Origin of the sequence: Flavobacterium sp. ACN2 (assembly GCF_002303885.1) — a bacterium.
Lineage (GTDB): Bacteria > Bacteroidota > Bacteroidia > Flavobacteriales > Flavobacteriaceae > Flavobacterium.
In genome coordinates this window covers 1-45,126 of the sequence record NZ_MRCM01000024.1, presented here as the reverse complement: position 1 = coordinate 45,126, position 45,126 = coordinate 1, and the positions used below count along the sequence as shown (strand labels likewise).

Annotated in this window: 50 protein-coding genes, 3 tRNA genes and 1 pseudogene; 27 read left to right on the top strand and 27 right to left on the bottom strand. The window is 32.3% G+C overall.

Translation table 11 applies throughout. From position 1 onward, the window contains the following. The first annotated feature begins 420 nt into the window (after positions 1-420). Both BSF41_RS22440 and BSF41_RS22435 read left to right on the top strand, forming a co-directional pair. The gene (locus BSF41_RS22440) at positions 421-765 is read left to right on the top strand and encodes a hypothetical protein (RefSeq protein WP_095931711.1); all 345 of its coding nucleotides are present in this window, start codon (positions 421-423) and stop codon (positions 763-765) included. A 306-nt stretch (positions 766-1,071) separates the two neighbouring features. Then, positions 1,072-1,434 (top strand): hypothetical protein, encoded by a 363-nt coding sequence (locus BSF41_RS22435; RefSeq protein ID WP_095931710.1) that lies wholly within the window; start codon positions 1,072-1,074, stop codon positions 1,432-1,434. Between the two features lie 481 nt (positions 1,435-1,915). On the opposite strand, the gene BSF41_RS22430 is transcribed toward BSF41_RS22435, so the two are convergent. After that, positions 1,916-2,164, bottom strand: a complete 249-nt coding sequence (locus BSF41_RS22430; protein WP_095931709.1) for a hypothetical protein — start codon at positions 2,162-2,164, stop codon at positions 1,916-1,918. Positions 2,165-2,464: 300 nt separating this feature from the next. Here BSF41_RS22430 and BSF41_RS22425 point away from each other — a divergent pair, with 300 nt between their 5' ends. From BSF41_RS22425 to BSF41_RS22400, 6 genes are all read left to right on the top strand, one after another. Next, entirely contained in the window at positions 2,465-3,295 is an 831-nt protein-coding gene (locus BSF41_RS22425; protein ID WP_095931708.1) for a ParA family protein, read from the top strand. Then, entirely contained in the window at positions 3,295-3,774 is a 480-nt protein-coding gene (locus BSF41_RS22420; RefSeq protein ID WP_095931707.1) for a hypothetical protein, read from the top strand. The genes BSF41_RS22425 and BSF41_RS22420 overlap by 1 nt, the downstream gene beginning before the upstream one ends. Continuing rightward, positions 3,775-4,464 (top strand): hypothetical protein, encoded by a 690-nt coding sequence (locus BSF41_RS22415; protein ID WP_095931706.1) that lies wholly within the window; start codon positions 3,775-3,777, stop codon positions 4,462-4,464. A 126-nt stretch (positions 4,465-4,590) separates the two neighbouring features. Then, the gene (locus BSF41_RS22410; protein WP_095931705.1) at positions 4,591-4,890 is read left to right on the top strand and encodes a helix-turn-helix domain-containing protein; all 300 of its coding nucleotides are present in this window, start codon (positions 4,591-4,593) and stop codon (positions 4,888-4,890) included. Positions 4,891-4,901: 11 nt separating this feature from the next. After that, positions 4,902-6,272 carry a DNA cytosine methyltransferase gene (locus tag BSF41_RS22405; RefSeq protein ID WP_095931704.1) on the top strand — a complete coding sequence of 457 codons (1,371 nt, stop codon included), beginning with the start codon at positions 4,902-4,904 and terminating at the stop codon, positions 6,270-6,272. 2 nt (positions 6,273-6,274) lie between these two features. Next, a complete protein-coding gene (locus BSF41_RS22400; RefSeq protein ID WP_095931703.1) occupies positions 6,275-7,336 on the top strand; it encodes a hypothetical protein in 1,062 nt (353 codons plus the stop codon). Positions 7,337-7,423: 87 nt separating this feature from the next. Here BSF41_RS22400 and BSF41_RS22395 read toward each other — a convergent pair whose 3' ends face one another. The 5 genes from BSF41_RS22395 to BSF41_RS22375 all read right to left on the bottom strand — a co-directional run bounded on the left by BSF41_RS22395 (position 7,424) and on the right by BSF41_RS22375 (position 10,666). After that, positions 7,424-8,668, bottom strand: coding sequence for a relaxase/mobilization nuclease domain-containing protein (locus tag BSF41_RS22395; RefSeq protein ID WP_095931702.1), 1,245 nt, complete (start codon positions 8,666-8,668; stop codon positions 7,424-7,426). Then, the gene (gene mobC / locus BSF41_RS22390) at positions 8,656-9,012 is read right to left on the bottom strand and encodes a plasmid mobilization relaxosome protein MobC (RefSeq protein WP_253251877.1); all 357 of its coding nucleotides are present in this window, start codon (positions 9,010-9,012) and stop codon (positions 8,656-8,658) included. Before mobC ends, BSF41_RS22395 begins: the two co-directional genes overlap by 13 nt. A gap of 333 nt (positions 9,013-9,345) precedes the next feature. Further along, positions 9,346-9,489, bottom strand: coding sequence for a hypothetical protein (locus BSF41_RS23850; RefSeq protein WP_172426961.1), 144 nt, complete (start codon positions 9,487-9,489; stop codon positions 9,346-9,348). 400 nt (positions 9,490-9,889) lie between these two features. Beyond that, positions 9,890-10,165, bottom strand: coding sequence for a hypothetical protein (locus BSF41_RS22380; RefSeq protein WP_095931699.1), 276 nt, complete (start codon positions 10,163-10,165; stop codon positions 9,890-9,892). 93 nt (positions 10,166-10,258) lie between these two features. After that, complete coding sequence (locus BSF41_RS22375) at positions 10,259-10,666, bottom strand: helix-turn-helix domain-containing protein (RefSeq protein WP_095931698.1); 408 nt, start codon at positions 10,664-10,666, stop codon at positions 10,259-10,261. A 173-nt stretch (positions 10,667-10,839) separates the two neighbouring features. On the opposite strand from BSF41_RS22375, the gene BSF41_RS22370 reads away from it, so the two are divergent. The 6 genes and pseudogenes from BSF41_RS22370 to BSF41_RS24010 form a co-directional block, all read left to right on the top strand. Beyond that, positions 10,840-11,691 (top strand): hypothetical protein, encoded by an 852-nt coding sequence (locus BSF41_RS22370; protein ID WP_095931697.1) that lies wholly within the window; start codon positions 10,840-10,842, stop codon positions 11,689-11,691. 11 nt (positions 11,692-11,702) lie between these two features. Next, positions 11,703-12,542, top strand: coding sequence for a hypothetical protein (locus BSF41_RS22365; protein WP_095931696.1), 840 nt, complete (start codon positions 11,703-11,705; stop codon positions 12,540-12,542). Then, positions 12,529-12,867: a hypothetical protein gene (locus tag BSF41_RS22360; RefSeq protein WP_095931695.1), complete on the top strand. Its 339-nt coding sequence runs from the start codon at positions 12,529-12,531 to the stop codon at positions 12,865-12,867. Before BSF41_RS22365 ends, BSF41_RS22360 begins: the two co-directional genes overlap by 14 nt. Before the next feature lie 29 nt (positions 12,868-12,896). Then, on the top strand, positions 12,897-13,214 hold the full coding sequence (locus BSF41_RS22355; protein WP_095931694.1) for a hypothetical protein: 318 nt from the start codon (positions 12,897-12,899) through the stop codon (positions 13,212-13,214). A 265-nt stretch (positions 13,215-13,479) separates the two neighbouring features. Continuing rightward, positions 13,480-13,770: a hypothetical protein gene (locus BSF41_RS23845; protein ID WP_172426960.1), complete on the top strand. Its 291-nt coding sequence runs from the start codon at positions 13,480-13,482 to the stop codon at positions 13,768-13,770. Further along, a pseudogene (locus tag BSF41_RS24010) lies at positions 13,667-14,452 on the top strand (recombinase family protein); the annotation flags it as partial. The gene BSF41_RS23845 and the pseudogene BSF41_RS24010, both read left to right, overlap by 104 nt. 730 nt (positions 14,453-15,182) lie before the next feature. Here BSF41_RS24010 and BSF41_RS22345 read toward each other — a convergent pair. The 3 genes from BSF41_RS22345 to BSF41_RS22335 form a co-directional block, all read right to left on the bottom strand. Then, positions 15,183-15,265 (bottom strand) — tRNA-Leu (locus BSF41_RS22345). 44 nt (positions 15,266-15,309) lie between these two features. Beyond that, positions 15,310-15,382, bottom strand: a tRNA-Lys gene (locus BSF41_RS22340). Positions 15,383-15,422: 40 nt separating this feature from the next. After that, positions 15,423-15,495 (bottom strand) — tRNA-Lys (locus BSF41_RS22335). A 126-nt stretch (positions 15,496-15,621) separates the two neighbouring features. Here BSF41_RS22335 and BSF41_RS22330 point away from each other — a divergent pair. Next, positions 15,622-16,140: a shikimate kinase gene (locus BSF41_RS22330; RefSeq protein WP_095931693.1), complete on the top strand. Its 519-nt coding sequence runs from the start codon at positions 15,622-15,624 to the stop codon at positions 16,138-16,140. On the opposite strand, the gene BSF41_RS22325 is transcribed toward BSF41_RS22330, so the two are convergent. After that, positions 16,132-16,632 (bottom strand): phosphoribosyltransferase domain-containing protein, encoded by a 501-nt coding sequence (locus BSF41_RS22325; protein ID WP_095931712.1) that lies wholly within the window; start codon positions 16,630-16,632, stop codon positions 16,132-16,134. The genes BSF41_RS22330 and BSF41_RS22325 overlap by 9 nt on opposite strands. Positions 16,633-16,809: 177 nt before the next feature. Further along, entirely contained in the window at positions 16,810-17,202 is a 393-nt protein-coding gene (locus BSF41_RS22320; RefSeq protein ID WP_095931692.1) for an RNA-binding S4 domain-containing protein, read from the bottom strand. A 79-nt stretch (positions 17,203-17,281) separates the two neighbouring features. Between BSF41_RS22320 and BSF41_RS22315 the strand changes: the two genes are divergently transcribed. Together BSF41_RS22315 and BSF41_RS22310 are read left to right on the top strand one after the other, a co-directional pair. Further along, on the top strand, positions 17,282-18,475 hold the full coding sequence (locus BSF41_RS22315; RefSeq protein ID WP_095931691.1) for an FKBP-type peptidyl-prolyl cis-trans isomerase: 1,194 nt from the start codon (positions 17,282-17,284) through the stop codon (positions 18,473-18,475). Between the two features lie 193 nt (positions 18,476-18,668). Next, positions 18,669-19,610 carry a hypothetical protein gene (locus tag BSF41_RS22310; RefSeq protein ID WP_095931690.1) on the top strand — a complete coding sequence of 314 codons (942 nt, stop codon included), beginning with the start codon at positions 18,669-18,671 and terminating at the stop codon, positions 19,608-19,610. A gap of 76 nt (positions 19,611-19,686) precedes the next feature. On the opposite strand, the gene BSF41_RS22305 is transcribed toward BSF41_RS22310, so the two are convergent. The 3 genes from BSF41_RS22305 to BSF41_RS22295 form a co-directional block, all read right to left on the bottom strand. Beyond that, on the bottom strand, positions 19,687-20,640 hold the full coding sequence (locus BSF41_RS22305) for a transketolase family protein (protein ID WP_095931689.1): 954 nt from the start codon (positions 20,638-20,640) through the stop codon (positions 19,687-19,689). A 78-nt stretch (positions 20,641-20,718) separates the two neighbouring features. Beyond that, positions 20,719-21,567, bottom strand: coding sequence for a transketolase (locus BSF41_RS22300; protein WP_095931688.1), 849 nt, complete (start codon positions 21,565-21,567; stop codon positions 20,719-20,721). A gap of 231 nt (positions 21,568-21,798) precedes the next feature. Next, positions 21,799-22,098 carry a hypothetical protein gene (locus BSF41_RS22295; RefSeq protein WP_095931687.1) on the bottom strand — a complete coding sequence of 100 codons (300 nt, stop codon included), beginning with the start codon at positions 22,096-22,098 and terminating at the stop codon, positions 21,799-21,801. A 389-nt stretch (positions 22,099-22,487) separates the two neighbouring features. On the opposite strand from BSF41_RS22295, the gene tgt reads away from it, so the two are divergent. The 10 genes from tgt to BSF41_RS22245 all read left to right on the top strand — a co-directional run bounded on the left by tgt (position 22,488) and on the right by BSF41_RS22245 (position 32,779). Then, the gene (tgt, locus tag BSF41_RS22290) at positions 22,488-23,618 is read left to right on the top strand and encodes a tRNA guanosine(34) transglycosylase Tgt (protein WP_095931686.1); all 1,131 of its coding nucleotides are present in this window, start codon (positions 22,488-22,490) and stop codon (positions 23,616-23,618) included. A 98-nt stretch (positions 23,619-23,716) separates the two neighbouring features. Further along, the gene (locus BSF41_RS22285) at positions 23,717-24,805 is read left to right on the top strand and encodes an LptF/LptG family permease (RefSeq protein ID WP_095931685.1); all 1,089 of its coding nucleotides are present in this window, start codon (positions 23,717-23,719) and stop codon (positions 24,803-24,805) included. Next, positions 24,792-25,682 carry a DMT family transporter gene (locus tag BSF41_RS22280; protein WP_095931684.1) on the top strand — a complete coding sequence of 297 codons (891 nt, stop codon included), beginning with the start codon at positions 24,792-24,794 and terminating at the stop codon, positions 25,680-25,682. The genes BSF41_RS22285 and BSF41_RS22280 overlap by 14 nt, the downstream gene beginning before the upstream one ends. A 112-nt stretch (positions 25,683-25,794) precedes the next feature. Continuing rightward, entirely contained in the window at positions 25,795-26,748 is a 954-nt protein-coding gene (locus tag BSF41_RS22275) for an acetyl-CoA carboxylase carboxyltransferase subunit alpha (protein WP_095931683.1), read from the top strand. 140 nt (positions 26,749-26,888) lie between these two features. Then, the gene (gene dnaB, locus BSF41_RS22270) at positions 26,889-28,433 is read left to right on the top strand and encodes a replicative DNA helicase (protein ID WP_095931682.1); all 1,545 of its coding nucleotides are present in this window, start codon (positions 26,889-26,891) and stop codon (positions 28,431-28,433) included. Positions 28,434-28,567: 134 nt separating this feature from the next. After that, the gene (locus BSF41_RS22265; protein ID WP_095931681.1) at positions 28,568-28,921 is read left to right on the top strand and encodes a hypothetical protein; all 354 of its coding nucleotides are present in this window, start codon (positions 28,568-28,570) and stop codon (positions 28,919-28,921) included. An 18-nt stretch (positions 28,922-28,939) separates the two neighbouring features. Further along, a complete protein-coding gene (locus BSF41_RS22260; RefSeq protein ID WP_095931680.1) occupies positions 28,940-29,572 on the top strand; it encodes a hypothetical protein in 633 nt (210 codons plus the stop codon). A 22-nt stretch (positions 29,573-29,594) separates the two neighbouring features. After that, on the top strand, positions 29,595-30,386 hold the full coding sequence (locus tag BSF41_RS22255; RefSeq protein ID WP_095931679.1) for a sensor histidine kinase: 792 nt from the start codon (positions 29,595-29,597) through the stop codon (positions 30,384-30,386). 117 nt (positions 30,387-30,503) lie between these two features. After that, positions 30,504-31,169, top strand: a complete 666-nt coding sequence (locus tag BSF41_RS22250; protein WP_095931678.1) for a response regulator transcription factor — start codon at positions 30,504-30,506, stop codon at positions 31,167-31,169. A gap of 350 nt (positions 31,170-31,519) precedes the next feature. After that, positions 31,520-32,779, top strand: coding sequence for an asparagine synthetase B (locus tag BSF41_RS22245; protein ID WP_095931677.1), 1,260 nt, complete (start codon positions 31,520-31,522; stop codon positions 32,777-32,779). Between the two features lies 1 nt (position 32,780). On the opposite strand, the gene BSF41_RS22240 is transcribed toward BSF41_RS22245, so the two are convergent. From BSF41_RS22240 to BSF41_RS23835, 13 genes are all read right to left on the bottom strand, one after another. After that, complete coding sequence (locus BSF41_RS22240; protein WP_095931676.1) at positions 32,781-33,584, bottom strand: endonuclease/exonuclease/phosphatase family protein; 804 nt, start codon at positions 33,582-33,584, stop codon at positions 32,781-32,783. Positions 33,585-33,652: 68 nt separating this feature from the next. Further along, entirely contained in the window at positions 33,653-33,820 is a 168-nt protein-coding gene (locus BSF41_RS23840) for a hypothetical protein (protein ID WP_172426959.1), read from the bottom strand. Positions 33,821-33,965: 145 nt separating this feature from the next. Continuing rightward, complete coding sequence (locus tag BSF41_RS22230) at positions 33,966-34,634, bottom strand: response regulator (protein ID WP_095931674.1); 669 nt, start codon at positions 34,632-34,634, stop codon at positions 33,966-33,968. A gap of 8 nt (positions 34,635-34,642) precedes the next feature. Then, entirely contained in the window at positions 34,643-36,397 is a 1,755-nt protein-coding gene (locus BSF41_RS22225; protein WP_095931673.1) for a tetratricopeptide repeat-containing sensor histidine kinase, read from the bottom strand. A gap of 27 nt (positions 36,398-36,424) precedes the next feature. Further along, a complete protein-coding gene (locus tag BSF41_RS22220) occupies positions 36,425-38,047 on the bottom strand; it encodes a tetratricopeptide repeat-containing sensor histidine kinase (protein WP_141248180.1) in 1,623 nt (540 codons plus the stop codon). 161 nt (positions 38,048-38,208) lie between these two features. After that, positions 38,209-39,933, bottom strand: a complete 1,725-nt coding sequence (locus BSF41_RS22215) for an ATP-binding protein (protein WP_095931671.1) — start codon at positions 39,931-39,933, stop codon at positions 38,209-38,211. Between the two features lie 167 nt (positions 39,934-40,100). Continuing rightward, complete coding sequence (locus BSF41_RS22210) at positions 40,101-40,535, bottom strand: carboxymuconolactone decarboxylase family protein (RefSeq protein WP_095931670.1); 435 nt, start codon at positions 40,533-40,535, stop codon at positions 40,101-40,103. A gap of 79 nt (positions 40,536-40,614) precedes the next feature. After that, complete coding sequence (locus tag BSF41_RS22205) at positions 40,615-41,187, bottom strand: Crp/Fnr family transcriptional regulator (protein WP_095931669.1); 573 nt, start codon at positions 41,185-41,187, stop codon at positions 40,615-40,617. Positions 41,188-41,321: 134 nt separating this feature from the next. Next, a complete protein-coding gene (rplT, locus tag BSF41_RS22200) occupies positions 41,322-41,666 on the bottom strand; it encodes a 50S ribosomal protein L20 (RefSeq protein WP_007810721.1) in 345 nt (114 codons plus the stop codon). Between the two features lie 101 nt (positions 41,667-41,767). Further along, a complete protein-coding gene (rpmI, locus tag BSF41_RS22195; RefSeq protein ID WP_022827375.1) occupies positions 41,768-41,965 on the bottom strand; it encodes a 50S ribosomal protein L35 in 198 nt (65 codons plus the stop codon). Between the two features lie 105 nt (positions 41,966-42,070). After that, positions 42,071-42,625 carry a translation initiation factor IF-3 gene (gene infC, locus BSF41_RS22190; protein WP_095931668.1) on the bottom strand — a complete coding sequence of 185 codons (555 nt, stop codon included), beginning with the start codon at positions 42,623-42,625 and terminating at the stop codon, positions 42,071-42,073. Between the two features lie 16 nt (positions 42,626-42,641). Then, positions 42,642-44,588: a threonine--tRNA ligase gene (gene thrS, locus BSF41_RS22185; protein WP_095931667.1), complete on the bottom strand. Its 1,947-nt coding sequence runs from the start codon at positions 44,586-44,588 to the stop codon at positions 42,642-42,644. Between the two features lie 233 nt (positions 44,589-44,821). Next, a partial coding sequence (locus BSF41_RS23835; RefSeq protein ID WP_172426958.1) for a hypothetical protein occupies positions 44,822-45,126 on the bottom strand: 305 nt, incomplete at its 5' end.

Here is a 45,126-nt window from a genome sequence, read left to right as displayed (position 1 = left end):
TGTATAAGAGACAGCTTTTAGGCGAGCCAAATGGAGGGGGAGGGGGAGGTGGCGGGATATTGGAGTTGCTATTTGTTTGTGGTTTTCTTTGATCATCTGTTTTGATGTAGATCCATTCTCCAACTAGATCTTTTTCTAGTTTTTTGTCATTGTTCTTTTGGCAAGAATATAAAATGAAAAATATTATGACATATAATATGGGAGTTAACTTCATATGTTTACTTTGGTTATTGTGGCTTTTGGTTTTACAGTAATGTAAATATAATCGATTTTGAAATGGTTTTAATAATGAAATAAAAATTCTATTTTTGAAAATAAGTAAGCACTGAGGTTTGTCAGGTGTAGCAAATCTATTTAGGGTAAATAAGTCTGATATCCTCAGGCACATATATAAATACAGGAGTAATCATAAAAACTCAAATGGAAAGAACAAAAATTAAAAGAATTTTATCAGCAATAGAATTTCATCAAATAAATGAAATTTTATTAAGAGAAATTAATTTTCCAATTGAAGGGGAAGGAATTTATATAAAACATGCTGGGACACATTATGGTCATGTTAAAATTCAAATTTCTGAAAAAACTGAATTAGGCTCTTCAATTTGCAATTGGTATTTAACAGAAGAAGAATTTCCAAAAGGTGTTTATCGAGAAGCTATTGAAAAAGTTTTAAGTTTTTTTATTTCTTATTTAGAAGCAATTAGAGGAGAAAGAGTTAATATATATTTTGATATACTTGATGCAACTTTTCATCCAGTTGATTAAAGTGTTGGAGATTTTGAAATTGCTACTATACAAGCAATAATAAATGCTTTTGATAAAAATTTATATATTCCTGATCACAGGTATGTCTATAGAAAGTGATCTTCTACTAATAATTACTACAGAGGAATTCGGTAATTGCTTAATGAAAGTTTATATTATATTTGAGAGATATGGCAAATCCGAGTAATAGTCTTAATTTTCCAGCCCTTTTTGCAATACCAAACAATACATTATTTGCCAGAACGAGAAAATTAAAAAACAATATGGAAATTACTTTACACAAATTACTAATTGATAGCCTTCCTTATGAAGAACTCGCTAAAGCATTTTGCTAGTTTTGAGTTCATAAAGGAATCATATTATGTAGAAGAAAGAATAAAAGGTGGTGGTGGATATAATTCTGTAGAAATTAAGATTATTGTTGAAAATAAAAATCCTAATTATGGCTTGAAACTTAGTTGGGAAGTTTCAGATAAACAAATCTCAATGGGATTTTTTGATGCTATCGTTTCCACAATTAAAAACATATCTAAATACTATAATAATTCTTTAGTTTTTAGAATTATTGGCGGTTCATTTGATTTAGTAGATGGAAGTACTAGAAAGTTTGAAATTGTGACATTTCGAGCTATTGCTAATCTAATTGATTTTAAAAAACCAAAAAAGTGATTAATCTTTGACAAACAAACTAATAAAGAATAGTTAATTTCGCAATAGATTAAAAATCTAATATTAATGACTTTATAAACTAAAAAAGAATCGCAAACCTTCAGAGATCCATGATGGGCTTCGAACCAAAATTCCCTTTAAATATAAGCATTTTCCAAACTAGAGAAAAAATCATCTAAATTTCGAACCATCAAAAAAGCCCGAAAAATATACACTTTGCAGGCTTTTTGAAATTTTATAGTGACCTTGACGGTACAGAATTCGAACCATCTATTAGGAGATATAAAGCTTTTACAAAATTTAATCTACTAAAAAAGCTGAAGCCCCACCTTTAAGCGCCATTGACAGTGTCTAATTATTGTATTAGGTGTTTAAACTGTCAATATGTTTAAGTTGAATAATAATGATTAAAAGCACTTCAAATGCTATCTAATATTATTTTATAATTTAATGTATCCTTATATATTAATATTTTTTTGTGCTAACCTTTAGGTTGCAAATGTTTCATCATTAATTTATATATATCTATGTTATTTTTCTTGCAAATTTCAAAACATTCGTCCATGAGCTTGTTTCTAACATCAGCTTCAATTTTGTTATAAGAAGCTTTATTAGTTACTAAGTTTACATAATCATTAAAGTCGTCGTCAGGATGAAAGTTTAGCCCTTCTCCTATTAATTGTTCTGCAAAAATATGGACGTCTTCCAGAGTATTAATTTTAGCAATCATAATTTTTTTTGAAATTTTTGTTTGAGATTTTTTTTAATCGTACTTGATACAAAAATACGCAAATAAAAAATCACATTAATGACTTCTATCTCCATCTATTTTAGATAGATATTTTTTTTTAAAATTACGTACAAATACTCTATAATCTGTATTTTGATAATTATATTTTTGAGCACTTTTATCTATTTACGGAAATCCGTAATTAGTTTATAAATTAATTTTTAATATTTGTCGGTGGTACATTTTAAACTTTTTAGGTATTAAGTATCAAATACAATCTTTAACTAACTAAAAATCATTATGCATACAATTTGTTTAATTAATATGAAAGGCGGTGTTGGCAAAACAACTTTAACTATCAACCTTGCGGACTTTTTATCAAGAAGAGAAAAAAACAAAGTATTATTGATTGATATAGACCCACAATTTAATACAACTCAATGTTTGTTTAATGGCGAGGAATATGTTAAGTATCTAAGAGATGAAAAGGACACTATTCTTAAAATTTTTGATGATAATGTTAAACGCAAAATAAGCACAGTAAAAGGAACTACGAATGAAGAGACAGAACTTAAAGATGTTAAACCATACAAAATTTCAAACTTCCTTCATATTTTACCTGGTAATTTAGAATTATTTAAGCTTGAGATGGCGTCGGGTTCAGGTAAAGAGAACAAACTAAAACAATATATAGAGGAGATTTCAGCAGTTGAAAATTATGACTATGTTTTAATAGATACTCCTCCAACTCCATCAGTTTGGATGACTAGTGCATTAATAGCTAGTGATTTTTATTTAATTCCTGTTAAACCAGATCCAATGTCATTTATAGGTATCGACTTGCTTGAGAACATAGTTGAACAGAAGAAGGATGCTTATAATTTAAGTATAAAATGTGTGGGATTAATATTTACAATGGTTGAGAGAGATGATTCAATAGTATATCAAAATGCACTTAGGAATGTTAGAAAAGATAAAAAATGGAAGGATTTAATATTTAGTAAATATATTCCAAAGAGAACAGAAATTGCTAAATTGCAACTTGAAAAAAAATTTATATTAGATAGTGAGGATGCAACAGCTAAATCGTCAATGTCAAGTATTGTCAAAGAATTAAAAGATAGATTGTGATGAATAAAAATAAATTGATTCAAACCGCCAACTTGATTGAAGAACTTTCCTGGTTACTTGAAAGCAGTAAAAATGTATCGTTGAAGGAAGCATCTATGCTTATTCGTAATCTATTAAATGAAAGAAATAATTCAATTCACGACAAAATAAGTTTTTCAATTGATAACGAAGGTAAAACTTACCTTGTGGGTGTTTTACCAAAAATACTTCAAGATATTGAACTTTTCAAAAGTAATTCTGAAATGCTTGATTTTGCTGAAGAAGTATTATTATTAAAGCCAAGTCGAGCTGCCAAACGATCCCGAATGGAATATATTGGTTGGATAGTTTGTGAAGTATCAAATACTAAGAATGAAAATTTAGATAGTTTATATAAATATTTAAAAGATATATTCTCAGACGATTTACGTGTGGAAAAAATTAAGAAAGCTAAAAATGAAGTCGGTTTTTCTTGGAATCAAATAATTAGAAATTTATAAATGTCAAGAATTGTAAAAAAAGATTTTGAAGAACTAGTAAATTATATAGAAAATTTTAATCTAAAATCACTTTTAAATGAAAGTGGTTATTCTGCTCATATTTCTTCCTATCATAAGAAATATTTTAGTTTTTTTGTTTTGACAACTGAATTGGAAAATTCAATTCCCGAAAAAGAATATCTTTATCTTAAAGAAGCAAATTCTGATCTTGTTACTAGTTTATTTCACTTAATGACTGGAAATTACAAATCCTGTAAACTACTTATAAGAAGCTCAATAGAATGTTTCTTAAAAGGCTTTGCATTAAGTTTTATTCCAGACATTAATCAAGAGAAAAGTGTTTATGAATTATTTGATAAAATTAAAGCGCTTTCTTATTTTGAAAAAGAACCTTTTAAATCGGAATTCAAGAACGTCCATAATTTATATAAGTTACTTTGCAAAGATGTACATACCGCTGAAAAAGTGAATATGGCAGATATTAATTCCTTAGATTTTTTTCCTAAATATTCCAAGAGGAAAGCTAATCAAATAATTGATGTAATCTTAAAATTGATTCCAACGTATTGTTTTTTACTTGCTAACAAATACAATAATGAGTTTCACAAAATTCATCATAGTCATAAAGATTTGATAATTTCATCAATTGAAAAAAAACTGAGACCAATAATTATGAATACTAGCGAATAGCTTAGTTCATTATTACATATTTCTTTTTTAAACTTATCAAGAAAACTGAATTAAAAACACCTATTTTAAATTATATATAATCTATTTTATTATATTTGACAAATAATGTCAAGTTGTATTTTTCAAATGGAAACAGTAGGACAAATTATTCGTAAAAAAAGAGAAAGCCTTGGATTGTTACTAAGGCAAGTATCTGCATATGTGGATATTGACCAAGCAATATTAAGCAAAATTGAACGTAATGAACGTAAGCCGAACAAAGATTTAATTTTCAAAATTGCAGAAATTTTACAGCTTGATAAAGAGGAATTATTAATACAATTCATGAGCGACAGAATTGCTGATGAAATTGCTGATGAAGATTGTGCTAGCCGTGTTTTAAAGGTTGCAGAACAGAAAATTAAATATATAAAATCTCATCAATAAAAAATCTAAAAATGAAAGCAAATTATTCAGATAGAGAAGAAGTAGATGTTCTTGAAGAACCGCAGTTAGATTTTAAATATTATGTAAATCCAGTACAAGAAAAAGATAGTTCAAAAGTCAAAAAGAATGAAAAATTAAACCTACTATCTCTTTTTTCAGGATGTGGAGGAATGGATTTAGGGTTTGAAGGTGGATTTTCTGTTTTAAAATCATCTGTAAATGAAAAGCTGACTCCAACATTTATCGACAAAAATCTTAAAAATGGCTTTGTCCAACTAAAGAAAACAAGATTTAAAACTGTTTTTGCTAATGACATCTTAGGTGATGCCAGAAATGCATGGGTAAATCATTTTTTAAAGAAAGGTAAAGATGCTGATATATTCTATACACAAAGTATTGTCGATTTAGTAAAATTGCATCAAAGCGGAATAGATATTTTTCCAAAAAATATTGATGTAGTAACTGGTGGGTTTCCATGCCAAGATTTTAGTGTGGCGGGAAAAAGAAATGGATTTAATTCACATAAGAATCATAATGGTGAATTAATTGATGAGCTAACCCCGACGGAAGAAACACGAGGGCAGCTTTACATGTGGATGAAGCAAGTTATCGAGATTACCAAGCCAAAGATATTTATTGCTGAGAATGTAAAAGGATTAGTGAATCTTGAAAACGTCAAAGAAATTATTCAAAGTGATTTCTCATCAGCTGGTGAAAATGGATATATTGTTTTAAATCCAAGAGTTTTACATTCAGCAAATTTTGGAGTGCCACAATCAAGAGAACGAGTAATCTTTATCGGAATAAAAAAATCCGAATTAACCGATACAGCATTATTTGAATTACAACAAGAAACAATTTCAGATAAATATAATCCATATCCAAAACCCACTCATTCTTACACTGCAAAAGGAGATCACTTAAAGAAATTTGTTCAATTGAGCGAACTTTTTTCATTGTTAGAAGAGCCTGATAAGACGAGTGATTTGTCACAAAAAGTATATTCAAAAGCTAAGTACATGGGGGCGCATTGCCAAGGGCAAACTGAAATAAAGCTGGACAGTATTAGTCCTACTATTCGAGCAGAGCATCATGGGAATATTGAATTTAGAAGGCTTTCAAAGGAAAATGGCGGAAAAATAGATGACGAATTATCAAATGGATTAATCGAAAGAAGATTAACTCCAAGAGAATGTGCTTTAATCCAAACTTTTCCACCGGATTATGACTTTGTAATCGAAAATAAAAATGGCAGGAAAGGTTCATATTTAGTTAGTCCATCACAAGCTTACAAAATAATAGGAAATGCAGTTCCTCCATTGTTGGCATTTAATTTAGCCAAGCGAATTGAAGATTTATGGGATTTATATTTTAAAAAATAAGTATGATAATTTCAGAAAATTCAGAACCAAACAGATCACAATTTAATACTTTATTAAGTTCAACCCTAGAAGCATTAAATAACGAAGCAGTAAAATCTCCAAAAGTAATTTCAACTTTGGCAGGAATTAAACTTGAATCATATATTGGTAAAGTTATGTCCGAATTGGCTGTGGGAACTATTTTTGAAGATTCAATTCAGGTAATTGGAGGACAAAAATTCCCCGATATTATCGCTCAAAAACTTTATGGTATTGAGGTAAAAACTACGACTCAAAATCATTGGAAGACAACAGGAAATAGTGTGCTTGAAAGTACAAGAGTAGCAGATGTGGAAAGGATATTTATGCTCTTTGCAAAACTCGCAAATCCTATTGAATTTAGATGTCGTCCATATGAAGAGTGTTTGTCAGAAGTGGTTGTTACTCATTCTCCTCGCTATTTAATAGACATGAATTTACCTTTAGGACAAACAATTTTTGATAAGATGAATACTCCGTATGACACTCTGAGAAAGAAAAAGAATCCGTTAGGACATGTTGTTGATTATTACAAAAGCAATTTAAAACCAGGAGAGCAACTTTGGTGGATAGATAATAGCAATGTTAGCAATATATCGATCAAGATGTGGAAAAATATTGGTAGAGAAAAGCAAAAAGAAATAATTACCAAGATTATGGTTTATTTCACGGAGATTTTTGGAAATAATAGTCGAAAAAAATTCGAAAGAATTCCTGCTTGGCTTGTTACTCGCGAAGGAATAGTAACTCCAAATATTCGTGATCTTTTTTCATCGGGTGGGAAATCTGATTTATTAGTTGGAAATAAATTATATAAAGATATTCCCAGAATATTTTTAAACCTGTTTAATAGTCTAACTTTAGTAATAGAAATTATAGCTCAAACTTCATATATTGAACTCTCGGAATATTGGGGTATCAGAACAACGGAAAAAAATAAAATCTCTGATTGGATTAGCTTAGTTTCAGAAGAGGCAAAAAGAATTTCTGATGCACAACATTTAGACATAAAAAAAATAATCAATGAAATAATTGCGCTTAAATAATGTGTTGAGCTTCAATTTTAAAAAATCCGTCTTTAGAATATTATTATTATTATAATTAAGGGTGTAAAAAATACACCCTTAATTATTCTAAATCCCCTTATAAAATCTCTTTTTCCTTTTTTGTTTAAATTGTTTAGAAACATAGTCACTTATTTTTTCCCCTCGTAGCAGTATATCTACCAAATTTTCTTTTACATACTCTTTTGATTCCAGATTTTGAAAGTTTTCTGAAGAAGTTGAAACGGGGCTTTGATATTTCCTTTCAAATGCAAGAATGTTAATTGCACAGCTTTCCTGAATTCCTTTTGCACTGTATTCTTTTCCCAGACTGCTTCCGTTGAAAACGGATTTGGTTTTATGGTCAACGTAAGTTATTCCGTAAAGCTGTCCTTCATTGCTTTTTCGTAATATCATATGAATGCTTTCTTGTTCCAATATCTTGGATAATTTTTCGGGAGAAAATATGTTTTCACGATTGAAAGCCAGTTTTACGGCATTTTTTACATATTTTTTGCAAGACTCTTTCTCTGATTCATTAGACTTAAACTTTCCTTCCAGAAATTTTAAGGTAGGTCTGCTGTAGAATTCGCTGGCTTTTATCGGCACACCTATGGGTTTTGAATTCTTGTCAAGTATCTTATAAAGCAGTCCATTATTTTTAAAAACTCTCGACTCTTCAGTTCCTCTGTCAGCATGAACATTGTAGAGGTTTAGAACTGCATTGAGTTCAGGCAGGCTTGAATATTTATAATCAAATAAAACCTTGTTTAAAACTGAATTGATTGCCTTTCTGGACTCTGCTTTTCCGTATTGGACTCTGCCGACATCTATCGGATTTAACGAAAATTGTTCTTTCTGTTTTCTTCCTTCGGCTTTTACAAGCCCGAACATTTCTTCAATTTCTTTTCGGGCAGGTTCTGATTTTCTGATCCCTAATAAATGCAGATCGATTCTTCTTCCGTCTCTCTGAATGTTATTTGTCACGATGTGGCAGTGCGGATGACCCGCATCATAATGCTGATACACCAGATAAGGCTGTCTGCCGAATCCCAGTTTTTTCATATAGGTGTCTGCAATTTCAGCCAGTTTTTCTTTCGAATGATTCTCCGATGGATCAAAGTTGAGCGAGATATGCACTGTGTTTCTCTTCGCATTGGTATTGAGTTCTGACAGTTTTAGGAAGCGGTTTAATTTTGAAGTGAAACTCAGTTTTTCCAATTCTAGCGGATAATTCACAGCACTGATGCATTCCGCTTTTCCGATCTCAACTTTATTTTCGTTGTAATTCAGAATGCCTCTTATGGACGAGCTTGTTTTTATCACTGCAACCATTGTTCTGCGATTTTCTGGGTGTGGCCTGAGACCTCTTCCATTTTATCAAAAAGTCTTTTTCTCTGTATCTCGAACAGATAAAGATGCCCTTTGAAATCGGGAACTGTTTTGAGCGTGTTTATCTTTCTGGCAATCTGATTGATATTATTGCCGATTGCCCTTAATTCCGAATTAAGTACAGCTGTCTCTTCCATTAGTTCGTCTAAAGACTGGTTTCTGTAAGTGGCTACAATTGGTTTGTTGAATAAGTGCCTTCTGATGTGGTCACTTAATTTTCGGCAGGTGCTTGCTCTGAATCTTTTTTCCAGTTCGGCATACTCCAAAGGAGTGAATCGCAGTCCCACGATTCGTGTTCTGTTTGAATTTTCTCTTTTCATCATCTTTCATTTTCATTGTTATCAAACTCTTTTCTTTTAAGTTTCTCCACCGCCGAGTTCCGAGTCAATGGGTGGCAAGATAGGCGGTTGTTAAACAACCGTTCATCTTGCTAGATGCAGGAACGTGGCATCTTGAAGAATTTTAAAAGTCTAAATACTAAATTAAGTGTATCTTTTGAAGATTCCTATCCTAAGTAAATTTTACGCAGGATAGCTGTTGGCTGTTATCTTTTAAGTGTTTACTAAACAACTATAAAAATGGAATGTCCTAAGAGAGATATTTTGAGAATCATAAAAATATCATTTAATTGACAGCTCTGCTTTTAGTTGGTCAGTCTGCTTTTTATGTTTATTTTCCAGCTCTTCAAACTCTTTCACTTTCTTTTTGTAATAAACCTCTTTTAAATAAATTTCTTTATCAATGCGGGAAAGCTCCTTTTCCAAAATCTTTCTTTTTTCATAGCGGTATAAAAAAGATATGATTGCGAAGAATAAAAGGCTTAAAAGAATTACAAAAAGAATTTTGAGACGATTCATAAGCAATGAATTATAGAATTGGAAATCTTCTGTTTTGTTTAGAGATAAATATATAGTAAAATTCTTTAATTCTTGTTTTTAATTTACTGGTATTTATGTATTTAGAAAGCTAATGTCTGTCAAAAATACTTTTAAAAGAAAAGGAAAAAAGAAAGCAGTCTTTAATTGGACAATCAGACAGATGAAGTGCTATAAGTCCCGAAGGGCATTTTTGAGGAACGAAAAAATGTTATGCGCACTTCTCTGGCTGTGTCCAATATCTTGCTTTGCTTTTTTTGTTTTTGGAATGATTTAGAAAGTTTTGATATTAAAGCAGTGTGAAATTGCTTTTTACATTATCAATCAAGAATATGCTGTCATTTAGTCCGTTAGAATCAATAAATTGCAGAACATAACTTTCAGCTTCCTTTTTCCTGTCTGGATCAGTTGCAAAAGTATTTAAATAAAAATCTTCATTTTCATCTTCGATGTGAATTATTTCAGTGTAGCCTTTTGTAATTAAAGAGCCTTTGAGCTTTAACACCTTAGCCTCACTCGTTCGGTCAATTTCCTTTTTAACTCTAAGATGTATAGTTTTATTCATGATTTGTGCATTTTTGGTATTTAAGAGGGTATTTGAAAGCAAAAAAGAGACTCGAAAGTCTCTTTTTGGAATTAATATATCTTTTATAAAAGCTTATTTGGCTTTTAGAAGTTTTTCCAAATATTCGACTTTGTCTTTTTCAGCTTGAACTAAACGTTCATATAATTTTATGTGCTGTTCGTGAGATTCTATTAGTTTATCTAATGGATTAAATGTGCATCCATAATGCACAGCGGAAGAATTATCCACATGATATGTGTTACCAATAATATTTAAAACGGCTTCTTCTGAGAAATTCTTAATTGCATCTACAGTAACCCCTAAAGCTTTTGCCACCTCTGTTAATTTTTCATCATCTATAGATTCACTATTCTCTAATATTGAAACAGTCTGCTGGTTTGTTCCCATAGCCTGCGCCAGAGCTTCCTGTTTCATGTCTTTCAGTTCACGGATACGGCTGATTTTACGCCCCATGTGATTTGGTTTTGTTAATGTACTCATAGCTCAAAGATAATAATTAAGAATAAAAAAGCAGGATTCATGTATGATACAAAAAATCTCATGTACGGTACGGGAAAATTTGATACCGTACGGTACAAGTAATTAGTTACTTGCCTGTGTGTTAAACAAAAATACAATTTTTCACACAAGTATTAACTAAAATATGTAAAATTATGAAAACAATTGACAGCTTAGGATTACAGACGGTCAGCAGTATTATTGCTGACTGCATTAGTACAAGCAGTATATACTGCTTCGGAGAAAAAAAACAGTTTCATGCGGTTGAGAACCCATTTCAGGAATGTGCTTCTGGGGAAAAACAGAACACGCATTATTATCTGCTGATTTTAACCGATGAATATATTAGCAATGCAGTTGCAGATATTAGCGACATAATAAAAAACAAAACAGAAGGCCGGTTCACGGCAACACTTTTGTTTTATAAAACAAAATTTAGACATTCTCTGACGCACAACCAATTGTATTTTTATTATCAGGTTGTGACGAGAGGCAATAAGGTGTATGAACGTGAAAATTCACCTTTAAACATTTCCTTTGATGGTATTCCAGAATTTAAGATTGAACGTATAAAATCTTACTGGAAAAACAGAAATTTAATCGCTGAAACTTATTTAGATAGCGTAGGGAATGTTGATTACACCAGTACTGGATTTGTTCAGGAATCTATGCTCCACATTGCTGTCGAGCAAATCTGTTTAGGACTTATCAGTGTGTTTTTAGGATATTATCCTGATCATTTTTCACTGCTTTATCTGTTTGAAATATGTGAAATATTTACTCCTTTAACTTCTGATATTTTTCCTCGTTCAACTAGTGAAGACAAAGCGATGCTTGAACTGTTAAAAGTTAATCCAGCTTCACTTCGCTGGAGTAAGGTGCAAGAATCGTGTTTAGTAAGTACACAGCTTCTAGAGAAGAGGTGCGGTCTTTTTTATGAAAAAGCTACTGAGATTGCAGAGGCGGAATTGCTTCGTCAAGAAAGCCTTTGTGTTTTGGAATCGTAAAATCATAAGTTATGTATCACAATATATTAACTCAGAAAGATAATCCAGATCGCAGACAGATTAAAAAAGTAATTAAGCTTTTGCGGATGTTCATGAAAATTGATATGATTTATTTTTCGAAGCAGTCAGACGTAATTTCCAATTCAGGCATAATAACAGTTATTATAAGCAAATCCAGCCCTCATTATTATGATGAAATTTATGAGTACTGCTGGAAAATTTTCAGATATTTTGATGAATTTTCTTTCCTGTTCTATGATAGATTTTGGGTTAAGGAAGAGATTGGTTATGGGAATCCTTATTTTATCCTGCATTGTAATGATGATACTCTAATTTACAGTAAACCTAAAGAAAAGTGCTTATTTGAGATTGGAGAAATAGATTGCGAAGACTTTCTCAAAGAAGCAAAGAAAAGATTTGATGCTGATACAGCGGAGAGCAGTGTTGTCGGCCGTGATTTAAAATATCACATCAATAACGGGAATCATCTTATGTCTGCTTATACAATACATCAGCAGTTGCGGTATCTTTTTATTAGTGTTTCTTGGTTTCTGACAGGAGAATATATTCCTTCACACAGCATAGCTGAACAGCAGGAGCATTTGTCGGGATTCTGCAAAAGACTTGGAAGTCTCTTTGATTATGAAATAAAAGAAGAATGGTCAGTATTGGAACAATTGGAGTGTGCTCGTGGATCGGTGCAGTATAATCACAAAATAGATCCTCCAACACAGGAATCTGTCGAGTCTGCCCGAGCAAAATTAGATTTTTTAAAAACCGAAACTGATAAACTGTTCAAAGAATGTATAGAGAAAACCAAACAAATATTCAAAAATCATGGAAACCGATAAAATCAAAAAACTTGAAGACATCAGGACGTTAAGCGGAAAACTGCTTAATGCCCTGAAAAAAGCAGAGGATAAAAGAGGGATGTATAATGCAGAGATCAGGGTTTATGGCTACTGCGAACTCGGTTCTGTTGTCAGAAACCTGATGAAGCTGTGCATTATCGCTTTAGATCATGACAGCGCAGAAGTTCCGCCGACGATTGAAAACCAATACATTGATGTTGGGCTTATACTGGGAATTGCTCTTCAGCTGTTTCCAGTTGATGAATTTGAATTTTTAAATGAGATTACGGATCTGTTTTCAGAAAATAAAGAAGAAACAGAATAGGGAAGATTAAGATTTAATATTTTAAAATTATGGAAACTGACAAAATAAAAACACTGGATGAATTTAAAGATTTTGCATCTTATCATTTTAAAGTGCTCAAGCCTGCCAAGGACAAAGGCGGGGAATCAATACGTGAGATAAGATTTTATGGATACACGGATATGACGTGTCTGGCAGTGAATCTCATCCGAATGTGCCTGAATATCATTTATTCGGATGAACTTGATAACAGAGAAATATACATAGGTTCTGTTCTGGAACTTGCCCTTCAGCTGATTCCAAGTGCAGAAATTGAGGTTCTAGATGAAATATACAGAATGCTCAATAAGCAGAGGGAAGATAAATGAACACTGGGCTTATCAAATTATTCAATACCGTTTTCATGAATATATTATGTCCATGACAGTGAGAGAAAAGCTTTTTATCTTTGTCGGAATCAAAAATTGGATTGAGTGATGATAAGTAAATTTTACTTATGATCCTTAGTTGGTTAGGTTTTATATTTGTGTTATCCTACCCAAATTTTGCGCAGGATAAAAAGAGAAAAGTGTTTTAACTTTATGGCGATGAATGATTGTGGAACAAAAAAGACCGAGTCTCGGTCTTTTTTTAATGAAGAGGAATTGTGAAATGAGAAATGAAGATGAGAATGAAAGAGGAAAAATGACGGCAGAGCAAGCCATGAAAATGCTGAAAGATGAGAATGTAGATGTAACGCTTGAACAGGCAGACAAAGTATTAGATTTTTTACGACTGCTTGCCAGAGTAACGGTTTTAAACTATTTAAAGAAGAAGAGGGATGAAAAAGACAGCAGATTTATACGTGAGAGTGAGTACGGACGAGCAGGCGGAAAAAGGTTACTCTCAAAGAAACCAAGAGGAAATGCTAAGAAAGTATTGTGAGATTAATTCTATTCATATTAGGGATATTATTTATGAAGATCATTCTGCAAAAACATTTAATAGACCCAAATGGAAACTTTATCTGGCAACAATTAAAAAGTACAAAAACAAAACCGATTTGATCTTGTTCACCAAATGGGACAGATTCAGCAGAAATGCAGGCGATGCGTACCAGATGATTAATACTCTGAGAAGACTTGGTGTAGAGCCTCAGGCAATAGAACAGCCTTTAGATCTGTCTATTCCAGAAAATAAAATGATGCTTGCTTTTTATCTGGCAGCTCCAGAAGTAGAAAATGACAGGAGGGCGTTAAACACTTTTCACGGTATGAGAAGAGCAAGAAAAGAGGGACGCTACATGGGGCTTGCCCCGTCTGGTTATATAAACAAAATTACTGAAGATGGTAAGAAATATATAACTTTTGACCAGCCTGAAGCATCTATCTTAAAATGGTGTTTTGAAGAAATTGCAAAAGATATTTTTAATACAGAACAGATTTTTCTTCAGGCGAAAAGAAAAGGACTTAAAACGAGTAAAAATAATTTTTGGAGACAGATCCGTAATCCTGTTTACTGCGGAAAAATATTAATTCCCAAATATAAGGATGAGGAAGCAAAATATGTAATGGGATCGCATGAGCCGTTAATTTCTGAAGGGCTGTTTTATCTTGTTCAGGATGTTTTAGACGGACGAAGAAAGAATTTTAGGACTAAGTCGGTAACCTCCGAACCGTTTCCGCTTCGAGGTTTATTTAAATGCCCTTTATGCGATAAAATTTTAACTGCAAGCATATCTAAAGGCAGGAACAGTCATTATTCATATTATCATTGCTATAAAGGCTGTAATTACAGAATCAGATCATGTGAGGTTAACCGCATTTTCTACGATCAACTGAGAAAGTATATTCCAAAACCTGAAACAGAAAAGATTTACATTACAGCTGTTAAAGAATATTTTAATGATTTCAATAAAGAATCAATCGCAGAAAAGAACAGAGTCATTTCTCAGCTGAAAGAATTTGAACAGAAGATTTCTTACATCAGAGATTTGCTGGCTTCAAGAAAGATTGAAGTGAAAGATTACACTGAGATGAAAACGGATTATGATAATAAAATTCATCGACTTGAAATTAAATTAGCAGATTTAGCAGGAGAGAACATTAGTATTACCGATCTATTAAAAGCAGGAATAAAAAATTTAATGAAGCTAAACGAATGCTGTAGTGAAGCGGATCTAACTCACTTTCGCAGTATTATCGGTTCAATATATCCTGAAAAATTCACAATCGAAGAAAAGCAGTTTCGAACCGCAAGAATAAATGAGGTCGTTCAGCTAGTTTACTTAATTAATGAGGAATTAGACCCAAAGAATAACGGGACAAAGAAGAAAAAATCTTCTTTGTCCCGTCAAGTGACCATGGAGGGATTTGAACCCTCACGCCCTTACGAGCACCACCCCCTCAAGATGGCGAGTCTACCGTTTCTCCACATGGCCTAAAAAGAAAAAAGGTCGAGTAAAATAAATTACCCGACCTTTTGTGACCCGACTGGGGCTCGAACCCAGGACCCCATCATTAAAAGTGATGTGCTCTACCGACTGAGCTATCGAGTCATTGCTTTCAAGAAATTTAATTTGTTAATCACAAAATTTGTGACCCGACTGGGGCTCGAACCCAGGACCCCATCATTAAAAGTGATGTGCTCTACCGACTGAGCTATCGAGTCATTTAATTTCTTGAATGCGGGTGCAAATATAAGGAGTTTTTTTTGAAGTTTCCAAGCTATTTTATCATAAATTTGTCTTTTTTTTAGAAAAATTCTCAAATGCTTAGTTTATAAGGTTTTATTAATATGAAAAAAATTGTGTTGTTAGGTTATATGGGCTGCGGAAAGTCTACAATTGCCCAAAATTTGTCAAAAATTACAAATATTCCGTTCTTAGATTTAGATAAATGTATCGAAGAAAGAGTAAATTTATCCATAAATGAGATTTTTGAGAAGCATGGAGAAGTATATTTTCGAAAATTAGAGCATGAAATGTTCGTCGAATTGCTGCAATCTTCAGAAAATACTATTATTGGTCTTGGAGGAGGAACTCCATGTTATGCCAATAATCATGAATTATTAAAAGGAGACGATGTGGTGTCTGTATATTTAAAAGCATCAATTGATACCTTATATAATAGATTGGTGCACAATAAAAGCAAACGCCCTTTGATTGCCAATATGAATGAGGAAGAAATGAAAGAGTTTATTGCGAAACATTTATTCGACAGAAGTTATTATTACAATCAAGCAAAACATAAAGTTTCAGTTGATGATAAATCTGTCGAAGAAACGGTTCAGGATATTTTAGATATATTAGCTTAAAGAAGCATAGTCGCCGTTTTCTGAATTGAAAACAACTTGAACATGCTCTAGTAAAGAAGTTGAAAGCGAAATGCCTTTGAAATCTGCCTTTACTGGATATTTTTTATGATTACGATCAACAAGTACTGCTGTTTTGAATTTTTTAAGCGGAACGTCTAAGAAATGACGAACAGCATAGATTAATGTAGTTCCAGAGTTCAAGACATCATCAACTAGAACTAAGCCTTTGTTTTTATATTCTTCGGCAGTTAATGAAGTTTGTATTACTTGTTGCGGATTTTGTTTGTTTATTTTGACTTCGCAGATCGAAACTTTTAAGGTTGAAATATTGCTAAGCGCCGATGCGATTTTTTCGGCAAAAAGAAATCCGTTAGAAGCAATTCCGGCAATAACAACTTCTTCTTCGTCTACAAAAGTCTCGTAAATTTGGTAAGCGATACGTTTTATTTTATGTTCGATTTCCTGATTGGTCAAGATTATATTGCTGCTCATAGTGTATTTTTTTGCTAAGATAATTAATTTAAAATCCAATTTAGAAAATCCAAATTCCATTTTTTTTTATAAAATGTCAATATTTTAAATTCCAAATTCCAAGTTTTGAGATAGGTTTATTTTTGGGATCTGGAATTTGATTGCTTTTTTGGAATTTGGAATTTGAAGTTTTAAAATTTATTCTATTTCTTCATCCTCATCATAAATATCGTCTCCGTAATCGTCAATGTCTCTTCGGTCTTTTTTGGTCGGACGTCCTGCGCCAGTTCTTCTAGAATGTTCTTTAGATAATTTTAATAACTCTAAATGTGCAAAAGCTTCTGGAGGCGTTTCGTTTTTTTGATAAATATCTACCAACTTAGCTCCAACTCGATTTTGCGGAATGTCTAAAACCGTTATAATTTGTGTAATTTGATCTTTTCTAAATGTAATTCGGTCTGTGGGAAAAACTTCTTTTGAAGGTTTTGCAACTTGCCCATTTACAGTGATCTGATTCTTTTTGCAAGCTTCGGTTACCATGTTTCTAGTCTTGTAATATCTAACGCACCACAAGTATTTATCTATTCTCATAATTTTTCTAAAATCCAAGTTAAATTCTTTACAAAAATAAATCAATATTGTATCTTGCGCACCTAAAAAAATGATAATAATGAATAAATTTAAATATTATTTTGTTTTGTTACTTGCTGGTCTTGCCATCGTTTCTTGTAATAAAAATGACGATGATAAAACAGAAGTTGTTCCTTTAAGGGATTATCAAGAGCAATTTAATACTGATAATGCAGATATTGAAGAGTATTTAAAGACCAATTATATTACTGTGACAGCCGATATGGATGTAACAATTTCGCCCATAACGGATGCTGCTTCACAACCCTCAATAATGTCTTACTTAAATAGTGCTACTTATCCAAAGCTGGTTTTAAGAGAAATCCCATACATACATGGTATAACTTATAAAATGTATTATTTGGTTTTAAGAGAAGGTACTGGTGTTGCTCCAATGAATACGGATGGTGTTTTTACTGCTTATAGAGGAGAATATTTAAAACGTGTGGAAAAGACAGATACAGAGCCAGAACATTTAACAACTACTTTCTTTGAGCAGGTTATATACCCAAAGAGTATTATTGATATGTATGTGCTTAATGTTGTAAAGGGATGGAGTGAGATCTTTCCTCTGTTTAAAACAGGAACAACGACTTATAATGATGATGGAACCCCAAATTACCAAGATTTTGGTGCGGGTGTTTTATTTATACCTTCAGGATTAGGATATTATGCTGCGCCACCTTCTTCAAGTACCATTCCAGCATATTCACCTTTAATCTTTAGCTTTAAGCTTTATGATATTAGAAGAATGGATCATGAAAATAATGGTTACTCTAATGGTGTTTTATTAGAAAATCCAGATGGTGTATTTGATTATCAGGAGGATATTAACGGTGATGGTTTTGTTCGTGATTATAGAGATACAACTACATATCCTAATCCACCTGCTAACCCAGATGATACAGATGGTGATGGTATTCCAGATTTTCTAGATCATGATGATGACGGAGATGGTTATACGACAAGATTTGAACTTACAAAACCTACAGATGCTCCTTTTTCAGGATTAAGCAAATATTATCCTTATAGTCCTGTTTTGGATAATCCTGATACTCCAAATGTGGATGAAAGCGAATTGTGGGCTATTCCTAGAAGGCCAACAGGAGAACTTACTGATCCTGCAAAGCCAGAGTCAATCACAAATCCTCGTAAGTATGTTCCTGAGGATTATACAGCGCCAGGAAGATTAAGAATTCATTTGGATAAAACGTATCCTTATCAAAAGAACTAAAATATAGAAGTTAAATAAGAAGCCTCGAAATGTTAATTTCGAGGCTTTTTTTATTTATGTTTAGTTGTTAAGTGCTGATTTTTAGTTTGTTGTGTTTTTGTTGTAAGTTTTTTATTTCTTTTTACGGAATCACGTAAGGATTTTATTTCTTATTGTTATAGATTTGAAAGAATAATATTAAAATTTTACAAAAATGAAAAAAATTATTGCATTGTTTTTAGGTTTAACTATTTTGTCATGTAGTAGTGAAGATCAAGCGACTCAAAATGTTGCTTCTTCAAATGAAACTTCAGCTTCAGTTTTAGATGGTAAACTATTGTCTTTCAAAAATGAAGAGTCTTTTATTAAAGAATACTCAGATCTTGCTTTGTTAGATAGTAAAGGTCTTCAGGATTGGATTGCTTCGAAAGGATTAAATCCATTATTAAAAGTTTCTGAGGAATCAACTGGTACGGAAGAAGATGTTGTTGAGGAAACAAGAATTATTTATTCAGATGCATTGGAAGCAATTTTGAATGCTGAATCAAAAGTTAAAATTGGTGATAAGGTATTATGGCTTAATGAACGTGATTTTTATCTTCTATCAGAAAATGAAATTAATAAGAATCAAAAGGAACTTATTAGTATTAAAGAGAATTTAGTAGTTTACGGACAGCTTTTAAGTGTTTCAAAATCTACTAAAGATTTGGCAAGTAGATATGTTATTCCAAATGAAAATAGAATTAAAACATTTATTACAGATGAAGGTAGTTTTAATGTGCCAGGAATGAGATATAGACATGTATTAGATTTGTATAATGAGACAGTTGTTTTGAATAATGTTGTCTATTCAAGCAAAATGTTTTTAAGATCATTAATGCAATATCGATCATGTTCAACTTGGAGATGTACCTGGAAAACAGAATCAACTCCTGTACAGGTAGATGGAAGCAATATATCTGCAAATTCTCTGTTTTGGTCTGCTTCTTTAATTATGGATAATTCTGTTTCTGGAAGCAAAACTTTTCTATTAGCTAATTGGACTCCAAAAGCACCTTATGGTGAGCAATTTTGGTATCAAAATTTTACGGTGTCAGGAAATTTTAAAATTTACGTAGTAAATGCTTGGCACGAAATTGCACTTTCTTGGTATTAAAATAAAATTGATGTAAAATTAAAAAACCTCGGAATGCAAATTCCGAGGTTTTTTTATGTTCAAGAAAATCTAATAATTATTTTCTTTTGATAACTCTTTCTACGGCTTCAACAATTGCTTGATTGTTTAATTTGTATTTTTCCATTAACTGCTCTGGAGTTCCAGATTCTCCAAAACTATCTTTAACAGCTACAAATTCTTGTGGAGTTGGATTGTTTAAAGCCAATACGCCAGAAACACTTTCTCCAAGACCTCCAAGGTAATTGTGCTCTTCAGCAGTAACTACACATTTCGTTTTAGCAACAGATTTTAAAATAGCTTCTTCATCAAGAGGTTTGATGGTATGGATGTTGATTACTTCAGCAGAAATTCCTTTTGCTTCAAGAGCTTCAGCAGCTATAAGAGCTTCCCAAACTAAGTGTCCAGTAGCAATGATTGTAACATCTGTTCCTTCGTTTAATAAAATTGCTTTTCCAATTACGAACGGCTCATCTGCAGGAGTAAAGTTAGCTACAACTGGACGTCCGAAACGTAAATAAGCTGGACCATGGTGATCTGCTAATGCTAAAGTTGCCGCTTTAGTTTGGTTGTAATCGCAAGTATTGATTACAGTCATTCCAGGTAACATTTTCATTAAACCAATATCTTCTAAGATTTGGTGCGTTGCTCCATCTTCTCCTAAAGTTAAACCAGCGTGAGAAGCACAGATTTTTACATTTTTATCTGAGTAAGCAACAGATTGACGAATTTGATCGTAAACTCTACCTGTAGAAAAGTTTGCGAAAGTTCCTGTAAAAGGAATTTTTCCACCAATTGTTAAACCTGCAGCGATTCCAATCATGTTAGCTTCAGCGATTCCGATTTGGAAAAAACGCTCTGGGTGGTTTTTCTTGAAATCATCAAATTTCAATGATCCAATTAAGTCAGCACATAATGCAACAACATTTTCATTTTTTTGACCTAGTTCAGTCATTCCCGCTCCAAAACCAGAACGAGTATCTTTACTTCCTGTATTTTCGTATTTTTTCATTTTTTATTTTTTGAGATGCTAAGTTTCTAAGTGACTAAGTTTCTAAGCTGAAAACTGTCTACTGAGACTGAGCACTTTTTAATAATCCGCTAAAGTTGAAATGTTTTGAGCTAAAGCACTAGCCAATTGATCATTGTTTGGTGCTTTACCATGCCAAGCATGAGTGTGCATCATGAAATCTACACCATTACCCATTTCTGTGTGTAATAAAATGCAAACTGGTTTTCCTTTTCCTGTTCTTGATTTAGCATCAGTTAAACCAGCGATGATAGCATCAATGCTGTTTCCTTCTTTGATTTCTAAAACATCCCAGTCAAAAGCTTCAAATTTGGCGCGAATACTTCCCATTGGCAGAACTTCATCAGTTGTTCCGTCAATTTGTTTACCATTAAGGTCGATTGTTGCAATAATGTTGTCTACTTTCTTAGCAGAAGCGTACATAATCGCTTCCCAGTTCTGACCTTCTTGCAATTCTCCGTCTCCGTGTAAACTATATACGATATGATTGTCTTTGTTTAATTTTTTAGCTTGAGCTGCTCCCAAAGCTACAGATAAACCTTGTCCTAATGAACCAGATGCAATACGAACTCCAGGTAAACCTTCGTGAGTTGTTGGGTGTCCTTGTAAGCGAGAATCTAATAATCTGAAAGTTGCTAATTCTGAAACTGGAAAATAACCACTGCGTGCTAGAACGCTATAAAAGACAGGTGAAATGTGTCCGTTTGAAAGGAAAAATAAATCTTCTCCAATTCCGTCCATATCAAAACCTTCTTTGCGGTCCATTATGTTTTGATATAATGTTACCAAAAATTCAGTACAACCTAATGAACCACCTGGGTGTCCAGAGTTTACAGCATGTACCATTCTAAGAATATCTCTTCTTACTTGGATCGTTAAATCGCTTAATTGTTGTGTGTTAGGCTTCATTTTATATGTAAAAGTTAAACTGAAGCAAAAGTAAACGTTATTTTGTGGGCAGACAAATGATTTTTTGCTTTAGTTTTACAGCAATTGTTAAATTTTGCTGTTTTTTTTACATTATGAAAAAAAATATCACGCCAGTTTTGCTTTCTAACTTTTTACAAGTGTGTTTTTTACAATTTTAATTAACTTAATAAAAAAATCCTGCATTTAGCAAGATTTTATTTTTTTTACGATTTACTCTGTATCACCTTCGCTGTAGTAATTGTTTTCTTCATCTTCTGAACCAATATCTTCCTGTTCGTCATCTAATTCAGCCCCTGGAATATCCAAATCATTTCCAATTTTGTCGCTGTTTTGTTTCCATTCGTTGTCATTATTAATTATTCTTTCTCCAGAAATATCTTGAGGATCGATATCTTCTAATCTTTCTTCTTGATTGTAAATATCTTCGTTTGCTGGATAATCCATGTTTTCAAGGTTTTTCTCAATTTGTTCATCCTTGATATTATCCAATTTATCTTCTGAGTTTATCATGATTTCTAAAATTTTAGTTGAATATTAAAATTACAAAAAGAAAGAAATGAGTTTGTTATACTTTAATAATAGGATTGTTGCAGTTTTTACATTCCTATTTTACCGATGAAATTTCTTTTAGAGCCGTTTGCGTTAGGGATAGGAGCGGTATCCTTTTGCGATAAATGTCTCGTCTTAATTGAAATGATATTTTCTTGAGCAAAAGATATAGCGGATAGCCCGACCGTTAGGGAACGCCCAAATGTATCAAATTTCAAATGTGAAAATCCAAATTCCAAAACATAGATCTGAAATTAAGAAAAGATTAGCTAATTTTCTAATTGACAAATTTTCTAATTCATAAAATTTCCCTGAAATTAAACTATCTTTGCCGACTGAAAAACGAATTTATGAAGTTTGATTTATTACAAAAAGATCCGCAGTCAAAAGCAAGAGCGGGTAGTATTACTACAGATCACGGAGTTATAGAAACTCCTATTTTTATGCCAGTTGGTACTGTTGCTTCTGTAAAAGGAGTGCATCAGCGTGAATTGAAAGACGATATTAATCCGGATATTATTCTTGGAAATACCTATCATTTGTATCTGCGTCCGCAGACAGAAATTTTAGAGAAAGCCGGAGGACTTCATAAATTCATGAACTGGGATCGTAATATTTTGACTGATTCTGGAGGATATCAAGTATATTCTCTTTCTTCAAATAGAAAAATTAAAGAAGAAGGAGTAAAATTTAAATCGCACATTGACGGTTCTTATCACTTTTTTACGCCAGAAAATGTAATGGAAATTCAGCGTACAATTGGTGCAGATATTATTATGGCTTTTGATGAATGTACGCCATATCCTTGCGATTACCGCTATGCACAACGTTCTATGCATATGACACATCGTTGGTTGGACAGATGTATCAATCATTTGGAAAAAGTACCTTATAAATATGGCTATGAACAAACGTTTTTCCCGATTGTTCAAGGAAGTACTTATAAGGATTTACGTCGTCAGTCGGCAGAATATATTGCGAATGCAGGACAGCAAGGAAATGCAATTGGCGGACTTTCTGTTGGAGAGCCAGCTGAAGAAATGTATGCCATGACTGAGGTAGTTTGCGAAATTCTTCCTGAAGATAAACCTCGTTATTTAATGGGGGTTGGAACTCCAATTAATATTTTAGAAAATATTGCGTTAGGAATTGATATGTTTGATTGCGTTATGCCAACTCGTAATGCAAGAAATGGTATGTTGTTTACAGCAAACGGAACAATCAATATCAAAAATAAAAAATGGGAAGCAGATTTTTCTCCAATTGATGAAATGGGGCATACTTTTGTGGATACAGAATATACAAAAGCCTATTTACGTCACTTGTTTGCGGCCAACGAATATTTAGGAAAGCAAATTGCTACCATTCATAATCTTGGATTCTATATGTGGTTGGTTCGTGAGGCAAGAAAACATATCTTAGCCGGAGATTTTAGACCATGGAAAGAAATGATGGTTAAAAATATGAGTCAGCGTCTTTAAGAATTTAAAGTTTCAAGTTTCAGGTTTCAGGTTCTCTAGAGGACGAAATCCAACAACTTGAAACCTGAAACTAAAAAAACTTGAAACAATAAAATTATATGCTTTCAATAATAGATAAATACATCTTAAAAAGGTACCTCGGGACATTTTCTGTGATGCTTCTTTTATTTGCACCAATCGGAATCGTAATTGATGTTTCTGAAAAGGTAAATAAAATGCTTGAAAACAAGATTCCGTTTGGAGATATTGCCTTCTATTATTACAATTTCACAATTTATTTTATTAATTCGCTGTTTCCGATATTCTTGTTTTTATCGGTAATTTGGTTCACTTCAAAGCTGGCCAACAATACAGAAATTATTGCGATTTTAAGTTCTGGAATTTCATATACACGTTTCTTGCGTCCTTATATTATAGGTGCAACTATCGTTTCTATTTTTGTTTTGCTAATGGGATTTTTTATCGTTCCAGCGGCCAGTGAAGGCTATAATAATTTTAGATACACATATCTTAAAGGTAATGGAAAGGAACTCATGCGTGGTGAAAACACCAATGTTTTCAGACAAATTAACGATCACGATTTTATTTTTGTAAACAGTTTTAACGAAGAATCAAAAACGGCCTTCAACTTTTCATTAGAACATTTTGAAAAAGAAAAACTGACTTATAAAATCACTGCAAGCCGCATAAAATGGGATCCTAAAAAGAAGATTTACGTTTTATACGATTATACTAAAAGAACCGTAGGAGAACTAAATGACGTAATTGAAAAATCTCCAGAAAAAAATGTTGCCTTCAAATTTGAATTGGCAGATTTAACTCCAGTAGTTTATATTGCCGAAACGCTAACTTTGGGTAAACTGATCGATTTTATTGAAAAAGAAAGAAAAAGAGGTTCAGGAAACATCAATACCTATTTGGTTGTTCTTTATAAAAAATACAGTATTCCGGTTTCAGCATTTATTTTAACTATTATTGCGGTTTCAGTTTCTTCTATGAAACGCCGTGGCGGAATGGGAATGAACCTTGCTATTGGAATTGCAATTGCGTTTTCATTTGTATTCTTTGATAAAATATTTGGTACACTTGCCGAAAAATCTACATTCTCACCTTTATTAGCTGTTTGGTTCCCGAATATTGTTTTCGGAATTTTAGCAGTTTACTTATTACGTAATGCGAAACGATAATTTAAAAAGTTATTTAAATCTACACTTAATTGTTTTTATCTGGGGTTTTACAGCTATTCTAGGCGCTTTAATTACAATTGATGCCGATAATCTGGTTTGGTACAGAATGTTGATTGCCATGATTTTTCTTGGCGGATTTATTGCATTTAAAAAACAATCTTTTCAAGTTCCGATAAAAGAGTTTTTTAAATTGATTTTTGTTGGATTATTGATAGCATTACACTGGATTTTCTTTTTTAAAGCAATTCATGTATCCAATGTCTCCATTACGCTTTCCATATTTTCTTTAGGAGCTTTTTTCGCTTCTTTATTAGAACCTTTATTTTATGGAAGAAAAGTGCTTTGGTATGAAGTGTTCTTCGGACTAATAATTATAGCTGGTTTAGGATTGATCCTGCAAGTTGAAATAAAATATCTTACAGGAGTTTATTACGCTTTGGCAGCCATCATTTTAGGAGTTTTATTTACCTTAATGAATGGAAAATTAATTTCAGATCATGAACCTTCAGTAATTACATTTTATGAATTTGGAGCGGGCGTTTTCTTCATCACCATTTATTTTTTATTTCAAGGAAAATTTACAGCAGATTTTTTCGAAATGTCTTTAAATAATTGGGTTTTATTATTGATTTTGGCCTCAATTTGTACGGCTTATGCCTTTACTGCTTCGGTAAAAGTAATGCAGCGATTAACGCCTTATACCGTAATGTTAACGACTAATTTGGAGCCAGTTTACGGGATAGTTTTGGCTTATTTTATCTTGGGAGGAAAAGAAAAAATGAGCGTCGAATTTTACATCGGAGCAGTCATAATCATCATAACAGTTATTCTAAACGGTGTTTTCAAACATTATCAGAACAAGAAAGAAAACTTGTAATAGTTTACTTATTTTTAAATTGCATTTTTATACTTTAAATAACAATTAACTTCGCCAATGATATAATATTTTTATATTTGCGGTTCGATTTACAAACAAAATTCAAAAATCCATGGAATATTTAGATTTTGAGCTTCCAATTAAAGAACTTGAAGAACAGTTAGAAAAGTGCGTTATTATTGGAAAAGAATCTGACGTTGACGTAACGCCGACGTGCAAGGAAATCAACAAAAAATTAGTAGAGACTAAAAAAGAAATATATAAAAACCTTACGGCTTGGCAGAGGGTACAATTGTCAAGACACCCAAATAGACCTTATACTTTAGACTACATTAGAGCAATCTGTGGAGATACTTTCTTAGAACTTCATGGAGACAGAGGTTTTAAAGATGATAAAGCAATGGTTGGTGGTCTTGGTAAAATAAACGGTCAGTCGTTTATGATTGTTGGACAGCAAAAAGGTTACAATACAAAAACACGTCAGTACCGTAATTTCGGTATGGCTAATCCAGAAGGGTACCGTAAAGCTTTGCGTTTGATGAAAATGGCAGAGAAATTCGGAATTCCAGTTCTTACTTTGGTAGATACTCCAGGTGCATATCCAGGACTTGAAGCTGAGGAAAGAGGACAAGGAGAAGCTATTGCTAGAAACATTTTTGAAATGGTTCGTTTGCAAGTGCCAATCATCACTATTATTGTTGGTGAAGGTGCTTCAGGTGGAGCTTTAGGAATTGGTGTTGGAGACCGTGTTTATATGTTAGAAAACACTTGGTACTCTGTAATTTCTCCAGAATCTTGCTCTTCTATTTTATGGAAAAGCTGGGAGTACAAAGAGCGTGCAGCAGAAGCATTAAAACTGACTTCTTCTGATATGAAAAAACAAAAATTAGTTGATGATGTAATTCCAGAACCATTAGGCGGAGCGCATTATGACAGAGAAACTACTTTTAAAACAGTAGCGGAATATATTACAAAAGGATATAACGAATTGAAAGACTTATCAACAGCCGATTTAATTGCCCAGAGAATGGACAAATACAGTAATATGGGCGAGTATAAAGAGTAAATTCATATTTAACGATTAAAAATCCGAAGCCCTGCGGTTTCGGATTTTTTTTTGGTTATGAACAAAAAAACAAATTTATAAACAACTTAATAGTTATAACTCGATAGTAGAATTTTTTTAAATTTTGCTACTTTCGCTATATGGAAAATTTCAAAAACTTAAACCCTGTTAAGGTCGACAAAACCACAATCATCAATCTAGAAAAAGGTAAGCTTCCTCCTCAAGTTATAGACTTAGAAGAGGCTGTTTTGGGTGCGATGATGATTGATAAAAAAGGGGTAGATGATGTAATTGATATTTTACAGCCTGATGCTTTTTACAAAGATGCGCACAAACATATTTTTGAAGCGATTTTACAGCTTTTTACCGAAACACAGCCAATTGATATTTTAACGGTTTCGACACAGTTAAAGAAAAACGGAAAGTTAGATTTGGCTGGAGGTGATTTTTATCTGATTCAGCTTACGCAAAAAATTGCGTCTTCTGCCCACATCGAATTTCACTCGCGTATTATTCTTCAAAAATTTATTCAAAGAAGTTTAATTCGTATTTCATCTGAAATTATCGAAGAGTCGTATGATGAAACTACAGACGTATTCGATTTGCTGGATAAAGCCGAATCTAAACTATATGAGGTAACGCAAGGAAATATTAAGCGTAGTTCTGAAACCGCTCAGAGTTTGGTTCTTCAAGCGAAAAAACGTATTGAAGAAATCGCTGGTAAAGAAGGTTTGAGTGGTGTGGCAACTGGATTTGAGAAGTTGGATGAAGTTACTTCTGGATGGCAGCCTTCCGATTTAATTATTATTGCGGCTCGTCCCGGGATGGGTAAAACGGCTTTCGTCCTTTCGATGGCGAGAAACGTAAGTATTCAGTTTGGACATGCAGTTGCGATTTTCTCTCTGGAGATGGCGTCGGTTCAGTTAATTACGAGGCTTATTTCTTCTGAAACAGGATTGTCTTCAGAAAAACTAAGAACGGGTAAATTAGAAAAACATGAATGGGAACAGCTGAGTACTAAGGTGAAAAACTTAGAAAAAGCGCCATTATTTATTGATGATACACCTTCGCTTTCGATATTCGATTTACGTGCAAAATGTCGTCGTTTGGCTTCACAGCACGGAATCAAGTTAATTATTATTGACTACTTGCAGCTGATGACTGCAGGGGGAAGTGGAAAAGGAGGAGGAAACCGTGAGCAGGAAATCTCGACAATTTCTCGAAACTTAAAGGCTTTGGCAAAAGAGTTGAACGTTCCTGTAATTGCACTTTCTCAGTTATCGCGTGCCGTTGAGACCCGTGGATCTAGTAAACGTCCGCTTCTTTCGGATCTTCGTGAATCTGGAGCGATCGAGCAGGATGCCGATATTGTATCGTTTATTTATCGTCCTGAATATTATAAAATTGAAGAATGGGATGATGATGAAGCATCTTCGACACAAGGACAGGCCGAGTTTATTATAGCCAAACACCGTAACGGTGGTCTTGAAAATATTCGTCTTAAATTCTTAGGACATTTAGGTAAGTTTGATAACCTTGAAGAATTTACTGGAGGTTACGATGATTTGCCATCTAAAATGAATCACGATGATAATCCTTTCATAACGAAAAATTTACCATCTGCTAACGAAGCTTTCGGAAGTAATTTAAATGATGATGATGACGACAGCGATGTTCCATTTTAAAAGTTAAAAAGCCTTATTATTAAGGCTTTTTTTATGTTTTTATGTTAATCGTCTAATAAAAATCAGTAGTTTAGCTAAACCAATTACAAACTATTAGTTTTTTAAAAATTATTAACCAATAACAAATTTAAATTATGAATGAAGAAACCTTTCCAGGACCTATTCAGATTCCTGTAGCAACTGCAGACAAGTGGGAAAAGAGATATGACGACGATAAATCTGTCGAAGACTCAAAGAACAAAGTAAAAGCTTTCTTAATACCTAGAGAAAGTTTGAAAAAAGTGCTAGAACTTGATACAGAAGCGGTTTGGGCTTATTTGGGAATAAATGATCAAAATGAAAAAACATTACTTTTTGTAGGAGCCAAATACGATGAGAAAACTAAAAAGTGGATTAATGTCTACGGTAAAGGAGATGGAGTAGAAGGTGGCGAAGGAGCTGCTGATGACATTGTATACGATGGAACTAGACCAAGCCCACCGTATTAATTAAAGACTTTTTTAAGAATGGATGATTTTTTAATTTATTCAGGTTATTTGATTTTATTAATTAATCTAGTATTATATTCCATTAGCTTTTTCCGTAAGGAAAAAGCTAATGGTTTTTTTGTTCTTTATTTAGCATTTGCATTTTTAATGCAGATGTCAATGGAGTTACTATATCATCTGCATTATAATAATTTATTTTTAGTTAATGCTTTCATTATAGGCCAAATGGTTTTATTAGGTCTTTTTTATAATTCGTTGATAAAAATAAGAAGCCAAAAAATATTTGTAAAAAGTGTTTTGTTAGCGGGAATATCAATCTTTTGCGTCCAATTTCTTATAAATCCCAATGAATTTTTGAAATTTAACTTATTTGCTATTACTTTAACGTCTTTATGTTGTGTTATTTTCGGCTTGCTGCATTTCTACAATATGCTTACTGAAAAGAAGATTTATTATTACATAACAATAGCTGTTATCTTTTTTATGTTAGGCTCTACTGTTTTGTATTTAATTGGAAATTTAACCTTGACATTAAGTTTGGAGGTTAAATATTTTTCATGGAAACTAAATGCTTTTTTATTTTTAGTTTATCAATTAGTTATATTATATGAATGGAAGGTAAGTTTTTCTAAAAAGTCTTTAGAAAACTAATTTGTATTATTAAAAATAGATTATGAACTCCAATTCAATCCCTGAAAAAGAATTAGTTGCTATTATATTATATATCTCGCTATTTTTTATAATTGTTGCAGTTGCGCTAATTATATTCTTTTATTTTTCTAGAAAAAAAATTATTCAAAAAGAATTAGAAAAGATAGAATTAATACTTCGATATCAAAAAGAACAGTTGCATGCTATTATTGTAACGCAAGAGGAAGAACGTAAAAGAATTGCACAAGATCTTCATGATGATATTAGCTCCAAATTAAATATTGTCTCCTTAAACAGTCATTTGCTTACAGCGCCAAATCTTACCGAAGCGGAAACTGCAGAAATTACAGAAAACATAATTGCTTTGACGACAAAGGCATTAGACAATTCTAGAAAAATTGCGCATAATTTGCTGCCTCCAGTTTTTGAAAAATTTGGTTTAAGTGCAGGTATTGAAGAATTATGCGAAGAATTTGAATCGAGCAAATCGGTAAAAACGTATTATAAAAATGACATCGATTTTGATGAGAAAGACATAGACAGGCATTTGCATGTTTTTAGGATTCTGCAGGAATTAATGAATAATTCGATTCGTCACGGAAAAGCGTCAGAGATATGGATTTCTTTTGCCAATAAAGACGGAATAAATACTTGTGACTATATAGACAACGGTATTGGTTTTAATTGTTCAAATGCCGAAAACCAAAAAGGTTTAGGCATGAAAAATATCGATAGCCGAATATCATTTTTGCAGGGAACAATCGAAATTGACTCTGAAATTAATAAAGGTATTGTTGTAAATTTTACTTTTTAAGGCAAATTATGTGTTTTATTAAGGTTTTTGGTCAATAAAATAAAGGTATTTAGATTTTTTCTAATTCATATTTTGTAATTTCGACAAACCAAATTAAACGACCAAAACCAAAATAAGATGAATGCTTCTATTAAAATTGCTCTAGTCGATGATGAAATTTTGTTTAGAAAAGGAATTTCTTTTTTATTACAGAGAGAAGAAAATATAGATATTCTCTTTGAAGCCTCAAATGGTGACGAGCTTATTACGCAACTGAATGAAAGAGAAATAACGCCCGATATAATAATAATGGACTTAAAGATGCCGGTCTTAAACGGAGTCGAAGCCACAAAAATTATTAGAAAAACGTTTCCCGATATTAAAATTATTGCATTAACTAGCTACGATACCAAATCGTTTGTTGCCAATATGATTCAAGTTGGAGCAGTAGCTTACTTAATAAAAAATACCACTCCAAAAGATTTAATTCATACCATCAACGAAGTAGCAAAAAAAGGATTCTATTACAACGAAAATGTTTTAAAAACAATTCAAGAAACAATAGTTTCTCCTAAAAATGCCAGAGGCGGTTTAGAAACCAATTTCCTTTCGCCACGCGAAATAGAAATTCTGCAATTAATTTGCCAGCAGAAAACTACAGCAGAAATTGCAGAACATCTTTTTTTAAGTCCAAGAACTATAGAAGGACACAGAAATAATTTATTACTTAAAACAGAATCGCGAAATATAGCTGGCTTAGTTGTTTATGCTATTCAGAATGAATTGGCAGTTTTAACAATCTAGAAAAATTATGCTGTCAAAAACTGAATTGATAGTACATAGTATAATATGATTGTTATGACAAGAACGCATAGTCCTATTTTCTGAATTATATTCAGACCCTTTTGCTGGTTATTACTTTCATTAAACTTCATAGTTGGTTATTTTTTTTACAGCGATTAGTTTTATGAACCTGGGATAGCAAATGTATAGAGAATATTCTTCCTAATTACAGGTGTTTTTACCTGTTTTTTATGGTTTAAAAATCAAGTTTTCTTCAAGTTTTTTATTTAACATTCTTTATAAGTAAGAAAAGATTCTAAGTATTCCTTTTTTGCTGATGGCTTTTATATCTTTACTAAAATAATTTTCTGATGAATAAAAGTTTATTCTACCTTTTTATACTGTTAATGTCATTTAATGCAAAGGCTTCGTTTATCTTACTTCCGATGGACGAAACGACGCAACAAAATCATTTAAAAGCATACGGAATTACTTACTGGTGTTTGAGTAGAGATTATAAAGCAAGCTGGCTTTTAAATTATCGTGGAGGTTCTTTCTTACTTCCTGATGCTGATGAAATTAGAAAAGAATGTAAAATAAGAGGAGTTAGTTTTGAAGTGATTTCAGATAGTGAACAGGCTTCTATTTTAAACGAAATTTCGAGCCCTTCTCAAAATATGGAATCGGTTATTTTAGAGAAAGCACCTAAAATTGCCGTTTATACCCCAAAAGGAAAACAACCGTGGGATGACGCCGTAACTTTGGTTTTAACTTATGCCGAAATTCCTTTTACTCCCATTTATGATGAAGAAGTTTTAAGCGATCAGTTATTAATGTACGATTGGCTTCATTTGCATCACGAAGATTTTACCGGACAATACGGAAAGTTTTATGCGGCGTACAAAAATACACCTTGGTATATTGATCAAAAAAGAGATGCTGAAGCTTTGGCGACAAAATTAGGATATGCAAAGGTGTCTCAGGAAAAAGGAGCCGTAGCAAAAAAAATTAGAGATTTTGTAATTGGTGGTGGTTTTATGTTTGCTATGTGTTCTGCAACAGATAGTTTTGATATTGCCCTTGCAGCAGATGGAGTTGATATTTGCGAAGCTATGTTTGACGGAGATCCTAGCGAATCAAATTATCAGTCAAAATTAAATTATAATAATTCTTTTGCCTTCAAAAACTTTACTTTAGAAAGAAGACCAGAAGTTTACGAGTTTTCAGATATCGACATGACGACGAAAAGACGCATTGTGATGGAAAAAGATTATTTTACGTTAATGGAATTTTCTGCAAAATGGGACCCGATTCCAAGTATGCTATGTCAAAACCATACACAATTAGTAAAAGGTTTTATGGGACAGACCACTTCTTTTGATACGTCTTTAATAAAATCGAATATCTTGATTATGGGAACATGCGAATTAAATGGCGAGTCAAGATACATTCATGGAGAAAAAGGCAAGGGAATGTTTACTTTTTTTGGAGGACATGATCCAGAAGATTTTCAGCATCAGGTTGGAGATCCGCCAACGGTTTTAGATTTGCATCCTAATTCGCCTGGATATAGATTGATTTTGAACAATGTTCTATTTCCAGCTGCTAGAAAAAAGAAACTTAAAACCTAAATTAGTTAAGAGAAAACTCAAACCAGATCGGAATATGATCGGATATTTTTCTTGCATTTTGCAAAGAATCAAAATCTTCGTAGAATTTAATAATTCCAGAATTGCTAACGTGTAGATTTGATGTCTTATAAAAGATATTGTCAAATTCAGATGCAAGACAAATATTGTTTTTGCATTGCTGTTTCAGAGTAGTTTTTTGATTTTTTAATACAGAAGCATATCCGTTTTTTTTCAACGGATTAAAAACAGTGTGCTTTTCAGGACAGTTAAAATCGCCTAAGAAAACAAGATTTAGATCAGGATATTCGTTGGGTAGAAACTTGAAGTATTTGATTTCGGTTTCGGGTTGTTTTTTTTGCGTTATAGCATGAAAATTAACAAGAGTGATTGTCTTTTTATTAATTTCAAACGTAGCAAAGTAGGGTTCGCGATCAATTTCTACGCTATATTTTCTTTCTAGCCAAGGCTTAGTTTTCAATTTGGCTTTATTGGTCTTCCAAATAAAAGCATACCGTTCTGTTTTGTAACTGCTTCCAGAAGTAGGATCACTTATGCTGTAATCCCATTTATTTCCTTTTTGATTAAGCACTGTGGCAAGTTTTGCAATAGTTTGAGCACCTCCGTTTCCGGCAACCACTTCTTGAATTGCGATTATATCATAATTAGAAATTACTTTGGCGATATAATTTAAATGAGAATCAGATTTTGATTTTCCAAAGTTTTCGATATTCCACGATACCACTTTGGTTTGAGCAAAAGATATAAATGCAAATAATAATAAGACGAGGCTGAGCGTTTTTTTCATGAAAAATTTAATGGAACTAAGATATAAGTCTTCTCTTCCAGCAATAATTAAGCCTTTCTTAAAATTAATTAATGTTTTTTATATCGATTTTTTAGAGCTGTCCCGATAATTATAATTTGTAAAACTAATAATGCTGGAATAAATATTATTTTCCAATCAATTTCTAGCCATCCAGTTTTTTCAGAAATAACTGCAAAGCTTATTGATAAAAAGAGGCAAAGTAGCATTGTTTTCATAAGGATTCTATTTTGTGTAGTATTAAGTCTAGAGAATATAATACTCGCTTTACTTTTTGGTTTCATTGGTAGGTTAATAGGTCATCACAAATTTAGGGGTATAAAAAGTGTTATCCTTACGGGAAACCGTAAAGTGTATAAAAAATTATACTAGCCCAAAATCTTTTGCAATAGCAATTAAATGCACATTATTATTAGCTTTAAAATAAATCTTCAACTTATTAATTCTTTTTTCTATACTGCTTGTTCCGTTAGGAGTTATAGATGAATCTTTGAACTCTCTAGAAATACTTTCTAAAATATGTCCCTGAGATAAAAGTTTTAAAATTGAGATATCGTAAGATTCAATTTCAATTAAAGCTTTATCATTAAAGTTAAAAGACAAATCAGAAGAAAGAATTTTTTCTTCGTTATTAAAAGTGCTTTCGATAGCATTTCTTAATTCAGAAATACTATTTCTTCCTTTTGTAACATAAGCATTAATGCCAAGTTCATTAAAAAGAGTTTTAATTCTATAACTTTTATCTTCTATAGAAAAAACTATTTTTTTTAGTTCTGGCTGTACTTTATTTACAGCTTCAACAAGTTCATCGCCACTATTTAAAGTTACTTTTCTATGATCAGATTTAAAAGATAAGTCTGTAATCATTAAATCGTAAGGTTCTTTTTCAGCCAATGCCTTTTTTACTTTAAGTAATCCTTCGTCGCAATATTTCACGTGATGAATTACAGGAACTTGTAATTCTTCAAGTACTTGAACAACTGCAATGCTGATACTATCTAGATCTTCGGCAACTAAAACTTTTTTAAACATATATTTTCTTATATTGGAAATTTGAAATTTACTTTAAAACCATTTTCTGAATATGGGTCAAAATTAAGAGTTCCTTTTATTGTTTTAATACGGTTTTCCACATTTTGTAGTCTTTTTTCTAAAATAATATATTTAGGGTCGATTTTGCTGCCATTATCAGTATACAAAATCAGGATGTTTTTCCCTTCTTTTTTAAACGTTATGCTTGCTAGAGAGGCATTGTTGAGCGTTTTCATCTGATCGAGAATTTCTTGAAGCACGCGAAAAACGGTTATTTTCTTGACACGATCAATTTTAGACCAAGAAAAAGTATTTAAGCCATTTATAATAATACTTAGCTTTTGGCCGGTATATCCAGAAATCATTTCTTTAAGCTCACTTGCAAAATTTTCATTGGTTTGTATAGTGCTGTTTTCTCTAGAAATACTGCGCATTTTTGAATAAATGCGGCTCAGGTAATTAAGAAATTGTTCTTTATTACTGATGTTTTCAAGATTGTTGTTTTCGGCAAAAGATAAAGTTTCGTGAATGTCTTTTTCAAGGTCGTTTTCTAATTTATCAGAAATTCGAATTTCGTTTTTAAAAACAGCATCATTTTTCTCTCTTTTGCCTTTCAAAGTCAGGTAAAAAACTAGAAAAATGAATATAAAAATGGTTATTGATAATGCAATATAAGAGATAAAACTCCTGTTCTTTTGTCTTTGCATTTCCAATTTATGCTCTGCTCTTTGAATTTTAAGCTCTAAGTTTTCTTCTTTATCCTTTGTGAAATTATATTTTATAGTGGCAAATTCATTTTTTTGTGTTAAACGAATTTTATTAATACTGTCTCTAAAACGAATATAAATCTTAGAATACTTTTTTACATCATTTCCTGTACTGGTTCTTATTAAAGTTTCCAGAGCATACTTTTTTTGCTTGTAGGTATTTACAACGCACGAATGTTTATAAGCTGTTTCGGCATATTTTTTTGCCAAAGCAGGATTTGAACTTAAGTAATAATCAGAAAGGTTTGAATAACTATCTGGTAAGTTCTGTCTATCATTTAATTTAATTCTAGTTTTAAGAGCTTCTAGGTAGTAGGGTAGCGCTCTAGAATCATTTAAATTGGCATAAGAAATGCCGATATTGCTCCTCATTACTGCATAGTCTAATGCTTCATAATCTTTTAGAGAATTTGTTTTTTTCTTATTGCCATAATAACCAGTAGTGGTTAGTTGTTTATAGATTTTAATCGCTTTTTTATAATCACCCTGATACATGTAAACTAATGCAATATTAGCTAATGCATTTGCTTCCCTTCTTGGACTTGCATTTAGATTGTATGCTTTTTTAGCATATATAAGCGCATTGTCATAATCCTTTGTTGCAGAATAATTTTCTGAAATAATTTTGTATGTTTCCCAAGCAAACCTTGGTTTTTTTAGGTATTTAAGTTGGGGTAATACTTTAGTAGCGGTAGCCTCACTTTCCAGATAATTGCCTTCATATTGCTGAATTAGGGCTATAGAAATTAATGCGTCAACATAATCTATTCTGTTTTTTTCAGGGTCTGAAAGATGAATTATGGTGAGGTAATTTTTATAGGCCTTCAAATATTCATTTTGTTCAAAATCACGGTCAGCTATTATGGTCAGCCTTTTTATTTCTGCGGTATTGTCCGTTCTTTTTATAACTGCCGGAATTTCTTTTTCGCAAGAAGTCGGAATGACCAGCAGAAAAAGAACGGAAACTAAAATTGGAACAAAAGCAGATATTTTCATTTGAGGACCTTATGGTTAAAGCATTATTTATATTGGAAGTTTTACAAAAACCTTAAATCCCTGATTTGGATTTAAAGCAACATTAAAGGTTCCTCGTACTGGTTTAAGGCGATTTTCGATAGTAGCAAATCTCTTATTTAAATTAATATCATCTTGAATTTGGGTACAGTTGTCAGCGTAGGTAATTACTATAGTTCTCTCATTCTTCTTAAATGTGATACTTGCCAGCGAAGCATTACTGATAATTTTTGCTTGATCAAAAATTTCCTGAACAACACGGAAAACAGTTATTTTTTTTACACGATCAATTTTAGACCAGGATAATGAGTTTAAACCATTTATAATAATATTTAAATTAGAAGTTGTGTATCCTGAAATCATTTCTTTAAGGACTTTTTCGTAATCTTCATTAATGATAATTGCACTGTTTTCTCTTGAAATATTTCTTGTTTTTGAATAAATATTGGTCAAATTATAAAGAAATTTTTCCTTGTTTTCGAGATTTTCTAATTTGTGATTTTTTGCAAAAACTAATGTATCGTAGATATCTGTTGTTAGTTCATTATGCAATTTGTTTGATATACGTATTTCGCTTTCAAAAACAGCATCGTTTTTTTCCTTTCGCCCTTTATGAGTAATATAATAAGCAATAAAAAACAAAGCGAAAGTACTGATAGAAATTACTATGTATGAAATAAAACTTCTATTTTTTTGCCTTTGAAGCTCTAATTCGTTTTCTGCTTTTTGATTTTTGAGTTCTAAATTTTCTTCTTTATCTTTTTTTGAAGTATATATAATATCGGCAAATTGATTTTTTGCCTTTTTCCGGCTAATAAGGAGACTGTCAATTTTTTTGCTATAAACTTTCCAGTGTTTTTTTGAATTTCCAGCATTATCCGCTTCCAGCAGATGAGCTAACATGTTAATTTCATTTGTTGCCGATTTTGCTTTTTTAGAGTAATAGTAGGCTTTCTCTGCATTAATTTTTCTTAGCTCTGGATTATTGTATTTCGTGTAATATAAATAAAAAGCATAGTAATTGCCAATTAGTTCATAATCGTCGTTAAGTGTAAGAGTTAATTCTAGACTTTCGTTAAAGCATTTGAATGAAGCTTCTTTATGACCTCCAAGTCGTAAATAGCAAAGGCCTAAATTATACAATATAGCGGCACGCTGAATATTTGTATTCGAAGGCGTGATTTTATCTTCAATTCTGTATCTAGAAATTGGTTCTAATAGATCTATTGCCTCTTGATATTTTTCCTGGTGCATATATGCAAATGCAATTTCAGATAATATCCGTGCTTTTCTAAAAGTTGAGATTGCCTTTTTTAATGCTTTTCTATGATAATATAGCGCCTTTTCATAGTCGTACATATACAAATAGTTATAGGCCATGAAGGTATAAGCATTAACGGCATACTTTACATTGGTGGTTTTTTCTAAATAAGGGAATGCTTTTATAAGGGTAGTTTCTGCTTCAGAATAATTGCCATATTGCTGAAAGATTTCTACCATACTGTTTAATGCACCTACATAATCATCTGCATAGTCAGCTTTTGGAACGCATAATAATTGTGTTTTGTTGAAATAAAAAAGAGCACTGTCGTTTTTTTCTAAATCCCAAAAAGCATTTGCTTTTTGCATCATTTGTTTTATTTCGGTTGAATGATCCGTTTTATTGTGATTTAGTCGGTGTTTATTTATTTCAGAAGACCGTATAGAAAAAAATAGTGCTAAAATTAGAGCGAAGATTAGCAAATAAAAAACAAGATGCTTTTTTTGAATAAAGAAAAATAGGTCTTTAATCATTATACAGGAAGTTTAATTAAAACTTTGAAACCCTTTCCAGATTCTGAATGAATTTCAATATGGCCTTTGGCAGCATGAATTCGGTTCTCAATATTATGCAAACCATTTCTTAAAACCATTTTGTTTGTATCAATTCCTTTTCCGTTATCGGTATAATTGATTATTATAGTATTTTCCAGTTCTTTAAAGGTTAATGCAGCTAGAGTTGCATCGCTATGTTTTTTCATATTTACAAGTAATTCCTGTATAGTTCGGTAAATTGATATTTTTTTATTTTTATCAATTGTATCCCAAGAAATGGTATTCAAACCATTTATTAATAGATTAATATTTGGCGTGTCAAATCCTGAGATCATCTCTTTCAGAGAGGATATATAATTTTGATTACTAATAACAGGAGTATTATCCTTCGAAATATTTCTTGTTCGAGAATAAATATTGTCTAGATTTTTTAATAAATGATTTCTGTTTTCTTCAGAAGAAAGATTTCTGTTTTCGGCAAATGCCATTGTATGGTAAATATCGTTAGCCAGCTCATCATGTAATTTTTTTGAAATTCGGATTTCGCTTTGATAAGTTGCTTCAATTTTTTGGCGATTAGCTCGTACAGTAAGAAAAAAATATAGAAAAACAATTAGACATGAGGCAAATATAATTATGACATATGAAACAATATTTCTGCTTTCCTGTTTTGCTATTTGGAGCTCATTTTTAATTTTCTGTGCTCTTAATTTCAAGTTTTCCTCTTTTTCTTTTTTAGAGTCGTATTTGATTTTTGCAAATTGATTTTTGGCTTTTTGCCTTACTTCATAAATGCTGTCAATCACTTTTGTATAAATAAGTGCATTTTTTTTTGAATCAATATCAGAACTATTTTCTATGATAAACTTTAAAGCAACTAAGCGGTCATCGGTGTTGCCCGATAATGTGTAATTTTTATAGCTTAATTGAGCATATTTCATTGCTAAATCAGCTTTGTTGTTTTGATAGTATTCGGCAAGATTGTAGTAAGTTCTGCCCAAACCATCGGTATAATTTGCTTTTGACTTTATTTTTAAACTCGTTTCAAAAAAAGACAATGCTTTTGGGTCCTTAAGTTTATAATAGCAATAACCTATATAATCTAATATTTTAGAATAGTTTTCAGGGCTTTGCTGTACAATTTTCTCATTACTTATCGAAAGAAAAATGGGTAATGCTTTCTCAAACTTTTGTTGCTTTAGGTAAATAACTGCGATATTATTTTTAGCTTCAAGTTTGTTAATTCTACTGGTATTTAAAGTAAAAGCTTTAGAATAATAGTATATAGCAGTTGGATAGTCATAAGTGTAATAATAATTTCTTCCTAAAACACTATAGATATTCCATACATAATCTTGATTTTTTATTCGGTTTAAAAACGGAATTGTTTCCATTGATGTTTTAATGCTTCCCACAAAATCCTCATGTTCCTGTTGAATTTCGGCCATGTAATACATGCAGGAAACATAATTTTTAAGATCTTCTTTAAGATCGCAAGCTGCTCTAGCTTTATTGTAATAAAAAAATGCGCTGTCAGTGTTGTTGTGATTCTTGTAAAATTGGTCTGCTTTGCTTATCAGCTTATGAATTTCGTTCTCTCTTTTTGTTTTTTTTGAGTTATCTGTATTTTGCTTTTGACAAGAAAAAAGCAGTAATAAAGTAGTTATTAAAGAGGCAACTATTTGTAATCTTTTTGATATCATGCGCCAAAAATAAAAAATTCTACAAATCATGAAAGAGTATAAATACGGTATTTTAAAATATTTTCAATTTACGCTTTTTTTAATTCTGATTTCTAAATAAATACAAAAAGCCCTTTATCGATAAGGGCTTTTAAGTTCTAATTGCTTGTAAATATTCTCTTTATAAATTATGATGCGCGCATTCCGGTAGTAATTGCTAATCTATTCCAAGAGTTAATTGTGATGATAGCCAAAAGTATTTCTGCAAGGTATTTTTCATCAAATAATTTAGCTGCATTTTCGTAAACTTCATCAGAAACATGATTGCCAATTAAGGTTACTTGTTCTGTTAAAGCTAAAATTGCTTTTTCTTCTTCGGTGTAAAAATCAGCTTCGCGCCAAGCACTAATTAAGTAAATTCTTTGTTCAGAAATGCCATGTTTTCTTGCATCTGCAGTATGCATGTTAATACAAAATGCACAACCATTAATTTGAGAAGCACGGATTTTGATTAATTCTTTATGAACAGGAGTTAATGAAGTTGTAGAAATATATTTCTCTAAGTTCATTAATGCTTGATAAGCTTCTGGAGCAACATTCGGAATAACAATTCTTGGTTTCATTTTTATATGTTTTAAAAGTTCATTACAAAGGTCAGCAATGTATGCTTTTAAAAACTTGAACTACTTCAAGAAATTCCAATCAGACTTTTCCAGCTCGTATTTTGCTCATAAACTCAGCCGAAAAATCTAAATAGGAGGCAAGCATATACTGAGGAACACGTTGAACAAATTCTGGGAAATGGTCATTAAAGTGATGGTATCTTTCTTCTGCCGACATTGTAAACAAATACTTGATACGCATTTGCATAGCGCCAAAACTTTTTTGCATCACTATTCTGAAATACTTTTCTAGATTTGGTATTTCAATCAACAGTGATTCTAAAATTGTTTTGTCAATGGCAATAACTTCTGAATTCTCTACAGCCTGTAAATAAAAGCTTGAAGGAACATGATTATGGTAGCTTAAGTAATCTGTAATCCACCAGTTTTCGATGCCAAATTGCAAAGTTTGTTCAGCTCCTTTAGAGTTGATGATATATTGACGAATACAGCCTTTAGTAATAAAGTACATGGTATTGCAAATTTGGCCTTCTTGAAGTATATGCTCTTTTTTCTTGATCTGAGAAAGACTAAGGTAAGATTCTAATAAATCGATCTCAGAAAGTTCAAGCTGGATAAATTTTTGAATATGATCAATTAGTGCGTTTTGCATTTTAAGCTAATTTAAGTAAATATAATTCATTAATAGATTACTTGCAAAACCCGTTGTAAAAACAAAAAACCATTCGAATAAACGAATGGTTTTTTATAATAAGTAAGTAATCTTAAATTGAGTTTATAAAACGTTTATTTTACTTTATTAAGAATAGCTTTGAAAGCTTCTGGGTGGTTCATAGCTAAATCTGCAAGAACTTTACGGTTCAATTCGATTCCGTTAGCTTTAACTTTCCCCATGAATTGAGAATAAGACATTCCTTCTAATCTAGCTCCAGCGTTGATACGTTGAATCCATAAAGCACGGAAATTTCTTTTGTTTTGTTTTCTATCGCGGTAAGCGTAGCACATTGCTTTCTCTACTGCATTCTTAGCAACTGTCCAAACGTTTTTACGTCTTCCAAAGAAACCTTTGGCTTGCTTCATTATTTTTTTTCTTCTTGCTCTTTTAGCAACTGAATTTACCGATCTTGGCATAATTTTAATGTGTTTTTGTAGCAGGCGTCCTGAATTGAATCAAAGGAACTTAAAGCCATACTCCAAGGTTATATAAATAATTTTTTTAACCTAAAGAATTATTAGATAATTCTTAATTGTTGTTTGATGCTTTTCATATCTGTTTTGTGAACTAGCGCTGAGTGAGTCAAAGCTAATTTACGTTTTTTAGATTTTTTAGTCAAGATGTGACTTTTAAAAGCATGCTTTCTTTTAATCTTTCCAGAGCCAGTAACTTTAAAACGTTTCTTAGCGCTAGATTTTGTTTTCATTTTAGGCATTTTTCCTAGTGTTTTAATTTATTCTTACTTACTTATTTTTTTTAGTTGTCAGTCTCGGTTTTCAGTTTACAGTACGAAAACTGAAAACTGCGACTGCAAACTTTTTTACTTTTTCTTCTTCGGAGCAATGAACATAATCATTCTCTTTCCTTCCAAAACAGGCATAGCTTCAACTTTACCATGTTCCTCTAAATCCTGAGCAAGACGTAATAATAGAATTTGACCTTGATCTTTATAAATGATTGAACGACCTTTGAAGAAAACAAAAGCTTTTAATTTAGCTCCTTCTTTTAAGAATTTCTCAGCGTTCTTTCTTTTAAATTCATAATCATGCTCGTCAGTTTGAGGACCAAATCGTATTTCCTTTACAACAACCTGAGAAGATTTAGCTTTTAATGCCTTATCTCTTTTCTTTTGTTCGTAAACAAATTTCTTGTAATCCATGATTTTACAAACCGGTGGTTCAGCGTTTGGCGAAATTTCAACCAAATCCAATTCAAATTGGTCAGCTAAACGTAACGCATCGGCAATTTTAAAAACCCCTGGTTCAATGTTTTCACCTACAAGACGTACTTCAGGAACACGAATAAGATTGTTTATTCTGTGCGCATCTTTTTTCTCTACTCGAGGTTGAAAACCTCTGTTACTTTTTATTGCTATGACTTTCTAATTTAAGTTAAACTGTAAATACTTTTAATGTCTTTTTTATTTCTTCGTCTACAATCGAAGCAAATTCTTCGATAGAAACTGTGATATTGCCTTTCCCTTCTTGTCCGTGACGACGAATAGAAATCGTTCCGTTTTTCTCTTCTTCCTCACCAACGATAAGCATAAATGGGATTTTCTGCATCTCTGCATCTCTAATTTTCTTACCGATAGTTTCATTTCGGTTGTCAATTAGGGCGCGAATTTCGTGATTTTCTAGCAAATCTAAAACTTTTTTAGCATAATTTTCGTATTTCTCGCTCAAAGACAAGATAATAGCTTGTTCAGGCATTAGCCAAAGTGGGAAATTTCCTGCTGTATGCTCTAGCAAAATTGCTATAAAACGTTCCATAGATCCAAAAGGAGCTCTGTGAATCATTACAGGACGATGTAATTCATTATCAGCGCCTTTATAAGTCAAATCAAAACGTTCAGGTAAGTTGTAATCTACCTGAATTGTTCCTAATTGCCATTGTCTTCCCAATGCATCTTTTACCATGAAATCTAGTTTCGGACCATAAAATGCAGCTTCACCATATTCTACAACAGTATTAAGACCTTTGTCTTTTGCCGCATTGATGATAGCATTTTCTGCCTTTTCCCAGTTCTCATCAGTACCAATGTATTTTTCTCTATCTTCTTGATCTCTTAATGAAATCTGAGCAGTAAAGTTTTCAAAACCTAATGAACCAAATACATACAATACAAGGTCGATTACTTTTTTGAACTCTTCATCTAATTGCTCTGGAGTACAGAAAATATGCGCATCATCTTGAGTAAACCCTCTAACGCGAGTTAAACCATGTAATTCTCCAGATTGCTCATATCTATATACAGTACCAAATTCAGCGTAGCGTTTAGGTAAATCTTTATAAGACCATGGTCTTACATTGTAAATCTCACAGTGGTGAGGACAGTTCATTGGTTTCAATAAAAACTCTTCTCCTTCAGCTGGTGTATGAATCGGTTGAAAACTATCAGCTCCATATTTAGCGTAGTGACCAGAAGTAACATAAAGTTCCTTTTGACCAATATGCGGACTAACTACTTGCTCGTATCCAGCTTTCTTTTGTGCTTTCTTTAAAAATTGCTCCAAACGTTCTCTTAAAGCGGCCCCTTTAGGTAGCCATAAAGGTAAACCCTGACCAACTTTCTGAGAAAAAGCAAATAATTCAAGTTCTTTTCCAAGTTTACGGTGATCGCGACGTTTCGCTTCCTCAAGAAGTTCAAGATACTCAGTTAAATCTTTTTGTTTTGGGAACGAAGTTCCATAAACACGAGTTAACTGCTTGTTTTTCTCATCACCTCTCCAATAAGCACCAGCAACACTCATGATTTTTACAGCTTTGATAATTCCAGTATTTGGAATATGTCCACCACGGCATAAATCAGTAAAAGTAGAGTGGTCGCAGAATGTAATAGTTCCGTCTTCAAGATTTGAAATCAATTCAGTCTTGTAAACATTGTCTTTATACATTTCCAGCGCTTCCGCTTTAGTTACAGGACGCATTTTAAAATCGAATTTGCCTCTTGCAATTTCAAGAATACGATCTTCAATCTTTTTGAAATCAGCTTCAGAAATTTTCTGATCTTCAAAATCCACATCATAATAGAAACCATTAGCAATTGCAGGTCCAAGAGTTAATTTAATTCCAGGGTACAATTCCTCAAGAGCTTGCGCCATTACGTGCGAAGTAGAATGCCAGAAAGCTTTTTTGCCTTCAGTATCATTCCAAGTATATAAAATAAGATTACCGTCGGTCGTTAATGGAGTTTCGGTTTCAATAGTTGTACCATTAAAAGATGCAGAAATCACGTTTCTAGCAAAACCTTCGCTAATGTTTTTAGCGACCTCCATTGGAGTTACGCCTTGAGCGAACTCTCTAATTGACCCATCGGGTAAAGTAATCTTGATCATTGTTTATAATTTTGTGAATGCAAATATACATGATTACAAAAATACATACAATATATAAGTACAAGTTTACTCATTATATATAAGTATGGTTTTTGTTTTACTATATATAAGGTAATTCTAATTACGTATATATATAAGGAGAAAATCTGGATTGTCCGTCTGAGCGAAGCCGAAGCCCTTTTGGCGGCAGCATTTGGAATTTGGATTTTAAAAAATTGAAATTTTGGAATTTATTAGGAGCCTGATCCCGCTATCCGCTTCAATCTTTTCATGGCGAACCCCGCCATAAAAAGGATTTCCGCTTCTATCGGGGCTAGGGCACCGGTTTTCAGAGGCGGCTTGAAGGGAAAAGAGCGGGTTTTGGAAGGGGGAGAAGGAAAAGCTTGGCGTCTCAGCGCCTTTGCGGGATTAAAAACGGAAGATGTCGGCTTTTGAAAACATGGAATTTCTTCAAAAAATGGGCTTAAAGGCTGAAAACCCCATAAAAAGCGAATGCCGAAACGGGCGGAAAATGCCAAAACAGCAGGGCTGTGCAGAA

What these genes read in the sequence shown, in the direction of transcription:
- BSF41_RS22440 (WP_095931711.1), top strand. Translation starts at nt 421, where the DNA reads ATGGAAAGAACAAAAATTAAAAGAATTTTATCAGCAATAGAATTTCAT.
- BSF41_RS22435 (WP_095931710.1), top strand. Translation starts at nt 1,072, where the DNA reads ATGAAGAACTCGCTAAAGCATTTTGCTAGTTTTGAGTTCATAAAGGAA.
- BSF41_RS22430 (WP_095931709.1), bottom strand. Translation starts at nt 2,164, where the DNA reads ATGATTGCTAAAATTAATACTCTGGAAGACGTCCATATTTTTGCAGAA.
- BSF41_RS22425 (WP_095931708.1), top strand. Translation starts at nt 2,465, where the DNA reads ATGCATACAATTTGTTTAATTAATATGAAAGGCGGTGTTGGCAAAACA.
- BSF41_RS22420 (WP_095931707.1), top strand. Translation starts at nt 3,295, where the DNA reads ATGAATAAAAATAAATTGATTCAAACCGCCAACTTGATTGAAGAACTT.
- BSF41_RS22415 (WP_095931706.1), top strand. Translation starts at nt 3,775, where the DNA reads ATGTCAAGAATTGTAAAAAAAGATTTTGAAGAACTAGTAAATTATATA.
- BSF41_RS22410 (WP_095931705.1), top strand. Translation starts at nt 4,591, where the DNA reads ATGGAAACAGTAGGACAAATTATTCGTAAAAAAAGAGAAAGCCTTGGA.
- BSF41_RS22405 (WP_095931704.1), top strand. Translation starts at nt 4,902, where the DNA reads ATGAAAGCAAATTATTCAGATAGAGAAGAAGTAGATGTTCTTGAAGAA.
- BSF41_RS22400 (WP_095931703.1), top strand. Translation starts at nt 6,275, where the DNA reads ATGATAATTTCAGAAAATTCAGAACCAAACAGATCACAATTTAATACT.
- BSF41_RS22395 (WP_095931702.1), bottom strand. Translation starts at nt 8,668, where the DNA reads ATGGTTGCAGTGATAAAAACAAGCTCGTCCATAAGAGGCATTCTGAAT.
- BSF41_RS22380 (WP_095931699.1), bottom strand. Translation starts at nt 10,165, where the DNA reads ATGAATAAAACTATACATCTTAGAGTTAAAAAGGAAATTGACCGAACG.
- BSF41_RS22375 (WP_095931698.1), bottom strand. Translation starts at nt 10,666, where the DNA reads ATGAGTACATTAACAAAACCAAATCACATGGGGCGTAAAATCAGCCGT.
- BSF41_RS22370 (WP_095931697.1), top strand. Translation starts at nt 10,840, where the DNA reads ATGAAAACAATTGACAGCTTAGGATTACAGACGGTCAGCAGTATTATT.
- BSF41_RS22365 (WP_095931696.1), top strand. Translation starts at nt 11,703, where the DNA reads ATGTATCACAATATATTAACTCAGAAAGATAATCCAGATCGCAGACAG.
- BSF41_RS22360 (WP_095931695.1), top strand. Translation starts at nt 12,529, where the DNA reads ATGGAAACCGATAAAATCAAAAAACTTGAAGACATCAGGACGTTAAGC.
- BSF41_RS22355 (WP_095931694.1), top strand. Translation starts at nt 12,897, where the DNA reads ATGGAAACTGACAAAATAAAAACACTGGATGAATTTAAAGATTTTGCA.
- BSF41_RS23845 (WP_172426960.1), top strand. Translation starts at nt 13,480, where the DNA reads ATGAAGAGGAATTGTGAAATGAGAAATGAAGATGAGAATGAAAGAGGA.
- BSF41_RS22330 (WP_095931693.1), top strand. Translation starts at nt 15,622, where the DNA reads ATGAAAAAAATTGTGTTGTTAGGTTATATGGGCTGCGGAAAGTCTACA.
- BSF41_RS22325 (WP_095931712.1), bottom strand. Translation starts at nt 16,632, where the DNA reads ATGAGCAGCAATATAATCTTGACCAATCAGGAAATCGAACATAAAATA.
- BSF41_RS22320 (WP_095931692.1), bottom strand. Translation starts at nt 17,202, where the DNA reads ATGAGAATAGATAAATACTTGTGGTGCGTTAGATATTACAAGACTAGA.
- BSF41_RS22315 (WP_095931691.1), top strand. Translation starts at nt 17,282, where the DNA reads ATGAATAAATTTAAATATTATTTTGTTTTGTTACTTGCTGGTCTTGCC.
- BSF41_RS22310 (WP_095931690.1), top strand. Translation starts at nt 18,669, where the DNA reads ATGAAAAAAATTATTGCATTGTTTTTAGGTTTAACTATTTTGTCATGT.
- BSF41_RS22305 (WP_095931689.1), bottom strand. Translation starts at nt 20,640, where the DNA reads ATGAAAAAATACGAAAATACAGGAAGTAAAGATACTCGTTCTGGTTTT.
- BSF41_RS22300 (WP_095931688.1), bottom strand. Translation starts at nt 21,567, where the DNA reads ATGAAGCCTAACACACAACAATTAAGCGATTTAACGATCCAAGTAAGA.
- BSF41_RS22295 (WP_095931687.1), bottom strand. Translation starts at nt 22,098, where the DNA reads ATGATAAACTCAGAAGATAAATTGGATAATATCAAGGATGAACAAATT.
- tgt (WP_095931686.1), top strand. Translation starts at nt 22,488, where the DNA reads ATGAAGTTTGATTTATTACAAAAAGATCCGCAGTCAAAAGCAAGAGCG.
- BSF41_RS22285 (WP_095931685.1), top strand. Translation starts at nt 23,717, where the DNA reads ATGCTTTCAATAATAGATAAATACATCTTAAAAAGGTACCTCGGGACA.
- BSF41_RS22280 (WP_095931684.1), top strand. Translation starts at nt 24,792, where the DNA reads ATGCGAAACGATAATTTAAAAAGTTATTTAAATCTACACTTAATTGTT.
- BSF41_RS22275 (WP_095931683.1), top strand. Translation starts at nt 25,795, where the DNA reads ATGGAATATTTAGATTTTGAGCTTCCAATTAAAGAACTTGAAGAACAG.
- dnaB (WP_095931682.1), top strand. Translation starts at nt 26,889, where the DNA reads ATGGAAAATTTCAAAAACTTAAACCCTGTTAAGGTCGACAAAACCACA.
- BSF41_RS22265 (WP_095931681.1), top strand. Translation starts at nt 28,568, where the DNA reads ATGAATGAAGAAACCTTTCCAGGACCTATTCAGATTCCTGTAGCAACT.
- BSF41_RS22260 (WP_095931680.1), top strand. Translation starts at nt 28,940, where the DNA reads ATGGATGATTTTTTAATTTATTCAGGTTATTTGATTTTATTAATTAAT.
- BSF41_RS22255 (WP_095931679.1), top strand. Translation starts at nt 29,595, where the DNA reads ATGAACTCCAATTCAATCCCTGAAAAAGAATTAGTTGCTATTATATTA.
- BSF41_RS22250 (WP_095931678.1), top strand. Translation starts at nt 30,504, where the DNA reads ATGAATGCTTCTATTAAAATTGCTCTAGTCGATGATGAAATTTTGTTT.
- BSF41_RS22245 (WP_095931677.1), top strand. Translation starts at nt 31,520, where the DNA reads ATGAATAAAAGTTTATTCTACCTTTTTATACTGTTAATGTCATTTAAT.
- BSF41_RS22240 (WP_095931676.1), bottom strand. Translation starts at nt 33,584, where the DNA reads ATGAAAAAAACGCTCAGCCTCGTCTTATTATTATTTGCATTTATATCT.
- BSF41_RS23840 (WP_172426959.1), bottom strand. Translation starts at nt 33,820, where the DNA reads ATGAAAACAATGCTACTTTGCCTCTTTTTATCAATAAGCTTTGCAGTT.
- BSF41_RS22230 (WP_095931674.1), bottom strand. Translation starts at nt 34,634, where the DNA reads ATGTTTAAAAAAGTTTTAGTTGCCGAAGATCTAGATAGTATCAGCATT.
- BSF41_RS22225 (WP_095931673.1), bottom strand. Translation starts at nt 36,397, where the DNA reads ATGAAAATATCTGCTTTTGTTCCAATTTTAGTTTCCGTTCTTTTTCTG.
- BSF41_RS22220 (WP_141248180.1), bottom strand. Translation starts at nt 38,047, where the DNA reads ATGATGCAAAAAGCAAATGCTTTTTGGGATTTAGAAAAAAACGACAGT.
- BSF41_RS22215 (WP_095931671.1), bottom strand. Translation starts at nt 39,933, where the DNA reads ATGATATCAAAAAGATTACAAATAGTTGCCTCTTTAATAACTACTTTA.
- BSF41_RS22210 (WP_095931670.1), bottom strand. Translation starts at nt 40,535, where the DNA reads ATGAAACCAAGAATTGTTATTCCGAATGTTGCTCCAGAAGCTTATCAA.
- BSF41_RS22205 (WP_095931669.1), bottom strand. Translation starts at nt 41,187, where the DNA reads ATGCAAAACGCACTAATTGATCATATTCAAAAATTTATCCAGCTTGAA.
- rplT (WP_007810721.1), bottom strand. Translation starts at nt 41,666, where the DNA reads ATGCCAAGATCGGTAAATTCAGTTGCTAAAAGAGCAAGAAGAAAAAAA.
- rpmI (WP_022827375.1), bottom strand. Translation starts at nt 41,965, where the DNA reads ATGCCTAAAATGAAAACAAAATCTAGCGCTAAGAAACGTTTTAAAGTT.
- thrS (WP_095931667.1), bottom strand. Translation starts at nt 44,588, where the DNA reads ATGATCAAGATTACTTTACCCGATGGGTCAATTAGAGAGTTCGCTCAA.